The sequence below is a fragment of the Inquilinus sp. KBS0705 genome (assembly GCA_005938025.2).
Taxonomy (GTDB): Bacteria; Bacteroidota; Bacteroidia; order Sphingobacteriales; family Sphingobacteriaceae; genus Mucilaginibacter.
The window spans coordinates 1-57,671 of the sequence record VCCI02000004.1; the positions used below are offsets into that span (position 1 = coordinate 1).

47 protein-coding genes and 5 tRNA genes (1 of these 52 running past the window's edge) are annotated in these 57,671 nt (G+C 41.9%); 15 read left to right on the top strand and 37 right to left on the bottom strand.

What is annotated here, in order from left to right; all coding sequences use genetic code 11:
• Positions 1-145: 145 nt before the first annotated feature.
• The 3 genes from FFF34_016630 to FFF34_016640 all read left to right on the top strand — a co-directional run bounded on the left by FFF34_016630 (position 146) and on the right by FFF34_016640 (position 4,583).
• Positions 146-2,008, top strand: a complete 1,863-nt coding sequence (locus FFF34_016630) for a CocE/NonD family hydrolase (GenBank protein ID TSD63231.1) — start codon at positions 146-148, stop codon at positions 2,006-2,008.
• 80 nt (positions 2,009-2,088) lie between these two features.
• A complete protein-coding gene (locus FFF34_016635) occupies positions 2,089-3,744 on the top strand; it encodes a M1 family metallopeptidase (GenBank protein TSD63232.1) in 1,656 nt (551 codons plus the stop codon).
• Positions 3,745-3,863: 119 nt separating this feature from the next.
• On the top strand, positions 3,864-4,583 hold the full coding sequence (locus FFF34_016640; GenBank protein TSD63233.1) for a DUF2807 domain-containing protein: 720 nt from the start codon (positions 3,864-3,866) through the stop codon (positions 4,581-4,583).
• A 75-nt stretch (positions 4,584-4,658) separates the two neighbouring features.
• Here the strand turns inward: FFF34_016640 and trxA are convergent, their stop codons facing one another.
• Together trxA and FFF34_016650 are read right to left on the bottom strand one after the other, a co-directional pair.
• A complete protein-coding gene (gene trxA, locus FFF34_016645; GenBank protein ID TSD63234.1) occupies positions 4,659-4,979 on the bottom strand; it encodes a thioredoxin in 321 nt (106 codons plus the stop codon).
• Positions 4,980-5,110: 131 nt separating this feature from the next.
• Positions 5,111-5,866 carry an SDR family oxidoreductase gene (locus FFF34_016650; GenBank protein ID TSD63235.1) on the bottom strand — a complete coding sequence of 252 codons (756 nt, stop codon included), beginning with the start codon at positions 5,864-5,866 and terminating at the stop codon, positions 5,111-5,113.
• A 130-nt stretch (positions 5,867-5,996) separates the two neighbouring features.
• Here FFF34_016650 and FFF34_016655 point away from each other — a divergent pair, with 130 nt between their 5' ends.
• Positions 5,997-6,395, top strand: a complete 399-nt coding sequence (locus FFF34_016655; GenBank protein TSD63236.1) for a helix-turn-helix transcriptional regulator — start codon at positions 5,997-5,999, stop codon at positions 6,393-6,395.
• Here the strand turns inward: FFF34_016655 and dnaE are convergent.
• On the bottom strand, positions 6,392-9,976 hold the full coding sequence (gene dnaE, locus FFF34_016660; GenBank protein ID TSD63237.1) for a DNA polymerase III subunit alpha: 3,585 nt from the start codon (positions 9,974-9,976) through the stop codon (positions 6,392-6,394). The two genes, FFF34_016655 and dnaE, sit on opposite strands and share 4 nt — an antisense overlap.
• Before the next feature lie 250 nt (positions 9,977-10,226).
• Between dnaE and FFF34_016665 the strand changes: the two genes are divergently transcribed.
• The 3 genes from FFF34_016665 to FFF34_016675 are packed head-to-tail and all read left to right on the top strand — an operon-like array spanning position 10,227 to position 18,085.
• Entirely contained in the window at positions 10,227-15,338 is a 5,112-nt protein-coding gene (locus tag FFF34_016665; GenBank protein TSD63238.1) for a translocation/assembly module TamB, read from the top strand.
• Positions 15,335-17,593, top strand: coding sequence for a BamA/TamA family outer membrane protein (locus tag FFF34_016670; GenBank protein TSD63239.1), 2,259 nt, complete (start codon positions 15,335-15,337; stop codon positions 17,591-17,593). The genes FFF34_016665 and FFF34_016670 overlap by 4 nt, the downstream gene beginning before the upstream one ends.
• A 48-nt stretch (positions 17,594-17,641) precedes the next feature.
• Positions 17,642-18,085, top strand: a complete 444-nt coding sequence (locus FFF34_016675; GenBank protein TSD63519.1) for a clan AA aspartic protease — start codon at positions 17,642-17,644, stop codon at positions 18,083-18,085.
• 79 nt (positions 18,086-18,164) lie between these two features.
• Here FFF34_016675 and gyrB read toward each other — a convergent pair whose 3' ends face one another.
• Positions 18,165-20,123, bottom strand: coding sequence for a DNA topoisomerase (ATP-hydrolyzing) subunit B (gyrB, locus tag FFF34_016680; GenBank protein ID TSD63240.1), 1,959 nt, complete (start codon positions 20,121-20,123; stop codon positions 18,165-18,167).
• Positions 20,124-20,289: 166 nt separating this feature from the next.
• Here gyrB and FFF34_016685 point away from each other — a divergent pair, with 166 nt between their 5' ends.
• Both FFF34_016685 and FFF34_016690 read left to right on the top strand, forming a co-directional pair.
• Complete coding sequence (locus tag FFF34_016685) at positions 20,290-20,886, top strand: OmpH family outer membrane protein (protein TSD63241.1); 597 nt, start codon at positions 20,290-20,292, stop codon at positions 20,884-20,886.
• A gap of 85 nt (positions 20,887-20,971) precedes the next feature.
• A complete protein-coding gene (locus FFF34_016690; GenBank protein ID TSD63242.1) occupies positions 20,972-21,451 on the top strand; it encodes a nucleoside deaminase in 480 nt (159 codons plus the stop codon).
• Here the strand turns inward: FFF34_016690 and FFF34_016695 are convergent.
• The 8 genes from FFF34_016695 to FFF34_016730 all read right to left on the bottom strand — a co-directional run bounded on the left by FFF34_016695 (position 21,448) and on the right by FFF34_016730 (position 29,914).
• Positions 21,448-22,227, bottom strand: coding sequence for a 3-deoxy-8-phosphooctulonate synthase (locus FFF34_016695; GenBank protein ID TSD63243.1), 780 nt, complete (start codon positions 22,225-22,227; stop codon positions 21,448-21,450). The two genes, FFF34_016690 and FFF34_016695, sit on opposite strands and share 4 nt — an antisense overlap.
• Complete coding sequence (kdsB, locus tag FFF34_016700; protein TSD63244.1) at positions 22,214-22,954, bottom strand: 3-deoxy-manno-octulosonate cytidylyltransferase; 741 nt, start codon at positions 22,952-22,954, stop codon at positions 22,214-22,216. The genes FFF34_016695 and kdsB overlap by 14 nt, the downstream gene beginning before the upstream one ends.
• Before the next feature lie 2 nt (positions 22,955-22,956).
• Entirely contained in the window at positions 22,957-23,892 is a 936-nt protein-coding gene (locus FFF34_016705; GenBank protein TSD63245.1) for a KpsF/GutQ family sugar-phosphate isomerase, read from the bottom strand.
• 109 nt (positions 23,893-24,001) lie between these two features.
• The gene (locus tag FFF34_016710; protein TSD63246.1) at positions 24,002-25,930 is read right to left on the bottom strand and encodes a polysaccharide biosynthesis protein; all 1,929 of its coding nucleotides are present in this window, start codon (positions 25,928-25,930) and stop codon (positions 24,002-24,004) included.
• Positions 25,931-26,182: 252 nt separating this feature from the next.
• Positions 26,183-27,130, bottom strand: coding sequence for a glycosyltransferase family 4 protein (locus FFF34_016715; GenBank protein TSD63247.1), 948 nt, complete (start codon positions 27,128-27,130; stop codon positions 26,183-26,185).
• The gene (locus tag FFF34_016720; protein ID TSD63248.1) at positions 27,127-28,044 is read right to left on the bottom strand and encodes an NAD-dependent epimerase/dehydratase family protein; all 918 of its coding nucleotides are present in this window, start codon (positions 28,042-28,044) and stop codon (positions 27,127-27,129) included. Before FFF34_016720 ends, FFF34_016715 begins: the two co-directional genes overlap by 4 nt.
• A 14-nt stretch (positions 28,045-28,058) precedes the next feature.
• Complete coding sequence (locus FFF34_016725; protein ID TSD63249.1) at positions 28,059-29,354, bottom strand: nucleotide sugar dehydrogenase; 1,296 nt, start codon at positions 29,352-29,354, stop codon at positions 28,059-28,061.
• Positions 29,355-29,518: 164 nt separating this feature from the next.
• The gene (locus FFF34_016730) at positions 29,519-29,914 is read right to left on the bottom strand and encodes an RNA-binding S4 domain-containing protein (protein ID TSD63250.1); all 396 of its coding nucleotides are present in this window, start codon (positions 29,912-29,914) and stop codon (positions 29,519-29,521) included.
• Between the two features lie 74 nt (positions 29,915-29,988).
• On the opposite strand from FFF34_016730, the gene FFF34_016735 reads away from it, so the two are divergent.
• From FFF34_016735 to miaA, 6 genes are all read left to right on the top strand, one after another.
• Positions 29,989-30,804: a 2,3,4,5-tetrahydropyridine-2,6-dicarboxylate N-succinyltransferase gene (locus tag FFF34_016735; protein TSD63251.1), complete on the top strand. Its 816-nt coding sequence runs from the start codon at positions 29,989-29,991 to the stop codon at positions 30,802-30,804.
• Between the two features lie 3 nt (positions 30,805-30,807).
• Entirely contained in the window at positions 30,808-31,932 is a 1,125-nt protein-coding gene (locus tag FFF34_016740) for a glycosyltransferase family 4 protein (protein TSD63252.1), read from the top strand.
• Positions 31,925-32,491, top strand: coding sequence for a threonylcarbamoyl-AMP synthase (locus FFF34_016745; GenBank protein ID TSD63253.1), 567 nt, complete (start codon positions 31,925-31,927; stop codon positions 32,489-32,491). The genes FFF34_016740 and FFF34_016745 overlap by 8 nt, the downstream gene beginning before the upstream one ends.
• A gap of 56 nt (positions 32,492-32,547) precedes the next feature.
• Entirely contained in the window at positions 32,548-33,960 is a 1,413-nt protein-coding gene (locus FFF34_016750; protein ID TSD63254.1) for an HD domain-containing protein, read from the top strand.
• 36 nt (positions 33,961-33,996) lie between these two features.
• Entirely contained in the window at positions 33,997-34,647 is a 651-nt protein-coding gene (locus FFF34_016755) for a plasmid pRiA4b ORF-3 family protein (GenBank protein TSD63255.1), read from the top strand.
• 64 nt (positions 34,648-34,711) lie between these two features.
• The gene (gene miaA / locus FFF34_016760) at positions 34,712-35,647 is read left to right on the top strand and encodes a tRNA (adenosine(37)-N6)-dimethylallyltransferase MiaA (GenBank protein ID TSD63256.1); all 936 of its coding nucleotides are present in this window, start codon (positions 34,712-34,714) and stop codon (positions 35,645-35,647) included.
• 179 nt (positions 35,648-35,826) lie between these two features.
• On the opposite strand, the gene rfbA is transcribed toward miaA, so the two are convergent.
• From rfbA to FFF34_016885, 25 genes are all read right to left on the bottom strand, one after another.
• On the bottom strand, positions 35,827-36,690 hold the full coding sequence (rfbA, locus tag FFF34_016765) for a glucose-1-phosphate thymidylyltransferase RfbA (protein TSD63257.1): 864 nt from the start codon (positions 36,688-36,690) through the stop codon (positions 35,827-35,829).
• A gap of 12 nt (positions 36,691-36,702) precedes the next feature.
• Positions 36,703-37,557, bottom strand: a complete 855-nt coding sequence (gene rfbD / locus FFF34_016770; GenBank protein TSD63258.1) for a dTDP-4-dehydrorhamnose reductase — start codon at positions 37,555-37,557, stop codon at positions 36,703-36,705.
• 48 nt (positions 37,558-37,605) lie between these two features.
• Positions 37,606-38,535: a GDP-L-fucose synthase gene (locus FFF34_016775; GenBank protein TSD63259.1), complete on the bottom strand. Its 930-nt coding sequence runs from the start codon at positions 38,533-38,535 to the stop codon at positions 37,606-37,608.
• Between the two features lie 83 nt (positions 38,536-38,618).
• Positions 38,619-38,930 carry a DUF3467 domain-containing protein gene (locus FFF34_016780; protein TSD63260.1) on the bottom strand — a complete coding sequence of 104 codons (312 nt, stop codon included), beginning with the start codon at positions 38,928-38,930 and terminating at the stop codon, positions 38,619-38,621.
• Between the two features lie 66 nt (positions 38,931-38,996).
• On the bottom strand, positions 38,997-43,283 hold the full coding sequence (rpoC, locus tag FFF34_016785) for a DNA-directed RNA polymerase subunit beta' (protein TSD63261.1): 4,287 nt from the start codon (positions 43,281-43,283) through the stop codon (positions 38,997-38,999).
• Between the two features lie 97 nt (positions 43,284-43,380).
• Positions 43,381-47,184, bottom strand: coding sequence for a DNA-directed RNA polymerase subunit beta (gene rpoB, locus FFF34_016790; GenBank protein ID TSD63262.1), 3,804 nt, complete (start codon positions 47,182-47,184; stop codon positions 43,381-43,383).
• A gap of 145 nt (positions 47,185-47,329) precedes the next feature.
• Complete coding sequence (locus FFF34_016795) at positions 47,330-47,713, bottom strand: 50S ribosomal protein L7/L12 (GenBank protein ID TSD63263.1); 384 nt, start codon at positions 47,711-47,713, stop codon at positions 47,330-47,332.
• Positions 47,714-47,771: 58 nt separating this feature from the next.
• Positions 47,772-48,290 carry a 50S ribosomal protein L10 gene (locus FFF34_016800; GenBank protein ID TSD63264.1) on the bottom strand — a complete coding sequence of 173 codons (519 nt, stop codon included), beginning with the start codon at positions 48,288-48,290 and terminating at the stop codon, positions 47,772-47,774.
• A gap of 2 nt (positions 48,291-48,292) precedes the next feature.
• A complete protein-coding gene (locus FFF34_016805; GenBank protein ID TSD63265.1) occupies positions 48,293-48,991 on the bottom strand; it encodes a 50S ribosomal protein L1 in 699 nt (232 codons plus the stop codon).
• 27 nt (positions 48,992-49,018) lie between these two features.
• Positions 49,019-49,459, bottom strand: a complete 441-nt coding sequence (gene rplK / locus FFF34_016810) for a 50S ribosomal protein L11 (protein ID TSD63266.1) — start codon at positions 49,457-49,459, stop codon at positions 49,019-49,021.
• 177 nt (positions 49,460-49,636) lie between these two features.
• Complete coding sequence (gene nusG / locus FFF34_016815) at positions 49,637-50,179, bottom strand: transcription termination/antitermination factor NusG (GenBank protein ID TSD63267.1); 543 nt, start codon at positions 50,177-50,179, stop codon at positions 49,637-49,639.
• Between the two features lie 10 nt (positions 50,180-50,189).
• Positions 50,190-50,384, bottom strand: coding sequence for a preprotein translocase subunit SecE (gene secE / locus FFF34_016820; GenBank protein TSD63268.1), 195 nt, complete (start codon positions 50,382-50,384; stop codon positions 50,190-50,192).
• 22 nt (positions 50,385-50,406) lie between these two features.
• Positions 50,407-50,477, bottom strand: a tRNA-Trp gene (locus FFF34_016825).
• A 126-nt stretch (positions 50,478-50,603) separates the two neighbouring features.
• Entirely contained in the window at positions 50,604-51,791 is a 1,188-nt protein-coding gene (gene tuf, locus FFF34_016830; protein ID TSD63269.1) for an elongation factor Tu, read from the bottom strand.
• Between the two features lie 64 nt (positions 51,792-51,855).
• Positions 51,856-51,927, bottom strand: a tRNA-Thr gene (locus FFF34_016835).
• A 96-nt stretch (positions 51,928-52,023) separates the two neighbouring features.
• Positions 52,024-52,096: transfer RNA gene (locus FFF34_016840), tRNA-Gly, on the bottom strand.
• Between the two features lie 77 nt (positions 52,097-52,173).
• Positions 52,174-52,257 (bottom strand) — tRNA-Tyr (locus FFF34_016845).
• 66 nt (positions 52,258-52,323) lie between these two features.
• Positions 52,324-52,396 (bottom strand) — tRNA-Thr (locus FFF34_016850).
• A 244-nt stretch (positions 52,397-52,640) separates the two neighbouring features.
• Positions 52,641-52,988: a ribosome-associated translation inhibitor RaiA gene (raiA, locus tag FFF34_016855; GenBank protein TSD63270.1), complete on the bottom strand. Its 348-nt coding sequence runs from the start codon at positions 52,986-52,988 to the stop codon at positions 52,641-52,643.
• Between the two features lie 12 nt (positions 52,989-53,000).
• Positions 53,001-53,921 carry a tyrosine-type recombinase/integrase gene (locus FFF34_016860; GenBank protein TSD63271.1) on the bottom strand — a complete coding sequence of 307 codons (921 nt, stop codon included), beginning with the start codon at positions 53,919-53,921 and terminating at the stop codon, positions 53,001-53,003.
• Positions 53,922-54,011: 90 nt separating this feature from the next.
• The gene (locus FFF34_016865) at positions 54,012-54,203 is read right to left on the bottom strand and encodes a 30S ribosomal protein S21 (protein TSD63272.1); all 192 of its coding nucleotides are present in this window, start codon (positions 54,201-54,203) and stop codon (positions 54,012-54,014) included.
• 104 nt (positions 54,204-54,307) lie between these two features.
• Complete coding sequence (locus tag FFF34_016870) at positions 54,308-54,991, bottom strand: carboxypeptidase-like regulatory domain-containing protein (GenBank protein ID TSD63273.1); 684 nt, start codon at positions 54,989-54,991, stop codon at positions 54,308-54,310.
• A 100-nt stretch (positions 54,992-55,091) separates the two neighbouring features.
• Positions 55,092-57,044 (bottom strand): M1 family metallopeptidase, encoded by a 1,953-nt coding sequence (locus tag FFF34_016875; GenBank protein TSD63274.1) that lies wholly within the window; start codon positions 57,042-57,044, stop codon positions 55,092-55,094.
• 93 nt (positions 57,045-57,137) lie between these two features.
• Entirely contained in the window at positions 57,138-57,482 is a 345-nt protein-coding gene (locus FFF34_016880) for a Spx/MgsR family RNA polymerase-binding regulatory protein (protein ID TSD63275.1), read from the bottom strand.
• A gap of 13 nt (positions 57,483-57,495) precedes the next feature.
• Positions 57,496-57,671, bottom strand: the 3' portion of a protein-coding gene (locus FFF34_016885; GenBank protein ID TSD63276.1) for an aminoacyl-tRNA hydrolase. 385 nt of this gene lie beyond the right edge of the window; only the last 176 of its 561 coding nucleotides appear in the window; the start codon falls outside the window, past its right edge; it ends in the stop codon at positions 57,496-57,498.

Here is a 57,671-nt window from a genome sequence, read left to right on the forward strand (position 1 = left end):
ACACTTGTTTTGAAATACAAAGTCCTCATCCCTACATCCTACCCTAAACCACCTAATAATTACCCGGTTTTGTAACTTATTATACACAGTTCGCATAATTATTAATTACTTGCTAAATTTAGCTTGTATTAATCACCACATCACAATGAGAAAGATCTACGCCTTTTTATTTTTTATTTGTGCGGCTACCTCTGCTTTTGCGCAAAGCAATTACGTAACAGAGCACTACACTAAAAAAGATGTTTACATCACCATGCGCGATGGTATTAAACTCTTCACCTCCATATATACCCCTAAAGATGCATCAAAGGATAATAAATACCCTATAATGATGCAGCGCACCTGCTACAGCATCGCCCCTTACGGCGAAACTAAATACCCCGGCCAGTTGGGCCCGTCAAAATACATGATGCAGGAGGGTTATATTTTTGTGTACCAGGATGTGCGCGGCCGCTACAAAAGCGAAGGCACCTGGACCAACATGACCCCGGTGATTGATGATAAAAAAAGCAAAAAGGATGTGGACGAAGGATCGGATACTTATGACACTATTGATTGGCTGATAAAAAACGTTACCGGTAACAACGGCAAAGTGGGCCAATGGGGCATTAGCTATCCGGGCTTTTATACTGCCGCCGGCATACTAAGCGGCCACCCCGCGTTAAAGGCATCATCGCCGCAGGCACCTATCTCCGATTTCTTTTTTGACGATTTCCACCATAACGGTGCTTTTATTGAAAGTTATTTTTTCACCTTCCCGGTATTTGGTGTACAAAAAAAGGATACCACAGCTAATAGCTGGTTTACCAGCCAAATGATAAACCCAGGCACCAAGGATGGCTACCAATTTTTGCTTGACCTTGGTCCGCTAAAAAACGCGCAGAAATACTATAAAGACAACTTTTACTGGCAGGAAACCATTGACCACCCCAGCTATGACGAGTTTTGGCAAAAACGTGGTTTGTTAAAACACTACAACAAGGTTAAACCGGCGGTAATGCTGGTTGGCGGCTGGTTTGATGCCGAGGATTTGACAGGCCCGCTGGCTATTTACAAAACCATAGAGAAGAAAGACCCTAATGCTTACAATACCATTGTAATGGGTCCGTTTGGGCATGGCAGGTGGTCGCGAGAGACGGGGCACACCATGCACAGCAACATCTACTTTGGCGATAGCATTGCCACTTTCTATCAAAAAAGCATCGAGCAGAAGTTTTTTAACCATTTCCTGAAAGGTAACGGCGATAAAAACAGTGGCCTGCCCGAAGCCTATATGTTTAATACCGGCAAAAAAGAATGGCAAACATTTGATAAATGGCCTTCGCCGGCAGCTACACATCAAAAGCTTTACCTAAGCGCCGATGGCAAACTTGCCGAAGCACAGCCTGCCACACAAGCCGGTACCAGCTTTGTAAGCGACCCGCTAAAGCCCGTACCTTATACGGAGGATAATACCACAACAGTTGGCTTTACACCGCATAATTACATGAGCGAGGACCAGCGCTTTGCCGGCCGCCGCACCGATGTATTGGTTTTTCAGACAGATATACTGGCCGATGATGTTACCCTTGGCGGCGAAATAATGGCGAAGCTTAAAGTAGCCACTACCGGCACCGATGCCGATTGGATTGTGAAACTGATAGATGTTTACCCGGCAAACGAGCCTAACAACGCTTATATGCCCAACAAAAACATTATCCTGAGCAATTACTGGCAAATGGTGCGGTCGCAAATAATGCCGGCGCGTTTCCGTAACAGTTTTGAAAAACCGGAGGCCATGGTGCCAAACCAAAAAACTGATGTCAACTTTCACCTGAACGATGTGCTGCATACCTTTAAAAAGGGCCATCGTATAATGATACAAGTACAAAGCACATCGTTTCCGCTGTATGCGCGTAACCCGCAAAAATTTGTAGAAAACCCATACAAAGCCGAAGAAAGCGATTACATAAAAGCAACCCACACGGTATTTAACGATAGTTATATAGATGTGGAGGTGTTGAAGTAGGGGGATAAAAGGTTAGAGATTGGGGCTTAGTTCCTATCTGCTTTAAAGAATTTAGATTTAATAATACTGATAATAAACGAATGAAAATAAACCACAAGCTTTTATGCTTTACAGCATTGCTGCTGTTACCATACCTTACCTTTGCCCAAGGCCGTCGCGAAACATTTACCCGTGCCGATACTTTGCGCGGCATGCTTACGCCATTACGTACCTGCTACGACATTAACTATTATCACCTGGATGTGAAGTTTGATATCGATAATAAATACATTAGCGGTAACGTGTTGTTCAAGTTCACTACGGTTGATGATTTCACCAAGCTACAGTTCGATCTGTTTGCCAATCTAAAAGTAGATAAGGTGGTTTACAAAGGCCAGGAAGTACCATTTACCCGCGAATTTAACGCGGTGTTTGTCACCTTCCCTAAAACTATTGCCAAAGGCACAAAGGATGGATTTACCGTATACTATTCGGGCAACCCAACCATTGCCAAACGCGCCCCATGGGATGGCGGTATAGAGTATAATGTAGATTCGCTTGGCCATAAATGGGTATCAACCGCCTGCCAGGGCATAGGCGCCAGTATATGGTGGCCTACAAAAGACCACCAGGCCGATGAGGTAGATAGCGCGCTGATTAGTATAAGTGTGCCTGACGGCTTAAAAGATGTATCAAACGGGCGTTTACGCAAGGTTACCAAGCTAAAGGATAGCTACACTCGTTTCGATTGGTTTGTATCTAACCCCATCAATAACTACGACATTGAAGCCAACATTGGCGATTACGCGCACTACTCGGGCGTATACAATGGCGAAAAAGGTAAGCTGACCATGGATTTTTGGCCGCTAAGCTATAACCTGGAGAAAGCCAAAAAACAATGGGGCGAAAATGCACCCAAAATGCTCAAAGCTTTTGAACACTGGTTTGGCCCCTACCCTTTTTACGAAGATGGCTACAAACTGGTGGAGAGCCATCACCTGGGTATGGAGCACCAAAGCGGCACAGCTTATGGCAATCACTACCAAAACGGCTACCTGGGTCGCGATCTATCGGGCACTGGCTGGGGTTTAAAATGGGATTTTATTGTGGTACACGAAAGTGGCCACGAATGGTTTGGCAACAACATTACCAGTAAGGATGTTGCCGATATGTGGGTACACGAAAGCTTCACCAACTACAGCGAATCGTTATTTATTGAAGATAACTGGGGCAAACAGGCCGGGCAGGAATATGTGCACGGTACCCGTATGGCCATCCAGAACGCCGCCCCTATACAAGGGCCGTATAACGTAAACAGATCAGGTTCGGGCGATATGTATTATAAAGGCGGCAATATGCTGAACATGATACGCACCATTATAAACGACGATGAAAAATGGCGAAGTATTTTGCGCGGGTTAAACAAAACCTTTTACCACAAAACCGTAACCTACGAGGATATTACAGGCTATATAAACGAGCAAAGCGGCAAAAACCTTAACCCTGTATTTGAGCAGTATTTAAAATACACCACCTTACCTACGCTGGAGTTTATGAACATTAACGGTAAAATGATGGTGCGCTGGGTAGCCGATGTGCATGGTTTTAACATGCCGGTTAAAGTGCGCGTTAAAGGCGGCGAGTATAAATTCATCATCCCTAAAACAAGCTTTGCCCCGCTTGAGCTTGACGGCGCAACTAAAGACAACATTGAGGTAGATACCTTTAACTATTACATTGGTGTATTAGTAGATTAAATAAGAAGTTTTAAAAAACCCGCCATGCCGAACTCGTTTAGCATGGCGGGTTTTTATTTTCAAAATAGTGCAACGTTTTAGTTACATCTGCGTCTAATAAAAACAAACTAAAAACCCCAATGAAAGCACTACAAAAAATTTTAATGGCTGCCTTATTCGTCGCCATAAGCAGCTATAGCTTTGCAAAAACCACCATTGCCAAAGCTTTTGATAGCGAAGACCGCCACTTAACCGGCTTTAACGCTGTACGCGTTGCCGGGTCATTTGATGTTTATATTGTACAAGGTTCTACCGAATCAGTTAAGGTTGAGGCACCGTCGGATGTTATTGGTAACATAGTTACCGAGGTTGAAGACGGTGTATTGGTAATACGCAACAAAAAAAGTATCAACTGGAACTGGACAGGTAATAAAAAGATGGTGATCTATGTTTCCATCAAAGATGTAACCGGTGTTAGCCTTGCAGGTTCGGGCGATGTTTATTTTAAAGAGGGCTTAAAAGCTCCTTCTTTCAAATTAAAGCTAACCGGCTCGGGCGACATTACAGGCAAACTGGATGTTAAGAATTTAGAAAGCAGCATTTCGGGCTCTGGTGATATTACTGTAACCGGCCGTGCCGAAACTTCAACCGTAAGCGTAGTAGGCTCGGGCGATTATACTGCTCAAGACCTAACTACTACCACTACATCAGTAAGGGTAGCAGGTTCGGGCGATGCAAGGGTTAACGCTTCATTAAAAATTGATGCCTCGGTTGTAGGCTCGGGCGATGTACACTATACTGGTGGCGCTACCAACATTTCCAGCTCAAAAGCAGGAAGCGGCAGCATCAGCAGGATGTAATATAAGTAAAAGCTTTACGCAAAAAAAAGAGGGGCTCGTGATGATCACGAGCCCCTCTTTTTTTTATGTTGAGCGTTATGCTAATTGCTTAGCCAGTTTATCAGCCAATACTGATTTTGGAACTGCGCCTATTTGCTTGTCTACAATTTCGCCATTTTTGAAGTATAACAAGGCCGGGATATTACGGATGCCATACTTTACAGAAATACCGGGATTAAGGTCAACATTTACTTTACCTACAACGGCTTTGCCATCGTATTCTTTAGCAATATCTTCTACTACAGGGCCAACCATTCTACATGGACCGCACCACTCTGCCCAAAAATCAACAAGTACCGGTTTATCTGATTTAAGAACAAGTTCTTCAAAGTTTGCATCAGTTATTTCTAAAGCCATGATTTATATTTTTAAATTTTGTTGTACAAATATATACTATTCAAATAGCTTGCCACAAGTACCCGCATGACAATGTGACAATTATATTATTAACACCTACCTATTTGACAGTGGCTTTATTAACAATCCTATTATAAATTATACATACCACCATCAGCAATTAATTCGGCACCTAATAAATAGGTAGAATCATCGGAAGCGAAGAAAGTAATTATTTTGGCCAGCTCGTCCATGGTACCAAAGCGGCCGATAGGTATTAGTTTAGTAATCGCCTCATCCCTTTGCTGTGACTGATTATCTGTAAGTCCCAGCTTTCCGGCGCTGTGTAATGGTGTACCTACAGGGCCGGGGCTTACCGAATTCACTCTTATGCGGCGCGGTAAAAGTTCGGCAGCCAGGTTTTTGGTGAGCGAAAGCAAAGCCGCTTTACTTGCTGCATAAACACTTGCACCCGGCATACCAATGTGCGCATTAATAGAGGTGTTAAACACAATAGAGCCGCCATCATTTACAAGAGGCAATAATTGCTGCAAGGTAAAATAAGCACCCTTGAAGTTTACATCCATTATCTCATCAAACATATCCTCGCTCATTTGGTCAACCGAGTTAAACTTACCTATGCCGGCGTTAATAAATATAATATCGATATTGGGGGCAACGGCTTTTACCTGGGCACCAAGGGTTTTTATTTGCGCCATATCACCACTATCGGCAATTACGCCCGACGCATTGCTGCCAAGCAGGGCAACTGCTTCATCAATAGCTTTTTGGTTACGCCCTGTGATGATCACTTTTGCACCCTGGGCGATAAATTCTTGTGCTGTGGCCAGGCCTATTCCACTATTTCCGCCTGTTATTACGGCTGTTTTATTAGCTAACTTTTTCATTATCTTTGTTTTAATACATCAAATGTAGGTGCAATCTAATCATTTGGCAAGAATGCACCATTTTGTTTGCAGCGCACTATTTGGTAGGATATGGGCGCAATCGGTTTAAATCCATTTTCAATTTATTAAGATGACAAAACAAAGACACCCGGAATACACATGCAGCATGGAAGCGGCCTTAAGTGTAATAAGCGGTAAGTGGAAATTGAAAATACTGAACCAATTATTAAACGGACCGAGGCGTTACAGCGAAATAAACCGCAACATAACCGGCATTACTGAAAAGATGCTATCGCAGCAGCTACGAGAATTGGAAGAGGATAAAATTATAACCCGAAAAGTTTACCCCGAAGTGCCCCCACGCGTTGAATACGCCTTTACCGACCTGGGCAAACGCCTTACAGATATTTTTTACACCTTAGAAATTTGGGGCAGCCATTTTTTAAGCGAAAACAGGGATACTATTAAAGTAGCCGATATTAGCTGTTATACCTTAAAAGATACCGCGCCGCAAGCCCTAAGCAACTAAAGCAACACCGCCTGCATATTGGTTAAACTGTATATATCGGCCATCAGGTCGTCGCTTGGGCTTACCTTATGTGTTTTTGATAGCAAGTTAACATACATGGCCTCTTCGCCGTCGTTTATTTTGAATTTAAGCTGGCAGCTTTTTGCCGGGTACTTTTCGTTATTGGTATTGATAACTTGTTGCAGGCTATCCAGCAATTGATTGTTTAAGGCGCGCACATCCAAACAAACCGTTAACGATTTGGTGAGCTTATCGCGCATTTCTGATAACAGGCACATGGTGGTTATGCGCAGGTCCCAATTATCTTTTTGGCGGAATTTTTCTTCGATGTTACCCTTTATATGTAAAAAGTAACCCTCTACCATCAGGTTGCGGAATTTCACATAGTCTTCGCCAAAAAAGGCAAATTCGTACGATTCGTTGTAATCTTCTAAAACAAAAGCACCAAAGGGCTTACCCATTTTAGTAAATTTATGCTGCACGCTTGATACCAGCCCGCCTATGCATATTTCGCCGCGTTTACGTAGGTTAGCCAAGTTGTTCATCACCTCTTCACCCCCCTCGCCCGAGCGGGCTTTTTGGATGTTCTTTAGTTCGGTAATGGTGGTATTGCAGTATTTATCTATTTCGAATTTAAAATTATCTAAAGGGTGGCCGGTTAGGTAAATACCAATCACCTCCTTTTCGTATTTCAGCTTTTCTATAAGCGCCCATTCCTCGGCATCGGGCATTGCCGGTTCGGGTATATACGATGCCACCGACCCGCCAAATAACGACGACTGCGAGCTGCTTTGCGTATTTTGGTAATCGTTACCATATTTAATAAGGCGTTCTATACCGGTTAACAGGCCGTTTTCTGTTTTGGCAAAAAATTGTGCACGGTTTAAATCAAATTCATCAAACGCGCCGCCATAAACCAAATTTTCGTAAGCCTTGCGGTTTACTGATCGTGTGTTAGATCGTTGCGCAAAATCGTAAACGCTTTTATATGGGCCGCGTTCTGTACGTTCTTCAATAATACTTTCAACAGCCTTTTCGCCTACGCCTTTTACGCCGGTAAGCCCAAAACGTACCTGCCCCTTTTTATTTACGGCGAAAGCCATGTCGCTCTCGTTAATATCAGGACCTAATACCTCAACACCCATACGGCGGCACTCCTCCATAAAGAAGGTGATCTTCTCCATGTTATTTTGGTTGTTCAATACCGCCGCCATATATTCTGACGGATATTTTGCCTTTAAATAAGCCGTTTGATAGGCCACAAAAGCATAACAAGTAGAGTGCGATTTATTAAACGCGTATTGGGCAAATGCTTTCCAGTCGTTCCAAATTTTGGTAAGCTTATCTTTAGGGTGACCTTTGGCTATGGCGCCATCCATAAACTGGGCCTCCATTTTGTTGAGTACGTCAATTTGCTTTTTACCCATTGCTTTACGCAAAACGTCGGCATCGCCCTTACTAAAGCCTGCCAGCTTTTGCGACAGAAGCATCACCTGCTCCTGGTATACGGTAATACCATAGGTTTCGCCCAGGTATTCTTCCATATCAGCCAGATCGAAAACAATGGGTTCTAAGCCATGCTTACGTTTAATAAAGTTGGGTATATACTCTATCGGCCCCGGGCGGTATAGGGCGTTCATGGCAATCAGGTCTTCAAATTTATCGGGCTTTAGGTCGCGCAGATACATTTGCATACCGTCGCTTTCAAACTGGAAAGTACCGTTGGTATCGCCACGCTGGTAAAGCTCATAAGTTTCCTGGTCGTCAAGCGGAATATAATCTATATCAATTTCAACACCATGATTTTGCTTTATTAGCCTTAGCGCATCCTTAATAATGGTAAGGGTTTTAAGGCCCAAAAAGTCCATCTTAATTACGCCGGCGTCTTCAATTACACGGCCATCATATTGGGTAACCAGCAGGTCCGAATCTTTGGCTGTTGCTACGGGTACAATATCCGTAAGGTCATAAGGCGCTATGATGATACCTGCGGCATGCACACCTGTGTTACGTACCGATCCTTCCAGCTTTTCGGCCTCGCGTAATACTATACCCTTTAAATCCGGCGATTTGTATATCACCTGCAATTCGGGCACCTGCTCAATAGCGGTTTTTAGGTTAATGCCTAATGTTTCGGGCACCAATTTTTTTAAGGCGTTCACTTCAGACAGTGGCATATCCAACACACGGCCTACATCCTGTATACTGGTACGGGCAGCCATCGAGCCGTAGGTAATAATTTGGGCTACCTGGTTTTTGCCATATTTATCAACCACATAGTCTATAACCTTTTGGCGGCCGGCATCATCAAAGTCCGTATCAATATCGGGCATGCTCTTCCTGTCGGGGTTAAGGAAACGCTCGAACAGGAGGTTATACTTCAGTGGGTCGATATTGGTGATACCTGTACAATAGGCCACCACCGATCCCGCTGCCGAACCACGACCGGGGCCAATAAATACGCCCATATCGCGCCCTGCTTTTATAAAGTCGGCCACAATTAAAAAGTACCCGGCAAAACCCATGGTACGTATAGTAAACAGCTCGAAGTTGATGCGTTCCTCAGCTTCGGGGCTAATATCTTTATAACGCTCTTTGGCACCTAAAAAGGTAAGGTGCTTTAAATACTCCCATTGATTAAGGGTATCGGCATCGGGCGTTTTGTGTATTTTAAATTCTTCGGGTATAACATAGTTAGGCAATAAAATATCCCTTTTTAGCTTTAAGGTTTCTACCTTATCCACTATCTCGTTAGTGTTATCTAACGACTCGGGGATATCATGAAACAGTTTACCCATTTCGGCCTGCGTTTTAAAATAAAACTGGTCGTTAGGGAACCCAAAGCGGTAGCCCTTACCTCCTTCTTCATCAGTAGCAATGGGGGTGCTTTGCATATCGCCGGTGTTTACACACAGCAAAATATCGTGGGCGTTAGAGTCCTGCTGATCCACATAGTGCGAATCGTTTGAGCAGATCACCTTAACATTATACTTTTTGGCAAATTTAGCCAGCACGTTGTTTACCGTTTCCTGCTCGGGGATCTCGTGGCGCTGCATTTCGATGTAAAAATCTTCGCCAAACAGGTCAAGCCACCATTTAAACTCTATTTCGGCGGCAGCTTCACCATCGCGCAAAATAGCCTGCGGCACCGATGCACCAATACAGCAGGTAGTAGCAATAATGCCTTTATGGTGTTTTAAAATAAGTTCTTTATCAATGCGGGGCCATTTACTATACAAACCCTCCATGTACCCCAGCGAGCATAATTTAATAAGGTTTTGGTATCCCTCGGCATTTTTAGCCAACATTAGCTGGTGGTAACGTTTATCTTTATGCTCTTTGGTAAATTGCTTTTTGTGCCTGTCATCTACTACGTAAAACTCGCAGCCAACTATAGGCTTAATATTATGTTTACCGGCTTCAGCCACAAACTTAAACGCGCCAAACATATTGCCATGGTCGGTAATGGCCAAAGCCTTCATCCCATCGGCAGCCGCTTTTTTATACAGCTTTGATATATCAGCTGCACCGTCAAGTAAACTAAACTGGGTATGTACGTGTAAGTGCGAAAAATCGGGCATGGTATATCAGTCTCTCTATATCGTGTGGATGACAAATTTACCAAAAATCGTTGCTTAAAGTTGTGTATGTTGAAAAATTACAAGCTATATTCACTATCTGTAAAATGCTTAGATATATCAAATATTTTACAGCAATTTCTCCGGATCTTATAAAAACAAATCAGCCTTTACAAGTGTTAAAAAAATACAATTACGCTGTAAAGGCATACTGTTTGATAATTTATAAGAAAATACCTTAACTATCACGAATTTGGAACGATTTGGACGCATAGCCCTTAAAACAATACTTTGGATAATTGCGAGCATCATATTTTTGGTGTTGCTTGTGGTTATTTTAATACAGGTTCCTGCTGTGCAAAATTTTGCGAAAGATAAGGCGGTAACTTTTTTACAAAATAAAATCCATACCAAAGTAGAGATTGGCCATATTAGCCTTGGCCTGCCCAAACTGCTGGTTTTAGAGAACGTTTATTTTGAGGATCAGAAAAAAGATACCCTTATAGCCGGCGATAAGTTAAAGGTAGATATCACCCTTTTTAAACTGCTGCATAACAAGGTTGAAATAAACGAAATAAACCTGGAAGGCATTACCGCCAAGGTAAGCCGCGGCCCCGATAGCCTTTTTAACTTTGATTATATTATTAAAGCCTTTGCCGGCGAACAAAAAAAAGAGGTAAAGCCCGAAGACACCACATCAACCATGAAATTCTCGGTTGATAAGATCATTTTAGACCGTATAAACATTGCCTACAAAGATGTAACCACCGGCAACGATGTTAAATTTTTGCTGGGGCACTTTGATACCCGCATTAAGGATTTTGATATGGATAAAATGAAATTTACCATACCCAAAATAAACCTGAGCGGCGTTAACGCGCGCATTATACAAACACCGGCAGGCTCGTCTATTTCACAAGCGGCTACGGTAGATACCGCTGTTAAGCCGCTAAATATGACCCTTACCCTGGGTGAGATAAACGTAGATAAGGTAAAACTAGATTATAAAAGCAGCGAAATGACTGCCCTGGTAGACCTGGGCAAGTTTTTGGTGAATATGGATAAGATAGATTTGAAGAACCAATTTGTGGGTATTAAATCTGTTACCTTAAACGACACTAAAGCCGGCTTTACGTTTGCTAAACCACAAACGGTAACAAAAGCTGTCGAAAAAACTATAAAGAAGATAGATACGCTGACTTCTTCTACCCAAACTAAAGGCTGGTCGGCAGCATTAGGCCAAATCACCCTGGTGAATGATCATATTAAGTTTGATAATAATGCGCAAAACCCTATAGCCCGCGGCCTTGATTTTGCGCACATGGATATCAAAAACCTAAATGCTAATGCCGAACATATTGTGTATCGGCCGGATAGTTTATCGGGCAAGATCAATTCATTCACCTTTAACGAGAAAAGCGGCCTTAGCATTAATAAGTTTCATACCGCTTTCTTCTACGGCCCAAAAAACGCCTACCTGAAAGATTTGCTTGTACAAACTCCCGGCTCTGTGATTCAAAAGGATCTGCAAGTTACTTACCCGTCTATTGATGCCATTACCACCAATATGGGCGCCTTGGGTATAAATGCCAATTTAAATGGCAGCAAACTAAGCCTGAGAGATGTTCTATTACTGATGCCCACTATGGCGTCAATGGAACCGTTTAAATCATCGCCAAACACCATTTTAAAAATAAACGGACGTGTAACCGGCCGGCTTGATAACCTAAGCATACCTACCTTAGAACTGAGCGGCTTTGGCAATACCTACGTAAAGGCATCAGCCACAATGCGCGGCCTGCCTGATGTAGAAAAAGCATACTTCGATTTGAATATCACCGATTTTCGCACCAGCAGGTATGATATTGCCCGGCTGGTACCAAAAGGTACTATACCTGCCAATGTAAGCATCCCCGAAAATATGGACCTGAAAGGAACATTTAAGGGTAGCATGAAAAACTTTAATACAAAAATGATTTTGCGCAGCAGTTATGGCGCGGTTGATTTAGTAGCCGCCATGAAAAGCGGTAAACGAAAAGGCAGCGAAACCTATTCGGCCAATATAAAAGCAAATGATTTAAATGTAGGTGCCCTTACCAAGCAGCCGCAAATGGTAGGCAAGGTTACCATGACGGCCAATATTAGCGGCGCCGGACTTGACCCTAAAACGGCCAGCCTTAAGTTTAACGGTAATGTGGTAACCGCGCAGGTAAAAGGCTACAACTATCGCAATTTGGTAATGAAGGGCACAGCACGCAACGGCAGTTATGTGGCTAAAGCTTACATGAAAGACCCAAACATCAAATTTAATATTGATTTGGCGGCCAACATGAACAAGAAATACCCATCAATAAAAGGGACTGTTTTGGTGGATAGCATTGACCTGCAAAAACTGCACTTTACCACAACGCCTATGCGTTTTCACGGTAAGATAGTAGCGGACGTACCCACTGCCGACCCTGATTATTTAAACGCCAATATTTTAGCTACAGACCTGTTGATTAACAACAACGGCACACGCATTAATTTAGATACCGTTAGTTTAATATCAACCGCTAATGCCGACAGCAGCACCCTGAAATTGAAAACAGCTGTGTTTAGCGCGCGCATGGCTGGCAAATACCAATTAACACAGCTTGCTCCCGCCATGCAGGACCTGATAGACAAATATTACAACACCAGCCTTGCTACCAATAAGCCTAAAGTAAAATACCAACCACAGCAATTTACATTTGATGCCCGCCTGGTAAAAGCACCGCTGCTTACCCAATTTGCACCGGCTTTACAACAGCTTGATCCTGTTTTGTTTAATGGCCGATTTAACAGTGCAACAGGCGAGTTAGTAGTGAATGGTGCTGCACCAAGGGTAATATATGGCACCAATACCGTTAACAACTTAAAGCTGGCTGTTAATACCGGCAACAACGCGCTTAATTACAACTTAACTGTTGATGAAGTAAAGGTTGGCTCATCGTTAGATCTTTTGTTCACCAGTATATCGGGCAGCGCACAAAACAATAAACTTGGCATTAACCTGCAGGTGCGCGATAACGCTAAAAAAGAGCGCTACCGTATAGCCGGTGTATTTAGCGCCCTACCTAACCAATATCAATTTAGCTTTTTACAGGATGGCATACTGCTTGATTACACCGCCTGGGCCGTTAACCCTAATAACGCTCTATTTTACGGAAATAAAGGTATACTGGCCCGCAACTTCAGTATAAGTAACAGCAACCAAACGTTAAGCGCCAATAGTAACTCGGGCGAGTTTAATTCGCCCATTACGGTTGATTTCAGGAACTTTCATATTGAAACTTTAACTAAACTCGCCAAGCAAGATTCCCTATTGGTTGGCGGTACCATTAACGGCAATGCAGAGATCAGCAACTTCCAAAAATCGCCGGTTTTTACAACCGCCTTAAATGTAAGCGATTTCAACTTCAGAGGCGATACTATTGGTAATGTAGCATTAAAAGTAAACAACCAAACCCAAAATGCCTATGCCGCCAGCATGAGCATAACCGGCCGCGGTAACCAGGTTGATTTGAACGGCCTTTACTATACCACACCCGAAAGCCGTTTTGATTTAAACCTAAACATTGTTAACCTGGGTATGAAGAGTGTACAGGGCTTTAGTTTTGGCAGTATCCGCAATTCCAGCGGTAATATTACCGGTCAGCTAAAAATAACAGGTACTACAACCGCCCCTGCTGTGCGTGGTAACGTACAATTTAACCAGGTTGCCTTTAACGTAGCCATGCTTAACTCGTACTTTACTATGCCTAAAGAGAGCATTACTTTTAACGACGAAGGTATACGCTTTAACGATTTTACGCTGGTAGATTCTACCAACAATAAGGCGATAATTACAGGTTCTATCTACACCAAAACCTACACCGACTTTAAATTCGGTATGGATATAAATTCAGATAATTTCAGGGTAGTTAACTCCACTAAAAAAGATAATAAGCTGTTTTACGGTAAGCTGTTTTTAAATAGCAACATTAAAGTACGGGGCGATATGGCTAAACCTGTTGTTGATGCCAACCTTACCGTTAACGAAAAAACTGACATGACCTTTGTGTTGCCTACCAGCGACCCGGGCGTAGAAGACCGTAAAGGTGTGGTTGAATTTATTGACCAAAGCGCCCCGCAAATGGATTCGATATTGCTGGCTAAACAGCTGGATTCGTTAAAACAATCGGAACTAACAGGTCTTGATGTTAACGCTACTGTAAACATTAACAAGAGCGCCCACTTCACCATTGTGGTTGACGAGCGTAACGGCGATGTAGTGCAGTTACAAGGCGAGGCGCATTTAAGCGGTGGTATAGACCCAAGCGGCAAAACCAGCTTAACAGGTACATATACGGTAAGCTCGGGCTCGTATAACCTATCGTACGCAACGGTAAGCCGCAAATTTAATTTTAAGCCGGGCAGCACTATTGTTTGGACAGGCGACCCAACCAGCGCTAACATTGATCTAACGGCTATTTATGTAGCTAACGTACCCCCTATCGACCTTGTGGCTAACCAGCTAACCGATGCCGACCAAACACAATACAAGCAAAAGCTACCTTTTAACGTAAACCTGAATTTAAAGAATGAGCTGTTAAAACCTGAAATAAGCTTTGACATTGTTTTACCTGATAGTAACTACACTGTATCGCAAACGGTAGTAAGCACTGTTGATACCCGCCTGTCGCAAATAAGGCAGGATCCTAATGAGCTAAACAAACAAGTTTTGGGCGTACTGGTGCTGGGCCACTTTATTGGCGATAACCCTTTACAAAGCCAGGGTGCAAGCGCCGGTGTTGAAGGCGCCATACGCAGCAGTGTAAGCAGTTTATTAAGCGACCAGCTAAACCGCCTTGCAGGCAGCCTGATAGCAGGCGTAGACCTGAACTTTGGGTTAACCTCGGGCGAGGACTATTCGTCTGGGACGGCTACCAACCGAACGGACTTGAATGTAGGACTATCCAAGCGTTTCCTTAACGACAGGCTAACTGTGTCAGTAGGTAATAACTTTAATTTAGAGGGTGCTCAGCAAGGCCAAAAAACAAGCAATATTGCGGGTAATCTATCGGTAAATTATAAACTAAGCAAAGACGGACGTTATGCGCTGCGGGCTTACCGAAAAGACGAGTTTATAGTGATACAGGGCCAGGTTATCGAAACCGGTTTAGGCTTCTCGTTAACTGTGGAATATAACCGTTTCAGGGAACTTTTCCGCAAGCGTACCCAGGAAGAACGGGAAATGCGCAAAAAATACAAAGAAGAGCAAAAGGTAAAAGACGAGCAGGAAAAAGCAGCCCAACAAAAAGCTAAAGACGAAAGGGCAAACACCCAGACCACAACACAATGATGAAACGTATAACATATTTGCTATTAGTGGCGGTACTGCTTAGTGCCTGTAGTACTACTAAGTTTTTACCCAAAGGCGAAAAATTATATACCGGCGGAACAGTAAAAATACAGGATAAAGCCATTAGCAGCGGCGATGCTAAAGCCCTAAGCTCCGAAATGAAGGCGCTAATACGCCCCAAGCCTAATTCATCAATATTGGGTATGCGCATAAAGCTTTGGCTATACTATAAAACCCGGGCGCGTAAGGGTTTCATCCAAAAATTCTTTAGCAAATACGGCGAGCCGCCGGTATTAATAAGCCAGGTAGACCTTGCCAAAAACAGTACTATTATGCAAAACCGCCTGCAAAACGAAAGCTATTTTCAGGCTACTGTTAGCGGCGATACAATAGGTAAAGAGAAAACTGCTAAGGCTATATTTACTGCACTACCCGGACCGGCTTACACCATAAATAAAGTGATTTTCCCCAGTGCTACTGATAACAGCCTGGATACAGCAGTAAAGGGCACAATGAAAGAAACTTTATTAAAGCCGGGCGATAAATACAACCTCGATATCATTAAATCGGAAAGGATTAGAATTGATACACGTTTAAAGGACGAAGGTTTCTTCTTTTTTGCGCCTGAACAATTGATCGTAAAGGTTGACAGCACCATTCAGGGCCACAAGGTTGATATGATAGTGAGCATTAAACCCGAAACGCCTGAAAGAGCACGTGAGGTGTACACCATCCGTAACATATATGTTTACCCAAACTATTCCTTACGCGACACCTCGTTAAAACTGGACCAGGCTGCACCTTACCGCTGGTATAATATTGTAGACCCGCGTAAAACGGCGAGGCCTTATCTGTTTGCTAATACTGTATTGTTGCACCCCAATGATGTTTACAGCCGCACAACACATAACAACTCGTTAAACAGATTTATAAATTTAGGGCCCTATCGTTATGTTAAAAATCGTTTTGAAGATGTAACACCTGATTCGCCTAAACTGGATGTATATTACTTTTTAACCCCATACAAAAAGAAGTCTTTACAGGCGGAAATTTTAGGCCGTACCACATCTGCCAACTACACCGGCTCGCAATTAAATGTAAGCTGGAGAAACCGCAATGCGTTTAAAGGTGGCGAGTTGATAACAGTTACTGCTTTTGCAAGTACCGATGTGCAGGTTGGCGGTAAAAATGGTGGGTTTAACGTTTACCAGTATGGTGTACAAACCAGCCTATCGTGGCCGCGCATTATTTTGGCTCCGTTTAACTTTAAGTCGGACAATGCCTATATACCGCGCACCAATTTAATGCTGGGGTACTCCATTATTAATCGTACCAAGCTTTACACTTTAAATTCATATAATTTTTCGTTTGGGTATCAGTTCAAATCCAACCTGCATAAAACAAACGAGCTTAATTTATTAGAAGTTAATTACGTAACACCACGTAATGTAAGCCAATTGTATACCGATAGTATTAGAAACCCAAACAACCGTAACCCGGCGCTCAAACACGTTATTGACCCACAATTTACCTGGGGGCCAAGCTATGCCTATACATTTGATAACACCACCGAAGACTATCGCAGCAACAGTATTTATTATCGTGGTAAGTTAAGTCTGTCTAATAACTTATTGGGCATTGTTACAGGTGCCGATACATTAGGCGGCAAGGTAAAAACCTTTTTAGGCACGCCGTTTAACCAGTATATAAAATTAGAGAACGAGTTACGGTACTTTAAAAAGATAGGCCCTAACAGCAAAATAGCTACCCGCATTTTAGTAGGCTTAGGTTTACCCTATGGTAACTCAACCATATTGCCCTACAATCAGCAATTCTTTATAGGTGGCCCAAATAGTTTACGTGGCTTTAGGGCACGCTCTATAGGCCCGGGTACGGTTAACCCGACATCTACAGGTGGCTTTATTGCTGATCAATCGGGTGATATCAAACTTGAGGCGAATATCGAGTACAGGCCAAAATTATTCAGTATTGTTTACGGCGCATTGTTTGCCGATGCCGGTAACGTTTGGAATGCCAAACCGCACCAGCCGGGTGGCACCTTTGGGCCAAACTTTTTAAGCCAGATGGCAGTAGATGCCGGCTTTGGTTTAAGGTTTGATGCTACCATATTAGTACTGCGTACCGATCTTGGTTTCCCGCTGGTTAGGCCATATACAATACCGGGCCAGCAACGGTCAATAAGCCCGAGCTTTAAAAACGCCATTTTAAATATAGCTATAGGTTATCCGTTTTAATTTGGCTTATACAGTTTGCTATATTGCAGCGTTTAATAGCTGCATATGATGGCAAAGCGCATAACCAGATCGAAAATTACCGTACCCTTAACTATTATTGACCTGCATGGCGATGGCTATCACCCATTGTTAGATATTAAGGTATTTAACAAGCCCTTTACGGTAGTTTTAGATACAGGGGCGTCGCGCACTGCATTTGATCATGAAATGTTGCTGCAAGCCAATAACGAAGCCGATATTACCGCCAGCGAAAGGCTATCAACCGGTTTAGGCACCAACAGCATGACCTCGTCTACCGCCCTTATCCAAAACTTATGGATCGGCGATCTTGTAATACCCGAAATAGAAGTAGCTGTACTCGACCTATCTACCATTAATATCGCTTACCGCGAATTAGGCCACCCGGAAGTGCTGGGTGTTTTGGGCAGCGATATATTGATGAAGTACAAAGCCGTAGTTGATTACGGGAAGAAGGTATTACTGCTGAAATAGATCATTAAATTATGTAACAAAAAAGCCCCGCTTTTTGAGCGGGGCTGATATGATATAAGCATCTGCACATTTGCACATCTTACGTGTCTATACGTGCGTATTTGGCGTTTTTCTCTATAAACTCGCGGCGTGGGGCAACCTCATCACCCATCAGCATTGAGAAGGTGTGATCGCACTCTGCAGCATTTTCAATACTTACCTTTTTTAGTGTGCGGTTTGCCGGGTTCATGGTCGTTTCCCATAATTGCTCGGCATTCATCTCTCCTAAACCTTTGTAGCGTTGCACATGTACGCTATCTTCTTTACCGGCGCCTTTTAGGCGTTGTATAGCCACATCGCGCTGTGCATCTGTCCAGCAGTATTCAAACTCTTTACCTTTTTTAACCTGGTACAATGGCGGCGAAGCAATATATACATAACCATATTCAACCAGTTCTTTCATATAACGGAAGAAGAATGTCAATATCAATGTAGTAATGTGCGAACCGTCCACGTCGGCATCCGTCATGATCACAATTTTGTGATAACGCAGCTTGGCTAAGTTTAAAGCTTTGGCATCTTCGGGCGTACCAATACTTACACCAAGGCCGGTAAACATATTCTTTATCTCTTCGTTCTCGTAAATTTTGTGCTCCATGGCTTTCTCCACGTTCAGTATCTTACCACGTAATGGTAATATAGCCTGAAACTCGCGGTTACGGCCCTGTTTGGCGGTACCACCCGCCGAGTCGCCCTCTACCAGGTACAACTCGCATAAGGTTGGGTCGCTATTGGCGCAATCAGATAGTTTACCCGGTAAACCCGAACCACTCATTACGCTTTTGCGCTGTACCATTTCGCGGGCTTTACGGGCTGCAGCGCGGGCTGTAGCGGCCAGTATTACCTTTTGCACTATCATTTTAGCTTCGCGCGGGTTCTCTTCAAGGTAGTTACCTAAAATTTCGCCTACGGCAACGTTAACGGCACCACTAACCTCGCTGTTACCCAATTTTGTTTTGGTTTGTCCTTCAAATTGGGGCTCCTGCACTTTTACAGATATTACGGCGGTTAATCCTTCGCGGAAGTCATCACCGGTAATTTCAACCTTAACATTTTTTAATAATCCTTCTTTATCAGCATAAGCCTTTAAAGTACGTGTTAAACCCATCCTAAAACCGGCTACGTGTGTACCGCCCTCGATGGTGTTAATGTTGTTTACGTACGAGTGTACATTCTCGGTGTAAGTGTCGTTATACTGTAGGGCCAGTTCAACAGGTATACCTTGTTTAACACCTTCCAGGTATATCGGTTCGGGGATGATGGCAACGCGTGTGCCATCAAGGTATTTAACAAATTCTTTTAGTCCGCCTTCAGAGAAAAACTCCTCTGTTGGGTTAGTACCATCATCGTTAGTCTCGCGCTCGTCGGTTAAAGTTAAGCGGATACCTTTATTTAAAAATGCCAATTCGCGTAAGCGGGTTGCCAGTGTTTCAAATTTGTATTCGGTGGTGGTAGTAAATATCTCCGGATCCGGCTGAAATGTTTGGGTAGTACCGGTTTTATCAGATACGCCTATCTCTTTTACTGGGAACAGCGGTTTACCACGCTCATATTCCTGTGTAAATATCTTACCCTCGCGATATACAACAGTTTTTACGTGAACCGATAACGCGTTAACGCAACTTACACCCACGCCGTGCAAACCGCCCGATACTTTGTAAGTGTCTTTATCAAATTTACCGCCGGCATGCAGCACGGTCATTACAATTTGCAATGCCGATACTTTCTCTTTTGTGGTAATACCGGTGGGTATACCGCGGCCGTTGTCAACAACTGTTATGGCGTTGCCTTTGTGTATAGTAACATTAATGGTATCGCAATAACCTGCAAGGGCCTCATCAATGGAGTTATCAACTACTTCATAAACTAAGTGGTGCAGGCCTTTTACGCCGGTATCGCCAATGTACATCGACGGCCTTTTACGTACTGCTTCTAAACCCTCTAAAACCTGTATATTATCTGCTGAGTAATTCGATTTATCCTCTTTTTCTTCGCTCATAATTTATTAAAACAATAACCTTCAAAAATACGATTAATGCTTCACATATCCATTACTTAGCACACTATTGTGGATAAATATGACCCGTAATAAACATCGTGTTAAATGGTTAGGAAACTTGTGCCGAAAGTTTATCTTTGTCAAAATTTTTTTAATTAAAAACACAATGAATAAGAAGGCGTCATTTGCTACAAAATCAATTTTAGCATTATTAATTGCTGCAGGTGTTACTGCATGTACTCAAAATAAAACTGCTGATAAACCTGCTACTGCTACTACTGCAGCTACGCCGGAAAAAGCTGAAATAGTTTATATAAATCAAGACTCGATAGTTGCTAAATATGACTACATAAAAGACATGGACAAGCGCCTTGGCGATAAAGGCAAAGCTGCCCAAAGTGATGTTGTAGGCCGTAAACAGGCTTTTCAGCGTGAAGTTGCCGAATACCAAAAATCTGCTCCCAGCTTAAGCGCCGATCAGCGTGCCGCTACCGAGCAACGCCTGCAAGCCAAAGGCCAGCAATTACAGGGTTATGAGCAAAATGCCGCTGCACAATTGCAAAACGATCAATTAGGTGAGCAAACCAAATTATATGAAAAATTGGTTTCGTTTACTAAAGATTATGCTAAAGAAAAAGGTTATAAATTGGTTTTAACTTTCCAAAAAGGCAATGTTAACCTACTTTACGGCGACCCAAGCCTTGATGTAACTGCCGATGTTTTGAAAAGACTAAACGACGACTACGCAAAAAATAAAAAATAATCGGCGCACTTTTGCGCTACCGATTTTTTAATGAGATATTTAAAACCCCGGCCTATGGTTGGGGTTTTTTAATTTTATCCCCGCGATGGAACATAACCAACACGAAACCTTTATGCAGATGGCTATCGAGCTATCAGAATACAACTTAAAAAACGCCCTTGGCGGTCCGTTTGGTGCTGTAATTGTAAAAGATGGTATGGTAGTAGCACGCAGCGCCAATAAGGTTGTTCCACAAAACGACCCTACTGCCCATGCCGAGATATCGGCCATAAGGCTTGCCTGCCAGGAACTTGGCACTTTTAATTTAGCAGGCTGTGAAATATACACCAGCTGCGAGCCATGCCCCATGTGCCTGGGCGCCATATACTGGGCACATATTGACAAAATTTATTATGCCAACACCAAAGAGGACGCTGCCGCCATTGGCTTTGACGACCATGCTATTTACGAGGAGTTGGAACAACCTATGGAGAAGCGCAAATTACACTTTATGCAACTAATGCGTAACGAGGCACAAGTGGCATTTAAGCAATGGCACCTATCAGAAAACAAAACCGATTATTAGTTGATCAGCGATTTAATCAATTCCTCCAAATCGCTCAAGTAGAGCATATTAGGGCCGTCGCTAAGCGCGTGATCGGGGTCGGGATGAGTTTCTATAAAATAACCGCTTGCCCCAAATGAACGTGCCGCATGGGCCATGTAAGGTACAAATTTGCGGTCGCCGCCTGTTTTACCTCCGGCACCGCCCGGCCGTTGTACCGAGTGTGTACAATCCATACATACCGGGTAGCCAAATTCTTTCATATCATAAATATTTCTGAAATCAACTACCAGGTTATTATAGCCAAACGAGTTACCACGCTCGGTTAAGATGATTTGATCGTTACCGGCTTCTTTTACCTTTTGTGCAGGGTAAAACATATCGTGGCCAGACAGGAACTGTGCTTTTTTAACGTTTACCACTTTGCCGGTTTGCGCGGCGGCAACCAGCAAGTCGGTTTGGCGACATAAAAAGGCGGGGATTTGCAATATATCAACTACTTCGGCAGCTATTTTAGCCTGAAATGGCTCATGGATATCGGTAGTTACCTCTAACCCAAATTTCTCCTTTACATTGTTAAGCATCTCTAAGCCTTTTTCGATACCGGGGCCACGGTAGGCATGTATACTGGTACGATTAGCCTTATCAAAAGATGATTTAAATACAACGGTTACCGGATACTTACTTTTTATTTCGGCAGCCTTTTCGGCTACGGTGTAAAGCAGGCCCTGGTTCTCCATTACACATGGGCCAATAATAAAAAAAGGTTTCTCGATAATATCTTTATATAGTGCCATTGTTTACTATTTTTTTGCGTGCAAGTTCCAGGTCGTCGGCTGTATCTATGCCTTTTTCAAAACCTTGTACTGCAATCATTTTAATTTTATATCCGTTCTCTACCGCCCGTAATTGCTCCAGTTTTTCTGATGCTTCTAAAAACGACACAGGCAGTTTGATAAATTTACTCAAAAAATCGGCCTTGTAAGCGTACACACCCATATGCTTTTTATAAGCCGAAGGATCTTCAACCTCTCTATCCCTCAAAAAAGGTATTGCAAAACGTGAAAAATAGATGGCATGTCCATTCACATCGGTAACAACTTTAACAAGGTTAGGGTTGTTTAGCTCTTCCATATTTTCTAAAGGTGCGCAAACGCTTGCCATTACTTCATTTTTGTTATGGAGGGCCGTTATCAGTGTATCTATTAATCCGGCTTCAAAAAAAGGTTCGTCGCCTTGTACGTTTATTACTATCTCACAATCAATTTGAGCAGCCACCTCGGCAATGCGGTCAGTGCCACTGGGATGGTCGGGGTTGGTCATGATAACATTATTTGTAAATTTCTTACAAACATTAAACACAGCTTCGCTATCAGCAGCTATCCATATCTCATGGTGCAATTTAGATTGCAGGCATGCCTCGTAAACGCGTTGTATAACCGGCTTCCCACCAAGGTCAAGCAACACCTTTTCGGGCAGCCTGGTCGATTTTAAACGGGCGGGTATAATAATTACAGCCTTCATAGCTAAGCCTGGTTAAAAAGCTGATAAACCCCTGTCAATAGATTATCATTATTATGCACCAGCAAAGTAGTTATTTTACGATCCATCATCAGGGCCTCTGCTTCGTATATCAATTCATCCTCTGCAACCATTTTTGGGTTGGTACTCATGATATCGGTAATTGGCAGCTGCTGTATATTAGGATATTTTATTAAGCCACGTCGTAGGTCACCGTCTGTAATAACCCCTTGTACATCTTCGGGGCGGCCCACTATAACCATCCCTAACCTACCTTCAGACATTCGTAAAAGCAATTGTGTAAAGGATGCATCCGCATCAATAAAAGGCAGTGCATCGGTACGCATTAACTCCTTTATTTTTACCAGTAACTTACGCCCCAACCTGCCGCCGGGATGGAAACGGGCAAAATCGCCCGGACTAAAATCTCTGCGTTTCATTAAAGCTACTGCAAGAGCATCGCCCATAACCAGGGTTGCGGTTGTTGATGATGTGGGTGCCAATTCTAACGGACAGGCTTCCTGCTTTACTCCTACATTTAAAATGTGCGCGGCGTTTTTGGCAAGGGTTGAATTTGGGTTGCCTGTTATAGTAATAATGGTGTTATTATTCCACTTAAAATAAGGAACCAGTTTAAGTATCTCCTCAGTTTCACCCGAATAAGATATAAGCAATACCACATCATTTGCACTTACCATACCTAAGTCGCCATGAAAAGCTTCGGATGGGTGCATAAAAAAACTGGGGGTACCTGTGCTGGTAAAGGTAGCTGATATCTTTTTACCTATATGGCCGGATTTACCCATGCCACATACTACCAATTTACCTTCGGCATTTAGTATAGCATCTACAGCCAGGCTAAAATGCTCATCTATCATTCCAGCTACGTGCTGCAACGATGCTATCTCGATATCAAAAACGTTTTGTGCAATACTCTTCATAAGCCGCAATAGCTGCTGATGTTAAAATGTTTGCAATAATACTCAATAAATTTAATGTGGCTTTAAAAATGAGTTAGATGATAAGCATACAAACGGAAAGGGATCGCATTTAATCAAGCAATAGCTCCGGCTTTTTATCATCTTGCTTTGAATCCAAGTTTTCGAAGATGGAGTTTTTACTAATAAATTCCGGAACTATCTCCTTCATTTTATTTACCACAGCCATTTCATCACCTTTTTTGTTTAGCAAAATAAGGTTATTAATATCCTCTGCTACCTGGCGGTATTCGTAAGATATTACCCTCGAAATTTTTATCTTTTCGTGGTGGGTTGGCATGGTGTTCTCACCTTCATTAAGCAATTCTTCATATAATTTTTCGCCCGGGCGCAAGCCTGAGTATACGATCTTAATGTCGCGCTCCGGTTGCAAACCAGCCAGTTTTATCATTTTAAGGGCAAGGTCAATTATCTTAACAGGTTCGCCCATGTCAAAAATAAATATCTCGCCACCACTGCCCATTGTGCCTGCTTCTAACACCAGGTGTACAGCTTCGGGTATGGTCATAAAATAACGGGTGATCTCGGGATGTGTAACCGTAATAGGGCCACCTTTTTGTATTTGGGCCCTAAAGCGCGGTATAACAGAACCATTAGACCCTAAAACGTTGCCAAAGCGTGTGGTAATAAAGCACGTCCCTTTATTTGCAGGGCTATCTTTAAGCGACTGTATATACAACTCGGCAATACGCTTGGTTGTACCCATTATGTTTGACGGATTTACCGCTTTATCGGTTGATATCATTACAAACTTTCTGACCCTAAAGGCAACAGACAGGTCGGCTATGTTTTTTGTACCTAATACATTTGCCCTAACTGCTTCCGATGGGTTTTCTTCCATCATTGGCACGTGCTTGTAAGCTGCCGCATGATACACTACTTCGGGCTGATAGCTGGAGAAAAGCCTGTTCATACGATCATAATCCCTTATATCGCCAATAAATATCCTAACAGGCACGTGCGAGAACTTCTCTTCAACTTCTAAGCGGATGTCATGTAAAGGCGATTCGGCCTGGTCGCACATGATCAGCATAGCCGGGTTATATTGCAAAACCTGTTGCACAATCTCGGAACCAATAGAACCTGCTGCACCAGTTATTAACACCCTTTTACCTTGCAGGTCTTCTGAAATACGGGTGGTATCTATCTGGATAGTTTTACGCTGTAGCAGGTCTTCAATCTTCAGATCCTTTATTTGCTGCAGGTTAAGTTTACCATATATCCATTGGTCAGACGGTGGTACGGTAAGTACCTGAATGTCCAATGCTAAACATTTTTCGAGTGCTATTTTTTTGGCCTGCTCGTCAAGGTGGTGGTTCATGATAATCATTTTATCCACCTTACGTTTCTCTTTTATTTTGGCAAGTTTGTTTATATCATAAACCCTCACCTGCTGAATTTCTTTGTTTATTTTACTGCTATCTGCATCAACAAACCCAGCTATAACGAAATTAGTTTTTGAACTTGATTCTAAAGCTTGTTTTACCAACACTGCGCTGGTATCTGAACCGTAAATAAGCACAACCGTTTTTTTAGAGTTGGAGTAGTTGGTAATATAATTAAAAGCACCTTTAATAGCGCTTCTGAGTAATATTAATAGAGTACTTGATACCGAAAAATTAACCAATAGTACCAGATCAATAGTGGCCGAATTTATTTTAAGTATTGGTTTAACCCATAAGGTAACTAATACTAAATAAACTATTGTGCTTATAAATACTGATGAAAATATGCGAAGTACATCACGCGTATTTGAATACCTTATTAAACCGGTATGTATACGCATCAAGTACATTACTACCCCGGCAATAATACAATATATGCCTGTGTAAATAAAAAAGTACCCTCTTAAAATGTTATTGAAATCGAAACGCTGAACAATTAGATATGAAGAAGCAAATGACCATGTAACAATAACAAAGTCCAATAGCATTATTATCCATCTGGGTACAACTTTGTTAAAAAGTAGAAATTTCTTCATGTCAAACAGTTAACATATACTATAGTACAAATATAAAAATAATATAAATATACGTATGCAACAACTAAATATAGTGAATAGTTTTAGTGATATAGCCTAATTTATTATTAAACTCTAAAATACAACTGTAAATTATTCCATTTTTAAGCGCCTGATAAACACTTAAAACATTATTAAAATGCGTTTAAACGTGTTTAACATCCCTAAACAAAGTTATTTACAAATGGATTATAAAAATTTTGTTACAGTATGTCAGACTGCTTTAGCAACGCGGGGTTTAATAAGAATATAAATAATTGCAAGTGGGAAAAGAACAAGCACAAATAAAAGGTATGGCGAGAAGGCAGGATTAAATAAAATAAGTACAATTACTATAAGCTGTACCAAAGCATATCCTGCAGATACGAGTAAATGGGGAACCCTTTGCTCGTTAGCCAATAACTGATAAAAGTGGAGGCGATGTGCTTTTAGAATGTTTTGTTTTAAAATAATCCTATGCACTATGGTTAAAACCGAATCAACACCATAAACGGCAAGGAAAAGAATATATACCCAGTTATTAGTAAGCAATATTAATTTCAACAGCAAGGTTAGTATCCAAAAAGCGATAGAAACACTACCCACATCACCCGCAAAGCATTTGGCCTTTTTACGAAAGTTAAAATACAAGAATACAATTGTGCCTATAATAGGTAACCAAATAAGATGGGGGTTAATGAATGTGGTTTGTTTAATGTTTATCCATTGCAAGCCGCCTAACACTACCAGGCTATATGCACCAGTAATACCATTAATGCCATCCATAAAGTTGTAAACGTTTATACTGCCAATTGCCAGCATATATAGCAAAACACATCCATAAACAGGCAAAGTATTAAACGCATTCAAAAACAACAGCATAAACGTTACCGCAGCTATATGGAAAGGGATACGCACCGTACTCGACAGTGTATGCATATCATCTAAAAAACTAATAGTGCCTATTAAGAGTATCCCCGCTGCTGCCCAATAAAACTCATTAAAATGTAGTACCACCGCTATTACAGCCGCGAACATGTACACCACACCACCACCGCGGATTGTTATAACGGAGTGCGAACTGCGCTCGTTAGGATGATCTATAATGTTGTAATGGTCGGCTATGCGGAAATAAGCCAACAGCAATACAAATAACAGTACAGTTACAACAGCGTATATCATATAGTTTCTGAGAGTTTAATCAATACTGGAGATGGGGTCCAGTCAAGTAATTTCCGCGCTTTGCTATCGTCAAACGTTAAGGTTGATGTTATCTTTTTTAACTTATCGCTATTTAACGGAAAGTGCCCCAAAACATCACCAACATAACCTAACAATTTAGCAATAAACATAGGTATACGCGTAGGCTTCTTCTTTTGTAAGGCCTGTGCAATTACGGCTTCAAGTTCGGCAAAGTTGGGGTTATGCCCATCGGTTACATTAAAAACCCCTCCTGTTTGGGCAAGCACAGGCATTATTGCAGCTATATCTGCTGCCCAAACTACACTTTTACGCGCATTGGCCGAACCTATGCTTAAATATCTTCCTGATTTAATTCCTTTGATCATGGCACCAAGGTTACCGGGTGGATTTGGCCCTGCTACCAATGGTAAACGTAAAATACCTAATAATATATCGTTTTGCTTAGCCCAGGCGGTAAGCCACTCCTCTGCCTCTATCTTGCTTTTAGCATAAGGTGTGTTTCCGTTTAGCGGGTGCGTTTCGCTAATATTTTTTCCGGCATCAACACCGTAAACAGCAACCGTGCTTATAAATATTAAAGCCCTGGGTTTAACTATTAATTGCTCTATAGCATGGCAAAGGTTTTTGGTGCCCTGCAGGTTAACGTCAAAAAAAACCTTTTCTTCGGCAGTAGTACGGGGTACATAGTGTGCTTTACCGGCATTATGTATCACTACATCAACCTGTAACCCGTTGTCAATATCAATAGGTTGCGTAATATCGGCTTTTATACCTGTGGCGTTTCTATCAAGGGTAATAACAGTAGCTGCGTTTGAGGTTAAATATTCATTTATTACACCACCCAGAAAACCGCTTGCCCCTGTTAACAGGTAATCATATTTTGCCATGAACATTAGTATCTTCTCATTTATAGGCCACCATCAATTAAGCTGCGATCTAATACGCCCTTTACATCATAAATAACCTTATTGTCATTACAAAGCGCCACAAGATCAAGTTCCATAAATTGGCTATGCGCTACTGCCAATATAATGGCATCAAAATTTGCAGCTGTACCCAACTCTTTAACAGATTCCCATCCGTATTCATGCTTCACTTCGGCCGGCTCGGCCCAGGGGTCGTAAATGGTTAAATTGGCTTCGTAATCTTTTAATACGTTAAGTACATCTACAACCTTTGTATTGCGCACATCAGGGCAATTCTCTTTAAATGTTACCCCTAAAACTAATATATTGGCATTTTTAACACGTATCTCCTTCTTAACCATCAACTTCACTACTTCGTGGGCTATGTATTCGCCCATGCCATCATTTAGCCGGCGGCCGGCAAGTATAATTTCTGGGTGATAGCCTATCTCTTGAGCCTTTTGGGCCAGGTAATAAGGGTCTATACCTATACAATGCCCTCCTGCCAATCCCGGCTTAAATGGCAAAAAGTTCCATTTGGTGCCGGCTGCTGCTAATACTGCACCAGTATCTATATTAAGCTTATTGAATATTTTGGCCAGTTCGTTAACGAAGGCTATATTAATATCGCGCTGCGAGTTCTCAATTACCTTTGCTGCTTCAGCTACTTTTATCGATGGTGCCAAATGTGTACCGGCCGTTACAACTGATCGGTAAAGCTCATCTACACGCCTAGCGATATCGGGTGTCGAGCCGGATGTTATCTTTAATATATTTTCAACCGTACGCAGTTTGTCGCCGGGGTTTATACGCTCGGGCGAGTAGCCTGCAAAAAAATCCCGGTTAAACTTTAAGCCCGATACTTTTTCTATAACTGGTATACATTCTTCTTCAGTAGCGCCAGGGTATACTGTCGATTCATATATCACTATATCTCCCGTCTTAATTACCTTGCCAATGGTTTCGCTGGCTTTATATAACGGTTCAAGATCAGGGCGGTTATTTTTATCAACCGGGGTAGGTACTGTAACAATATAAATATTGCTGTCTTTAATATCCTGTATATCGGTAGTACAAAACAAACCATTTTGGTTTGAAGGCTGCTTTACCAAAACGGCCTTTAATACATCTTCGTCAACCTCCAGTGTGTTATCTAAGCCTTTATTTAAATCGGCTATGCGGCTTTGCTTAACATCAAACCCAACAACCGGGTATTTAGTTGCAAAAAGCCTGGCCAATGGCAGCCCTACGTATCCTAAACCTATAATAGCTATTTTCAATTCTGCTTTGCCTGGCATATTCAAGTATTTGCTTACCTATAATCCGCCTTATTATCAATATGATAAAGGCATTGTTTTTAGCTATAGTAAGCTAACGTTAAGCGGGCTAAATTAGCCTTTTTTGTAAAATAAAATGAACAGTTATGTATCAAGGGCTTATAACTGTAAAATCACCGTAATGTTTAATCGTTAAAAAAATTATCTTTCAGGTCATCTATCTCGCGCCTGTCAGCCTTGGTTGGGCGGCCTGTTCCACGGTCGCGCTTTAGCAAAGGTGCATGAAACATCGATTTAAATGCCTGCGTTTGCTCAACCGGGGTTATATCCTCATAAAAGTTTACAGCTGTTTTGGCATCAACACGGTTCTCTAACAATCCGGTTACTTTTATCACCCGCTTTTCTATCCCTTTTGATACCTGGTAAACCTCGCCCAACTTTACCTCGCGCGAGGCTTTGATATTGCTGCCATCCAGTTTTACCCGGCCGGCTTTGCATGCATCAGATGCCAACGTACGTGTTTTAAATACACGTATCGCCCATAAATATTTATCTATCCTTAGTTTTTCCTTTTCGGCCATGTGTGTATTTCTGTCATTACAATTCAAACAAATCTCCTTAAAATTCCTTTAATTTGACAAAATTTATATTACTGATGCAAGATCTAAAAAAAATGATAGAGGATGCCTGGGATAACCGCACCCTTCTGAGCGAAAACGACTACATTAACGCCATAAATACTGTTATAGACCGATTAGATAAAGGCGAGATGCGTGTGGCCGAGCTAATAGGCACCCGTTGGCATACAAACGACTGGATAAAAAAAGCTGTTATCCTATACTTCCCTACCCGTACAATGGAAGAAATTAAGGTTGGGCCTTTTGTGTTTCACGATAAAATGAAACTGAAAACCAACTATAAAGAGCTTGGCGTACGCGTAGTACCACATGCTATTGCCCGTTACGGTGCATTTTTAGCCAAAGGTGTTATCATGATGCCATCGTACGTAAACATTGGTGCATATGTAGACGAAGGCACTATGGTTGATACCTGGGCAACAGTAGGCTCGTGCGCGCAAATTGGCAAGCATGTACATTTAAGCGGCGGTGTAGGCATTGGCGGTGTTTTAGAACCCGTACAAGCTGCGCCTGTGATCATAGAAGACAATTGTTTTTTAGGTTCGAGGGCTATTGTGGTTGAGGGCGTTCACTTAGAAAGTGAAGTTGTTTTAGGTGCAAATGTGGTTTTAACCGCATCGACCAAAATTATTGATGTTACAGGCTCTACCCCGGTTGAATATAAAGGCCATGTACCTGCACGTTCAGTAGTCATCCCCGGTTCTTACACCAAAAAATTCCCTGCCGGCGATTTTCAGGTTCCATGCGCGCTTATCATAGGCAAACGTAAGGAGTCGACCGACAAAAAGACATCTTTAAATGATGCGCTGAGAGAAAACAACGTGGCTGTTTAACCCATGAAGATAGGATATGATGCTAAACGGGCATTTTTAAACAACACAGGGCTGGGTAATTACAGCCGTTGGTTAATTAAATTGCTTGCATCGTCATATCCTCAAAATAATTTTTACTTATATACTCCAAAGATCAGGCCCGGCAAATGGCCTGATCTTTTGCGTTCTATACCAAACATAAAAACGGTTTTCCCAAAAATCGCCTTGCTTACTTCGTGGTGGCGCACCAATGGTATAGTAAACAATATTAAACGCGATGGCATCAACATCTATCACGGTTTAAGCCATGAACTACCTTTAGATATCAAATCATCAGGTGCTAAAACGGTTGTTACCGTGCACGATGTGATTTTTATGCGTTACCCGCAGTATTTTGGCGTAATAAGCCGCGCCATTTATAAATTTAAGCTAACCAATGCCTGCAAAACCGCCGATAAGATCATCGCCATCAGTACTAAAACCAGGCAAGACCTGATTGAACTGCTTAATGTTGATGCTGATAAGATACAAGTAATATACCAGGGCTGCGATGCGGCTTTTAAACAGCAATATTCTGAAGGGATAAAATCATCAGTTAGCGTAAAATATAATCTGCCGGCCGGGTATTTGTTAAGCGTTGGCACTGTTGAGGAGCGTAAAAATCTGGCATTGCTCGTAAAAGCCTTGCCCCTATTAAGCACGTCTATTAAGTTAGTGGTTGTTGGCCGCCAAACCGCCTATTATAAGCGGATAAATCAACTAATTAACCAATTGGATCTGCAGCAAAGGGTTGTTTTTTTAACTGATGTACCCTTTACCGACCTGCCCGTTATTTATCAATTAGCATCCGTATTTGTTTATCCATCGCGATATGAGGGCTTTGGAATCCCTATCCTCGAAGCTTTAAATTCGGGCGTACCTGTAGTTGCTTCAACGGGTTCGTGCCTGGAAGAAGCCGGCGGGCCCGATAGCTCATACAACTCGCCCGATGACCATAAAGCACTCGCTGCAAACATTAACCGCATACTTGCTGATGATGCATTAAAAGCAAACATGATTAGCAAAGGTTTAAAATTTGCGCTTAACTTTGCCGACGATAAACTGGCAGCACGATACATGCATTTATACACAACACTACACAATGCTTAAAGACGAAGTAAACAAAGCATTAAAAGTTATACAGGACGGTGGTATTATTTTATACCCTACTGATACCATTTGGGGTATTGGGTGCGATGCTACCAATACCGAGGCAATTAATAAAATATATGCACTTAAACAGCGCGATGAAAGCAAAAGCATGATCGTGCTGATAGATAACGACAATAAACTGGCCAGCTATATTACCGAAGTACCCGATATTGCTTACGACCTGATAGAATATGCCGAAAACCCGCTTACCCTAATTATGCCCTGGGCTCGCAACCTATCGCCGGCTATAATTGCCGAAGATGGCAGTGTGGGTATTAGGGTAAGTAATCACCCGTTTTGCCAACAGTTAATACAACGTTTGCGCAAGCCCCTGGTATCTACATCGGCCAATATAAGTGGTAGGCCATCGCCCGAATATTTTTCAAAAATAGATCAGGACATTATCGATGGTGTTGATTATGTGGTTGATATTGACCAATATAGTACTGAATCAAAAAAACCGTCGACCATTATGCGACTTGACCCAAATGGCGGTTTTGAATTTATTCGCCGTTAATTTTTTATAATCGCTAAATTTGCGCTGTACACAAACGCCTGTTCGCAGTCTTTTTTATGAAACAACACCTGCAACATCCGGTATTTTCTGTTATAGCTAAACTTGCTGCCGAACAAAATGTACATGTTTATGCAATTGGCGGTTACGTACGCGATATTTTTTTGAACAGGCCATCAAAAGACATCGATATTGTAGTGCTGGGTAACGGTATCAGCTTTGCCGAAGCCGTTGCCGCTAAGCTAAACGTTAAGGTATCGGTATTTAAAAACTTTGGCACTGCCATGTTGCGCTACCAGGATGTTGAGGTAGAATTTGTTGGTGCACGTAAAGAATCATACCGCTCGGAGTCGCGCAAACCAATTGTAGAAAACGGGACACTGGAAGACGACCAGAAACGCCGCGATTTTACTATAAACGCATTGGCTATAGCTTTACATGCCGATCAATTTGGTGAGTTGATAGACCCTTTTAACGGCATTACCGACCTTGAGAAAAAACTAATACGGACACCATTAAATCCTACAGAAACCTTTAGCGACGACCCGTTACGCATGATGCGGGCTATTCGTTTTGCATCGCAGCTTGATTTTAAGATAGATGATGAAGCTATTGAGGCTATAAAGAGTAATTTACAGCGCATAAAGATCGTATCGCAGGAGCGTATTACTGATGAGCTGAATAAGATCATCCTGTCGCCTAAACCATCAATCGGTTTCAATTATTTGTTTGATACAGGCCTGCTGCACATTATTTTCCCGCAAATGGTTGCCCTGTATGGTGTAGAGATCATAAACGGTAAAGGGCATAAAGATAACTTTTACCATACTTTACAGGTATTAGATAATATTTGCGAAACTACTGACGACCTTTGGTTGCGTTGGGCCGCTATTTTGCACGATATAGCTAAACCGCCTACCAAACGCTTTGAACCCAGCCACGGCTGGACATTTCATGGCCACGAGGATAAAGGTGCGCGCATGGTACCTAAAATATTTGCACAGCTAAAATTACCGCTGAACGAGAAAATGAAATTTGTACAAAAGCTGGTACAACTGCATTTAAGGCCTATCGTTCTGTCGCAATCCATCGTAACCGATTCGGCAGTTAGGCGCTTGTTGTTTGAGGCGGGGGATGATATAGAGGCGTTAATGCTGCTTTGTAAAGCAGATGTAACCACCAAAAATGACTATAAGGTTAAAAAATACAGGCAAAACTTTGAATTGGTGCTGCAAAAGCTAAAAGATGTTGAAGAACGCGACAACATACGCAACTGGCAGCCACCTGTAAGCGGGCTGGATATAATGCAGCTTTTTGGCATCGGCGAAGGGCGTGAAGTGGGCATTATTAAAAGCAAGATACGCGAAGCGATACTGGAAGGTGAGATACCAAACGAGCGCGAAGCCGCAATTAACTATACAATTGAAAAAGGCACAGAAATTGGCTTGAAAGTTGTTGCAAACTCCAATTAAAATAAACATTACTATTTTTGACAAAAACTACTAAAAATGGCACTATACAGGTTCAGGGTTACTTTTGAAGATTACGATGACGTTTCACGGGATATTGATGTAAAATCAAATCAAACTTTTGAAGATCTTCATAAGGCTATACACCAAAGCACTGGTTATAACCCCGAATATCCTTCATCATTTTATATAAGCAACGATCAATGGATGAAAGGTGAGGAAATAACCTACCTTCCCAATCAAAAGCGTATTGACCGGAAAATACCATTGATGGATAAAATTAAGCTAAGCAGCTATATAGACGACCCGCATCAAAAGTTTTACTACACTTTTAACTTCGACAGGCCTTTTGATTTCCACGTTGAGTTAATGAAGATTATACTTGACGAAGCACCGGGCACTACTTATCCGGCTGTTGTACGCTCGGTTGGCGAGGCACCTAAGCAGTTTGGCAATGTATTTAACCCCGCAATTGCCGAAACTGCCGATGAAGAAGCAGGAGGCGATTTCGACTTTTTAAACGAAATAGGCTATAATCCGGAGGATGCTGAAGACTTTTCGGAAGTAACCGATACAGGCGATGAGGTTGAAGAAAAGAAGGTTGACGACGAGGAAGAAGAAGATGAGTTTGGCTTTGGCGATGACGGAGAATTTGAGGATGAAGATAAACCCGGCCGCGACGACTATTAGTATTCTATAACATATTTCCTATTTTAGTCCATGGACCGTAGGCTATGGACCATGGACTAAAACTATGAGCACTCCTCTTCATACCAAAACCCTAATTGTAATTGCCGGCCCCACAGCCTCTGGTAAAACCGCGGCTGCCATTGCTCTTGCACAACACTTTGATACAGTGGTGGTTTCGGCCGATTCCAGGCAATTTTTCAGGGAGATGTCTATTGGTACAGCTAAGCCTACCGGGGCCGAATTAGCTGCTGCACCTCATTATTTTATCAATTCTCACTCTATTACCGAGCCTTTTTCGGTAGGTGATTTTGAGCGGGAGTGCCTTGTGTTGTTAGATAAGCTGTTTACAGACAAGGATATAGTAGTATTAGCCGGAGGCTCAGGACTGTACATAAAGGCGATAACCGAGGGCTTTGACGATCTACCCGTAGCTGACGCAAGCATAAGAGACACGCTAAATAACGAGTTAGCCCAAAACGGTATTATCCCCCTACAGGAGCGACTAAAAGCCATAGACCCTACATACTATAGCCAGGTAGATATAAACAACCCACAGCGCGTAATTAGGGCCTTAGAGGTATATGTGGGTACGGGTAAGCCTATATCGTTTTACAGGAAGGCTACCCTGAATAAAAGGCCGTTCAATATCATCAAAATAGGCCTGGATATGCCGCGCGAACAGCTTTACAGCCGTATTAACCAACGGGTAGACCATATGGTAGCCGAGGGCTTGGTTGACGAAGTAAAAGGCCTGATACCCCACCGCAAATTAAATGCCTTAAATACTGTTGGTTACAGCGAAATTTTTGATTATTTTGATGGAAAGACCGACTTGGATAATGCCATTGCAGCCATTAAACAAAACACCCGGCGCTTTGCCAAAAGGCAGCTTACCTGGTTCCGGAAGGATAAGGATATGGTGTGGTTTGATGCCGGCGACCCGCAGCTGATAACAAAAATACTTACCTTGGTAAATAGCTTGCAGGCTTTGCAACCTTAGCTATAAAATACTCCACTTTTTTGTTGCTTACAGCGGAAATTTTTCCATTTTTTTCGCTACCCTACTCCAGTTAATATAAAGAAAAAATCCTGATAAAACAAGTTATCAGGAATATATTTTGCATTTGCCCGAAAAGTAGAAAATGGAAAATTTAAAAATGAAATATTTTCCGGGGCGCGTTAATTCTCTAACACCGACTGGATGTAAACGCCGTAACCGCTTTTGATATACTTTTGAGCCAGCGCCATCAACTGATCGGCGTTGATGAAACCCATGCGGTAGGCAACCTCTTCTATACAACCTATTTTTTTGGCCTGGCGTTTTTCTATCACCCTTACAAACTCGGTAGCATCACTAAGCGAATCGAAGGTGCCGGTATCAAGCCATGCGGTGCCGCGGTCCATCACACCAACGTTAAGGTTTCCTTGTTGCAGGTATACCTTGTTTACGTCGGTTATCTCGTACTCGCCACGCGGGGATGGCTTAAGGTCTTTAGCTATTTGTATTACGGTATTATCATAAAAGTATAATCCCGGCACGGCAAACTTCGATTTTGGCTCTGCAGGCTTCTCTTCTATAGATAATGCTTTAAAATCCTTATCAAACTCTACTACGCCGTAGCGCTCGGGGTCGGCAACGGGGTAGGCAAATATGGCGGCACCATCTACATCATTAAAGCTTTGCAGCAGCTTGCTAAAGCCCGCGCCGTAAAATATGTTATCGCCTAATATAAGGGCGGCTTTGTCATTTCCTATAAACTTCTCGCCAATTACAAAGGCTTGTGCAAGGCCGTTCGGTTTTTCTTGTATGGCGTATTCAAACACACAGCCCAGCTCTTTACCATCGCCTAAAAGGCGTTTAAAGCTATCGTTATCTTCGGGGGTGGTTATTATTAATATTTCCCTGATACCGGCCAGCATTAATACCGATAGCGGGTAATAGATCATCGGCTTATCGTAAATAGGCATTAACTGCTTACTTATTGCTTTTGTTATTGGATATAGCCTTGTACCCGAGCCGCCTGCTAATATAATGCCTTTCATTGATGTGCTTTTTTAACTTAATCTTTCAATACAAACCTCTAAACTCGATTTCCAGTAAGGGATATCCATGTTAAAGGTCTCTTTTATCTTTGATTTATCCATTACCGAATATTTTGGCCTGGTTGCGCGGGTTGGGTATTCGGTTGTTGGTATGGGTATTACCTTTACGTTGGTGCCCGCAAGGTCAAATATGGTGCGGGCAAATTCGTACCAGGTAGCTATACCCTCGTTGCTGTAGTGGTATATGCCGTATTCTTCGCTGCCACTGATGATGATATCTAAAATACAATTTGCCAGGTCGATAGCATAGGTAGGTGTGCCGGTTTGGTCGGCAATTACTTTAAGCTCGTCTCTATCGGCACCCAGCTTAAGCATGGTTTTAACAAAGTTATTGGCAAATTCAGAGTATAACCACCCTGTGCGGATGATAAAGTAGTTATCCAGGTATTCAGGGATTACCTTTTCGCCGTCTAGTTTGGTTTGTCCGTAAACGCTTATAGGCTCGACTACATCCTCTTCTGTAAGCGGGACAGATCCATCACCCTTAAATACAAAATCTGTTGATACATGCACTAAAACAGTGTTAAACTGCGCGCATAGCTTTGCCAGGTTCTCTACCCCTGTCTTATTTATTTTGTAAGCGGTTTCGGCATCGTCTTCGGCTTTATCTACAGCAGTGTAGGCAGCGCAGTTGATGCAGTACGAGGGGTCGTATTTTTCGAAGAGCTGGGTAAGTGCCGGTACATCCAGTATGTTGGCTTCCTGCTCATCCGGGAATATCAAAAACTCAATATCCCTATCATTAGCAACCGTTTTTAAACATTGGCCCAATTGGCCCGAGGCACCAAAAACAATCGCTTTACTCATATTATTTGTAGCTGAATTAATTATGCTGCAATATACAAAAACTTAAAATTATATATGCTTATCTAAAAAGTCGGCGTAAGCCAGGCGAATACCGTCTTCCAATTCGGTAGTGTATCGCCATCCCTTTGCGGCCAGTTTTGATACATCCATCAACTTGCGTGGGGTACCATCGGGTTTGCTGCTATCAAAGTTTAACTCGCCCTTGTAACCAATTATATCCTTTATCATCAGGGCAAGGTCCTTAATGGAAATATCTTTACCGCTGCCTATGTTGATGAAGCCCGCCTCATCAAAATTCTGCATAAGGTAGTAACAAGCTTCGGCCAAATCATCAGCAAATAAAAACTCGCGCAGCGGCGATCCGCTGCCCCAAATAGTTACCGATGGTGTGCCTTGCACTTTAGCTTCGTGAAAACGGCGTATCAATGCCGGCAATACATGCGAGTTTTGCGGATGGTAATTATCGTTATAACCATAAAGGTTGGTTGGCATTACCGAAATAAAATTGCAGCCGTACTGCGCGCGGTAGGCATCGCACATTTTTATACCGGCAATTTTGGCAATGGCATAAGGCTCGTTAGTCGGCTCTAACAGGCCGGTAAGCAAGGCATCCTCGTGCAAAGGCTGCGGTGCCAATTTTGGATAAATACAGCTGGAACCCAAAAACATCAGCTTTTTTACACCGTTAACATACGATTGATGGATAACGTTATTTTGTATTTGCAGGTTATCATACAAAAACTCGGCGCGATAAGTGTTATTGGCCACAATGCCCCCAACTTTGGCAGCCGCTAAAAACACATAATCGGGCTTGGTTTGCGCAAAAAACGCGGTTACAGCCTGTTGATCGCGCAGATCAAGCTCTGACGAGTTACGGGTTACAAAGTTTGTAAAACCCTCTTTTTCCAGCTTGCGTTTAATGGCCGAACCTACCATGCCGCGATGGCCGGCAATATATATTTTGGCGTCTTTTTCCATTTAGTTTGTTTATTAGTTCACTGGCTCATTTGTTCATTGGTCCTATTCGGTCGCCGTTCACTAACTAATGAACCAATAACATACTAAGCCTGTCCCATAGTTCCGCCAAAATTCATTGGGAAACCGGTTGGGTCGTTTTGAATTTTAACACGCCCGTTTGCTTCTTCAAACTTTTCGATGTTGTCTTGCAGGGCAACTAACAGGCGTTTGGCGTGCTCGGGTGTTAGTACTATCCTTGATTTTACCTTAGCTTTTGGTACGCCCGGCATCACACGTATAAAATCAAGCACAAACTCCGAGCTTGAGTGTGTTATAATAGCAAGATTAGCGTAAATACCTTCTGCAACTTCTTCAGAAAGCTCAATATTCAACTGGGTTTCGTTTTGTTCTTCCATGGTACTAAAATAGCAAAGCCTGTTATTTTCATAACAGGCTTTGCAAAAGTATTTAAAAAAATCTGATTAAGCTTCCACTTCTTCAGTTTTAGAAGCCATCAGGCGGTCAAACTCTTCCTGAGAACCTACGCGGATATTTTCGTATTCGCGTAAACCTGTTCCTGACGGAATTAAGTGACCAACAATAACGTTCTCTTTCAAACCAAGCATCAGGTCTTTTTTACCTGCTATGGCTGCTTCGTTCAGTACTTTTGTAGTTTCCTGGAACGATGCCGCTGAAATGAATGATTTTGTACCTAATGATGCCCTGGTAATACCTTGTAACATTGGGCTTGATGTGGCTGCAATTGCATCCCTTACCTCAACCAATTTTAAATCTTTACGTTTTAAAATCGAGTTTTCGTCCCTCAGTTTCCTTAAAGATACGATCTGGCCTGATTTTAAGTTGGTAGAATCACCAGGTTCGGTAACTACCTTCTTATCAAACATTTCATCGTTCTCTGTCATAAAGTCCCAACTATCCACAGCTTCCCTTTCCAGGAAGCGGGTATCGCCGGCATCTTCAATGGCAACTTTTTGCATCATTTGGTGCACTATAACTTCAAAGTGCTTATCGTTAATTTTTACACCCTGTAAGCGGTAAACTTCCTGTATACCATTTACAAGATACTCTTGTACGGCAGCAGGGCCTTTAATTGCAAGGATATCTGCCGGCGAGATAGAACCATCTGACAATGGCATACCTGCTTTAACAAAGTCGTTATCCTGTACAAGGATGTGTTTAGATAATGGCACCAGGTACTTTTTCACCTGGCCGTCTTTACTTTCGATAGTGATTTCGCGGTTACCACGTTTAACACCACCTAAAGTTACAACACCATCAATTTCGGTTACTACCGCAGGGTTAGATGGGTTACGTGCCTCAAATAACTCGGTTACACGTGGTAAACCACCTGTAATATCGCGCGTTTTACCGGTTGAACGAGGTATTTTAGCAATAACCTGCCCTGTTTGTAGTTTCTCACCTTCTTCAACAGCAATGTGAGCGCCTACCGGGATGTTATAACCTTTTATAACGTTACCTTTATTATCAACTATTTGTATAACAGGGTTTTTAGTTTTATCCCTGGTATCAATAATTACCTTTTCGCGGTGGCCGGTTTGCTCATCGCTTTCCTCGCGGAAGGTGATACCTTCTAATACAGCCTCAAACTGGGTTGAACCTGCAAATTCAGATATGATAACCGCATTGTACGGATCCCATGAACATATACGGTCGCCTTTAGCGATTTTAGCACCATCCTTTACATACAGGTATGAACCGTATGGGATGTTGTTGGTAACAATAACCTTGTTAGTACCCGGCTCAATAATGCGGAACTCGCCTGAACGGCCCAACACTACATCAACAGTTTCTTCTTCGGTTTTATATTCAACTGTACGTACGTTCTCAAATTCAATAACACCTTCAAACCTCGCGTTAATTTGCGACTCCGCCGCGATGTTTGACGCGGTACCACCCACGTGGAATGTACGTAGTGTTAACTGTGTACCCGGCTCGCCGATTGACTGTGCAGCAATTACACCTACAGCCTCGCCCATTTGCACGCGTTTACCGCTTGCAAGGTTACGGCCATAGCATAAAGCACACACACCGCGTTTGCTTTCGCATGTTAATACCGAACGTATCTCGATACCTTCTAACGGAGAGTTCTCTACTTTTTTAGCTATCTCTTCGGTAATATCTTCGCCTGCAGTAATTAACAATTCGTTGGTGATAGGGTCATGTACATCATGTAATGTAGTACGGCCCAAAATACGATCGTATAACGGCTCAACAATATCCTCGTTATCTTTTAACGCAGTTGTGTAAATACCCCTTAAGGTACCGCAATCAACCTCACCAACAATCATATCCTGTGCAACATCATGCAACCTACGTGTTAAATAACCGGCATCTGCAGTTTTTAACGCTGTATCCGCCAAACCTTTACGCGCACCGTGGGTAGATATGAAGTACTCTAATACCGACAAACCTTCTTTAAAGTTTGAAAGGATAGGGTTTTCGATGATCTCGCCGCCCGAACCTGATTTTTGAGGCTTAGCCATCAAACCACGCATACCTGCAAGCTGACGGATTTGCTCTTTAGAACCACGTGCACCCGAATCAAGCATCATGTAAACAGAGTTAAAGCCCTGGTTATCGTTGCTCAGGATGTTCATTACATTCGCGGTTAAGCGGTTGTTGATACGTGTCCAGATATCGATGATCTGGTTGTAACGCTCGTTATTAGTAATGAAACCCATGTTATAGTTATTCATCACGTCTTCCACTTCTTTTGAAGCCTGGGCGATCAGCGTAACTTTTTCTTCAGGTATGTTAATGTCTTTCAGGTTAAATGATAAACCACCCTGGAACGCCATCTTAAATCCTAATTCCTTAATATCATCAAGGAATTGGGCAGCGCGTGCCATACCGGTCATTTTCACTATCTCGCCAATAATATCACGCAGTGATTTTTTGGTTAACAGCTCATTTATATAACCAACCTCTTCGGGTACATGCTGGTTAAACAACACGCGGCCTACAGTGGTCTCAATTATTTTTGATACGATCTGGCCATCGCGTTCTTTAATTTTGCCTTTAACTTTTATAAACGCGTGCAGGTCAATTTTACGCTCATTGTAAGCTATAATTACCTCTTCGGCAGAATAAAAAGTTAAACCTTGCCCTTTAACAACACGTGTTTCATCAGTTTTACGGCCTTTGGTTATGTAGTACAAACCAAGCACCATGTCTTGTGATGGTACTGTAATAGGCGTACCGTTAGCAGGGTTAAGGATGTTGTGCGATGCCAGCATTAATACCTGGGCTTCCAAAATTGCTGCGTTACCAAGTGGTACGTGCACAGCCATCTGGTCACCGTCAAAATCCGCGTTAAAGGCGGTACAGGTTAATGGGTGTAATTGTATAGCCTTACCTTCAACCAGTTTTGGTTGGAAAGCCTGTATACCTAACCTGTGCAGCGTAGGCGCACGGTTTAATAATACAGGGTGGCCTTTTAATACGTTTTCTAAAATATCCCAAACTAATGGGTCTTTACGGTCAACTATCTTTTTGGCAGATTTTACCGTTTTAACCACACCACGCTCAATCATCTTGCGAATGATAAATGGTTTAAACAGCTCGGCAGCCATATCTTTTGGTAAACCGCACTCGTGTAATTTAAGGTTTGGCCCTACAACAATTACCGAACGTGCCGAGTAATCTACACGTTTACCTAATAAGTTTTGACGGAAACGGCCTTGTTTACCTTTCAGGATGTCTGAAAGTGATTTTAATGCACGGTTACCTTCGGTTTTAACCGCGTTAACTTTACGTGAGTTATCAAATAACGAGTCTACAGCTTCCTGTAACATACGTTTTTCGTTACGTAAAATTACCTCTGGCGCTTTTATCTCTATCAATCGTTTTAAACGGTTGTTACGGATAATTACACGGCGGTATAAATCGTTTAGATCGGAAGTAGCGAAACGGCCACCTTCCAATGGTACTAAGGGGCGCAATTCAGGAGGTATAACCGGAACGATCTTAACGATCATCCATGATGGGTTATTCTCGATCCTTGTAGCCGCACCACGGAAAGCTTCAACAACTTGTAAGCGTTTTAGCGCTTCGTTTTTACGTTGCTGCGAAGTTTCGTTAGCTGCCTGATGGCGCAGGTTGTATGAAAGCTCATCAAGATCAATACGTCTTAATAATTCTTCCAGTGCCTCGGCACCCATTTTAGCCACAAATTTTTGTGGGTCTTTATCATCCAGGTATTGGTTTTCTTTTGGTAAAGTATCCAATATATCCAGGTATTCTTCTTCTGTCAGGAAATCCATTTTGGATATACCGTCAGCTTCTTTAATACCAGGCTGAATAACTACATATCTTTCGTAATAAATGATCAGGTCGAGCCTTTTTGTAGGTAAACCCAACAGGTAACCAATTTTGTTTGGTAACGAGCGGAAGTACCAGATATGCGCAACAGGAACCACCAGGTTGATGTGTCCCATACGCTCGCGGCGTACCTTCTTTTCGGTTACTTCAACACCGCAACGGTCGCAAACAATACCTTTGTAACGTATACGTTTGTATTTACCGCAATGGCACTCATAATCCTTAACCGGGCCAAAAATACGCTCGCAAAACAAACCATCACGCTCAGGTTTGTAGGTACGGTAGTTAATGGTCTCAGGTTTTAAAACCTCACCGCTTGAACGCTCAAGTATAGATTCGGGAGAAGCTAAACTGATGGTAATTGTGGTGAAATTACTCTTGATTTTATTATCCTTTTTGTAAGACATAGTCTCCTTTGTTTTTAATTATTGAAGGAATGAATTATTGACTTATTGATGAAGGGATTGAATTACTTAATAATTCAATCCCTCTATAATTCAATAATTATTCTAATGTGATATCCAAACCTAAACCTCTTAATTCGTGAACCAATACGTTGAATGATTCAGGAACTGAAGGTGTTGGCAGGTTTTCACCTTTAACAATAGCTTCGTAGGTTTTGGCACGGCCGATAACATCATCCGATTTAACGGTTAATATTTCTTGCAGTATGTTTGATGCACCAAATGCTTCAAGTGCCCAAACCTCCATCTCACCAAAACGCTGACCACCAAACTGGGCTTTACCACCCAATGGTTGTTGTGTAATAAGCGAGTATGGCCCGATAGAACGCGCGTGCATCTTATCGTCAACCATGTGGCCCAGTTTAAGCATGTAGATGATACCTACAGTTGTTTGCTGGTCAAAACGGTCGCCGGTTAAGCCATTGTATAAATAGGTACGGCCACTTTCTGGTAAGCCTGCTTTTTTAACCCACTCCTCTACTTCGGTATGGCTTGCACCATCAAAAATAGGGGTAGCAAATTTAACACCAAGCTCTTTACCGGCCCAGCCTAATACAGTTTCGTATATCTGGCCAAGGTTCATACGTGATGGTACACCCAATGGGTTCAACACAATATCAACCGGGGTACCGTCTTCTAAGAAAGGCATATCCTCGTCGCGTACAATACGCGCAACAATACCTTTATTACCGTGGCGGCCCGCCATTTTATCACCCACTTTAAGCTTACGCTTTTTAGCGATGTAAACTTTAGCCATTTGTACGATACCTGATGGCAACTCGTCGCCTACGCTTATCGCAAATTTATCGCGACGGTAAGCACCAAGTTCTTCGTTCACTTTAATGTTATAGTTGTGAAGCAAAGTTTTTATCTGGTCGTTTTTATCATCGTCAGTGGTCCACTTGGTTGGGTTGATGTTTTCGTAGTTAAGTTCGGTCAGAATTTTCTGAGTAAATTTAACGCCTTTGGCAACAAACAACTCCTTGTAAACATTATAAACGCCTTGTGATGTTTTACCATTCACAATCTCAAATAACTTTTCAATTAAAGTGTTTTTAAGATCTTTTACAGCTTTATCGTGTTTAGCGTCAAGTTTTTCTATCTGCGCTTTTTCTTCGGCCTTAGTTGTTTTTTTAGCACGAGAGAATAATTTTGTATCAATAACCACACCCGCAATTGATGGCGGAGTTTTTAATGATGCATCCTTAACATCGCCTGCTTTATCACCAAATATGGCACGTAACAGTTTTTCTTCCGGTGAAGGGTCCGATTCACCTTTTGGAGTGATCTTACCTATCAGGATGTCGCCTTCTTTAACCTCGGCACCAACACGGATGATACCGTCTTCGTCAAGGTCTTTAGTGGCTTCTTCTGATACGTTAGGGATATCCGGTGTCAATTCCTCTTCGCCGCGTTTAGTATCACGCACTTCCAGTTCAAATTCTTCAACGTGAAGTGATGTGAATATATCCTGAGACACTACACGCTCAGATATAACGATCGCATCCTCGAAGTTGTAACCTTGCCAAGGCATGAATGCCACTTTAAGGTTACGACCTAATGCAAGCTCGCCATCCTGAGTTGCATAGCCTTCGCAAAGCACTTGTCCTTTTTCAACACGCTGGCCTTTTTTAACAATCGGCTTTAAGTTGATGGTAGTGCTTTGGTTTGTCTTTTTAAACTTGGTTAACAAGTAGCTTTTGGTATCACCATCAAAAGAGATCAAACGATCAAGTTCGTTACGGTCATACTTAATTTTTATTTCGTTAGCATCAACATACTCAACCACACCATTGCCTTCGGCATTGATAAGGGTACGAGAGTCTTTTGCTACACGGCCTTCCAAACCTGTACCTACAATTGGCGCCTCGGGGCGTAACAATGGTACAGCCTGGCGTTGCATGTTTGAACCCATCAAGGCACGGTTAGCATCATCATGCTCCAAAAATGGAATTAACGATGCCGCTATTGATGTGATCTGGTTTGGAGCAATATCCATCAGATCCAGTCTTTCCGGCTCGATGATAGGGAAGTCACCTTCAAAACGTGCCTTAACACGCGGGGTGGCAAATACACCTTTATCATCGTAATGAGCGTTGGCCTGGCCAATGGTTTTACCGTCTTCATCCTCGGCAGATAAATAGATAACCGGCTCCTGTACTTGTACTACACCATCAACCACACGTTTGTACGGGGTTTCGATGAAGCCTAAGTTGTTAATTTTAGCGTGTACACAAAGTGATGATATCAAACCAATGTTTGGTCCTTCGGGAGTTTCGATGGTACATAATCTACCGTAGTGGGTGTAGTGTACGTCACGAACCTCGAAACCTGCACGCTCACGCGACAGACCGCCGGGGCCTAAGGCTGACAGACGACGCTTGTGCGTGATCTCTGCCAGTGGATTGGTTTGGTCCATAAACTGCGATAACTGGTTTGTTCCGAAGAACGAGTTGATCACAGATGATAATGTACGTGCATTGATCAGGTCGGTTGGTGTAAACACCTCGTTATCACGAATGTTCATACGCTCGCGGATAGTACGGGCCATACGCGCTAAACCTACACCAAATTGTGCATACAGCTGCTCGCCAACGGTACGTACACGACGGTTTGACAAGTGATCAATATCATCCACCTCGGCTTTTGAGTTGATTAATTTGATCAGGTATTTCACAATCGCGATGATATCCTGCTTGGTTAATACCTTTGTTTCGTCAGAGGTATTCAGCTTTAATTTACGGTTGATGCGGTACCTTCCCACATCGCCCAAATCATATCTTTTATCAGAGAAGAATAAACGATCGATGATACCACGTGCAGTTTCCTCATCAGGTGGTTCGGCGTTACGCAATTGGCGGTAAATGTGCTCAACCGCTTCTTTCTCCGAGTTCGAAGTATCTTTTTGTAGTGTGTTATATATAATAGTATAATCACCGCTGGTGGCAGCATCTTCCTTGTTTAGGATGATGGTTTTTACACCTGCATCAATAATCATATCAATATGGTCGTCTTCCAATACGGTTTCGCGCTCAAGGATGATCTCGTTACGGTCGATAGATACCACTTCACCTGTATCCTCATCCACAAAATCCTCAACCCATTTTTTAAGCACCCTTGCAGCAAGCTTACGGCCAATAAATTTCTTTAAGCCGCTTTTGCTAACCTTAACCTCGTCTGCTAGTTCAAATAATTCTAATATATCTTTATCAGAATCGTAACCTATAGCACGAAGCAGCGTAGTAACCGGGAATTTCTTTTTACGGTCAATATAAGCATACATCACGTTGTTAACGTCTGTAGCAAACTCAATCCAGGAACCTTTAAAAGGTATAACACGGGCCGAGTATAGTTTTGTACCGTTGGTGTGGCGGCTTTGGCCAAAGAACACACCTGGCGAACGGTGTAACTGCGATACAATTACACGCTCGGCACCATTTATAACAAAAGTACCTTTAGGTGTCATATAAGGGATGGTACCCAAATAAACATCCTGTACAATTGTTTCAAAATCTTCGTGCTCGGCATCGTTACATGATAAGCGAAGTTTTGCTTTTAATGGCACACTGTAAGTTAACCCGCGCTCAATACACTCGCGTATATCGTAACGTGGCGGATCAATAAAGTAATCAAGAAACTCTAAAACAAAGATGTTCCTTGAATCAGAGATCGGAAAATTTTCGGCAAATACTTTAAACAACCCTTCTTTGTAACGGTTGTCTGAGGTGGTTTCCAATTGAAAAAATTCCTGGAAAGATTGTAACTGTACATCCAGAAAATCGGGGTAATCAAGTACCTTTCTGCTGGTTGCAAAGTTTACTCTTTGGTTATTGTTGTTTGCCAAGGTATTATAATTTTAGTTTATTAATAAACTTGTTGCTGGTTAAATAGCTGTTGCTAAACCCTAACCAACGATGGGGGTAATATAAACAGCAATAGACCCCGACCAAAAACGGTCGGAGTCTGATGCTATTGTGTGTGTGGTTAAATTATTTAACCTCAACTACTGCTCCGGCTTCCTCTAATTGAGATTTTAAAGATTGAGCTTCTTCTTTAGTTACGCCAGTTTTAACCTCTTTAGGTGCACCGTCAACTAAATCTTTAGCTTCTTTCAAGCCTAAACCTGTAAGGTCTTTTACTAATTTAACAACTGCTAATTTTGAACCACCTGCTTCTTTCAGGATCACGTCAAACGCAGTTTGCTCTGCAGCAGCTGCAGGAGCATCATCGCCACCAGCAGGAGCAGCTGAAACAGCTACCGCTGCAGCAGCAGGCTCAATGCCATACTCATCTTTTAATATCTGAGCTAATTCGTTTACTTCTTTTACTGTTAAGTTTACCAACTGTTCAGCAAACGCTTTTAAATCCGCCATTTTATGTTTTATTTTTTACTTAATACTTTTTTGTTTAAATCTAACTTTAAGGTGTTAGTTAACCTCTTTCTTGCAATGTTTTTACAACACCTGCCAATATATTTCCGCCTGATTGCAATGCAGAAATAACGTTCTTTGCCGGTGATTGCAGTAAGCCAACTATCTCGCCAATTAATTGCTCTTTCGATTTTAACTTCGTAAGTGTATCTAACTGGTTATCGCCAACGAATATAGCCGAATCGATGTATGCTGCTTTTAAAACTGGTTTGTCGCCTGTTTTTCTCAATTTCTTGATCAGCTTTGCCGGGGCAGTTGCTGATTTTGAGAAAAGTATAGATGATGAACCTTTTAATACATCAAACATCGGGCTGAAATCGCCACCGGCTGCTTCCATAGCTTTTTTAATCAAGCTATTTTTCGCTACCTGCATGGTGATATCATTTTCGAAACATTGACGACGGATCGTGTTAACTTTTGCAACCGTTAAATCTGAAGTATCGGTGATATAAAAATTACCGTACTCTTTAATTTGTTCAGTAAGGGCAAGAACAAGATCGTATTTTTCTTCTTTATTCATGATTAAATTCCCGCTACTGATTTAGTTTCAATTGTTATTCCCGGCGACATGGTTGAAGAGATGTGTATACTCTTAAAATATGTTCCTTTTGCTGCTGATGGTTTTAATTTAGAGATAGTTTGCAATACTTCTAAAGCATTCTCGTAAATTTTATCAGCAGTGAAAGACGCTTTTCCTATTGAGGTGTGGATGATACCGGTTTTATCAACCTTGAAATCGATTTTACCACCTTTTACCTCGGTTACAGCTTTTCCAACTTCTGGAGTTACTGTACCCGATTTAGGGTTAGGCATTAAGTTACGCGGACCCAATATACGGCCCAAACGTCCTACTTTAGCCATAACACTTGGCATGGTTATGATAATATCAACATCAGTCCATCCGCCTTCAATCTTGGCAATATAATCATCCAAACCTACAAAATCCGCACCTGCATCCTTTGCTTCTTGTTCCTTATCAGGAGTACAAAGCACTAATACACGTACAGTTTTTCCGGTTCCATGAGGTAAGGTTGCAATACCACGCACCATTTGATTGGCTTTACGCGGGTCAACACCTAAACGCACATCAATATCAACCGACGAATCAAACTTGGTATTGGTTAATTCCTTTACCAAAGCTGATGCAGCTTCTAATGAGTACGATTTGTTCGCCTCAATCTTGGATAGTGCCGCTTTTTGATTTTTTGTTAATCTAGCCACTGTCTTAAACTGATTTGTATAAATTAATTAATTCCAGGGAGCCGTACCTGATACGGTTATTCCCATACTGCGGGCAGTACCTGCCACCATTTTCATGGCTGATTCTACTGTAAATGCATTCAAATCAGTCATTTTATCTTTGGCTATACCTTCAACCTGCTCCCAGTTTACACTGGCAACTTTTTTACGGTTGGGCTCGGCCGAACCACCTTTTAAACCTGTTGCTTCCAATAATTGGATGGCAACCGGAGGGGTTTTAATGATAAAATCGAATGACTTGTCGACATAAACAGTAATAACTACCGGTAACACTTTACCAGGTTTATCCTGGGTACGTGCGTTGAACTGCTTGCAAAATTCCATTATGTTCACCCCTTTTGCACCCAATGCTGGGCCAATTGGTGGTGATGGATTTGCAGCGCCGCCCTTCACCTGTAGCTTTACCATCGCACCGACTTCTTTTGCCATTTTACTTTGTTTTAATTATAACTCAATGTTAGTAAGTGGAAGCTAAGTAACATTTATTTTTAATGTTGATTTATTGAATTACTGAATTATTGATTTCAGCGTAGCCTATAAACCCATATATTTTTTAATGCAGGATGATAGTTGAATCAATAATTCAATAAATCAATCCTTCAATAATTATTCTTTCTCTACTTGCATGTAATTCAATTCAAGCGGCGTACGGCGCCCAAATATCTTTACCATTACCTTTAGTTTCTTTTTCTCTTCGTTAACCTCTTCAATAACGCCGCTAAAGCCATTAAATGGCCCATCCATTACTTTAACGTTTTCGCCAACGTAATATGGTACATTCATGGTTTCGCCTTGTGCGCTCATCTCGTCAACCTTACCTAAAATACGGTTAACTTCGGCCTGGCGTAGTGGTATGGCATTTCCTTGCTTGTCGCCTAAAAAACCAATTACACTATTTATATTTTTTATAACGTGTTCTAATTCACCATCAAGCGCGGCTTCCATTAAAACATACCCCGGAAAGTAGTTGCGTTCTTTCGCAATTTTCTTCCCGTCGCGCATTTGATAATACTTTTCGGTAGGTATTAACACTTGTGGTACTAAGTGGGCAATGCCTAAACGTGCTACCTCGGCATCAACGTATTGCTTCACCTTTTTCTCTTTACCACTAATGGCCCTTACCACATACCATTTTAATTGATCACTCATCTATATATAATTAGGCTAGTGAAGTATAAAACTGATTAAGCAAATAACCAATAACCTGGTCCATACCAAATATTACCATCGCGATGATGATTGCAGCTACCAGTACTAAAACAGCACTGCTTTGCAATTCGCGCCATGTTGGCCAGGTTACTTTCTGGGTCAACTCGATGTATGATTCTTTTATATATTCAGTTACAGCAGCCATCTTATTTTTATTATTGCTTATGCACGGGAACAAGGATTCGAACCCTGATCAAAGGTTTTGGAGACCTCTATTCTACCATTGAACTATTCCCGTGTATACTTATCTCCAAAAAACGGAAATTGTGTACTATTTACTTATTGTGAATAAAGTACCGTGACAAAAGTCACGGTACTTTACACAAAAATTAACCGTTTTGCTACCCTTTAAAAGGGTACGAAATTATTTTAAAATTTCAGTTACCTGGCCAGCACCTACAGTTCTGCCACCTTCACGGATAGCGAAACGTAAGCCTTTTTCCATAGCGATAGCGTTGATCAGTTTTACTGTGATGGTAACGTTATCACCTGGCATAACCATTTCTACACCTTCGGCCAATGAAATCTCACCGGTTACGTCAGTTGTACGGAAATAGAATTGCGGACGGTATTTGTTGAAGAATGGTGTGTGACGACCACCTTCTGCTTTTGACAATACGTAAACTTCTGCCTTGAAATCAGTGTGCGGAGTTACTGAACCTGGTTTGCAAATAACCATACCACGACGGATATCAGTTTTTTCAATACCACGTAACAATAAACCTACGTTATCACCAGCTTCACCCCTGTCAAGGATCTTGCGGAACATTTCCACACCTGTAACAGTTGATTTTAAGTTTTCGGCACCCATACCAAGGATGTCTACTTGCTCGCCTGAGTTAATAACACCACGCTCGATACGACCAGTTGCAACAGTACCACGACCAGTGATCGAGAATACGTCTTCAACAGGCATCAAGAAAGGAAGATCAGTTAAACGCGGAGGGATAGGGATCTGTGTATCTACAGCATCCATCAACTCCATAATTTTATCAACCCATTTAGGCTCGCCGTTAAGGCCACCTAATGCCGAACCTTGAATTACAGCGATATCATCACCTGGGTAATCGTAGAATGATAATAATTCGCGGATTTCCATTTCAACAAGTTCTAACAATTCTGGATCATCAACCATGTCAACTTTGTTCATAAACACAACTAATGAAGGCACACCAACCTGGCGGGCTAACAAGATGTGCTCACGAGTTTGAGGCATTGGACCATCAGTAGCGGCAACAACAATAATTGCACCGTCCATTTGAGCCGCACCTGTAACCATGTTTTTCACATAATCCGCGTGACCTGGACAGTCAACGTGAGCATAGTGACGGTTGTTTGTTGAATACTCAACGTGCGCTGTATTAATTGTAATACCACGCTCTTTTTCTTCAGGAGCAGAGTCAATTGAATCAAATGAACGAGCTTCTGAAAAACCTTTATCAGCTAATACCTTAGTGATAGCTGCGGTTAGGGTTGTTTTACCGTGGTCAACGTGACCGATTGTACCGATGTTTAAGTGCGGTTTACTGCGGTCAAATTTTTCTTTTGCCATGATTTATATTTGTTTGTAGGTTAATTTATTTATTAAAATGTATTATATGTATACTTATATAATGAGCCAACAATGGGATTTGAACCCATGACCTCTTCCTTACCAAGGAAGTGCTCTACCCCTGAGCTACGTCGGCTTGTTTTTAGTTCATTAGTTTACTCGTCAATAGTTCATTGGTATTACCTGCTTAGTACAAATGAACTAATGAACCAAGCAACCATTGAACCAACCGAGCGGAAGACGAGGTTCGAACTCGCGACCTATAGCTTGGAAGGCTATCGCTCTACCAACTGAGCTACTTCCGCAATTTTAAAATCCAAAAACTAAACTCTAAACCCTAAAACAATTTTTAGAATTTAGAATTTAGCATATTGAACACTATTTGTGGGGGGAGAAGGATTCGAACCTTCGTAGCCGAAGCAGCGGATTTACAGTCCGCCCCATTTGACCGCTCTGGTATCCCCCCAATTGTTGATTTCGGATTAATAATGTTCAAAGTTGAAGCTAAACACTACTCGTCCGAAATAAACAGAGCCTCCTATCGGGATCGAACCAATGACCTACTGATTACAAGTCAGTCGCTCTACCAGCTGAGCTAAGGAGGCTTAAATTGTTAGCCATAACCTTATACTTGTTAATAGTATTTGGGTAAATGGCGGCAAATTAATATTGCGCTATTATTTTTTATTTTAAAGAACCAACCGTTTCATAAAAGGAAGGCCGTTAAGCCCCTCTCTGAAAGGGATTGCAAATCTACAAAAATTTAAGGCTGTACAAAATTTTTTTCCAAAAAAAATCGGCAGGTTTAAAACCTGCCGATCCGGGCTTTGTTTACCCTGCTATATGTGTCTAAAAATCATCGGTTTCTGCTACAAGGGCGGCTTTTTTAGCAGCTTCGGCAGCAATTGATTTTTTTGTTTTATGTTTTTCTATTTGTTTGCGAAGGCTCTCTACAACCAGGTCTGTTGCCTCTTCAAAGCTCTTACATTTCTCTTTGGCAAATATTTGGTTACCCGGTAGCATCAGTTTTATCTCGGCTATTTTGTTCGCCTCATCCTCTACATTTTCCAATTTAAGGTAAACCTCGCCGCTTATAATGTGGTCGTAGAATGTTTCCAGCTTATCAACCTTCTTCTGAATAAAATCCAGTAATTTCCTGTCTGCGGTAAAGTGAATAGATTGCACTGTAATTTTCATTTTTCCTCCTTTTTATGCCTTTGGATGGGCTTGTTTATAAATAGATTTAAGTCTTTCAACCGAATTGTGTGTGTAAATTTGCGTGGCACTAAGGTTGGCGTGACCAAGCAGTTCTTTTATGGCATTTAAATCGGCACCCTTATTTAACAGGCTTGTTGCAAATGTGTGCCTTAGCACATGCGGGCTTTTTTTGCTTTGGGTTGATATGAATGAAAGGTATTTTTGCACTATTAAATATATTAACTTTGGATAAGCATCGGCACCTTTATTTGTAACGAGTAATGTTACCGAAATGTTATGAAATTTTTCACTTTTCTTTACCTCCAGGTAGCGTTTTAACAGTAGCACTAACTCGTGGTTAAGGGGTAATATCCTCTCTTTGTTACGTTTACCTAAAACTTTTATGGTGTTTTCGTAAAAATTTATATCGCTTTCTTTTAAGCCGGTAATTTCGGCAAGGCGCATACCAGTGCCAAACAGCATTTCAATTACCAGTTTATCGCGCAGGCCGGCAAAATCATGTGTAAATATGTCCGCATCCGAAGGATTGCTCTCGCCATTATCTAACATCCGCGTTAGCTTATCGGTATCAACAACAACGGGTAGGTTTTTGGGCACCTTTGGGGCAATTATGCGCGATGTTGGATTAACGGCGATATCCCCCTCCTGCAATAAAAACTTAAAGTACTTACGCAGTGTGGCTATTTTACGGTTAACAGACCGGGCTATGAGTTTTTGATCCATCAGGTGAACCATCCAGCCACGAATATCGTGATGGCTTATCTCTGATGGGTGAGTGTATGCTGGGGTAAGATTGTCTTTCGGGTTCAGGAACAGCATGAACTGTTCAAGGTCTGATTGATAGGCAGATACTGTGTGGGGGGAGTATCTTTTTTCAAACTTTATATAATTGATGAACTTGTCTAAAAACATAAAAACTATTTATACACCCAGTGAATGAATGTACAAATAGTTTTTTTTATAGAGACAAGAAAATGTTAAAATTCTTTTGTTGAAAAAGAATTAAACAGTTTCAAGGTTCATATTCTGCTTGTAGATGGCATGTTTAATTTCGTGCCTGCGAGTTATGGATTTCTTTTCAAAAGCCTGGCGACTGCGCAGCTCTCTTAATACTCCAGTTTTCTCAAATTTCTTTTTGAAGCGTTTCAATGCTTTATCTAATGATTCGCCGTCTTTTACGTTGATAATGATCATAATCCCAAATACCTCCTTTCAGGGACGTCAAAGGTAGGAAAATACTTTTAATTCTAAAACACAATTAATTACAAATCTTTCTACGTTAAATAACTGCGTTCGGGCTATTGTGTGAGGGATGGGTATATCCGCTTCTCGGGAGGCAGCGCCATAAACTTTTTGTAGCTATCGTTTATATAAGCCACCATAGATTCGCGGTTGTTGCTGCGCACAAATGCATAAGTTGGGCGGTATAACGACATGAAGTTTTCCAGATCCTTCCCTTTCAAGGGCACAATACTCCCTACGTACGACATGCTGAACGCGGCATCAATCTGCCGTTCTTCTGCATCACGCCTAAAATATCGTTTTAACCGCCGGGCATCTTTACCCTCTTTACTAAACCAGGTAGATGGTGAAAAAGCGTAAACCTTACTTTTTTCATAAACCTGCGGGTATTCGGTCTGTGGATTAAAATCCATCCGTTTAGCGCTGATATTTACCTCTCTTAGTGCTATTGTTTGTGTGTTAAGCAATATCCTTTTAGGGATCATATCTATCAAGTATAATGTATCTGACACATACCCGGGCGAGTTGAATATCAGCGTATGACCTGTAGTAGTGCGTATGCTAAAAGCCCCGTTTTTATCTGTAATGGTTACCTGCTTATTATTTTCGTCGCGTATAAACACATCACTCATGCGTTTATTGGTGCCATTCTCGTAAACCGTGCCTTTTAAAACACCTTGCCCCATGGCGTTACCAACAGTTAATAACAAAGCAGCAACAACTAAATATATTTTTTGCATGGTTATAAAGCTACATATTAATTAAACCGCTGTAAAATATTAAGGTTTCAATTTTAACATTTAAAATCAATAAAAAACCCGGCTTTTGGCCGGGCTTTCATTATTTCTTCCAAACGTTATTGTCCGGGTTAAAATCAGGTAACGATTTATCAGGATCGTAGGTAACCGATTCTATTTCTTCGGTCGATGGGTATTTAACAATAAAGCTATTGTTACGTTCCCAAATTTCAACCGGCAGGTTCAATCTTTCGGTTTTACCGCTTTTGGTTTTTATTTCAAGAATAACCGGCATGGCCATTTTTTCGAGGTTATCTAAAGTGATCAAAGCACCTTTTGATGGGTCGCCGCTTACGTATTTAACGTCTCTTACGCCAACATCAAGGCGCCAGTTATTTTGGAACCAACCTCTCCAAAACCATTGTAAGCTTTCACCGCTCGCGTTTTCGATGGTACGGAAAAAGTCATCTGGCGTTGGGTGTTTAAATGCCCAACGGTTAATGTAAGTTTTAAAAGCAAAGTCAAAACGCTCGGGGCCTAATATCTGTTCGCGCAGTAAGGTTAAGCCCATACCGGGTTTAAAGTATAGTAATATACCGTTGTTTCTTTCTTTTAAATTCTCGGGGTTGCTAAATACGGGCTCCAGATCGGGCTTGGTTAATAGGTCCCCTACCCTTTGCATATCTTGCTTTTTACCCGCGTATTCGCCGTTATTAAAGTCGGCTGTTGATAGGGTATTAATAAAGGTATTAAAGCCTTCGTCCATCCAGCCATAAAGCCGCTCGTTAGAGCCTACTATCATCGGGAACCAGGTATGGCCAAATTCATGATCATTTACTCCCCATAGGTTGCCCTTTGTAGCCCTGCTACCGCAAAATACTATACCAGGATACTCCATACCGTTTACATTACCTGCAACAGCTGTAGCCGCAGGGTAAGGGTATTCGAACCATTTTGATGAGTTATACTCAATAGATTTTTTTACGTATTCTGTTGAACGGCCCCAGGCATTGTTACCATCGCTTTCTACAGGGTAGGCGGATACGGCGGTAGACTTTTTACCACTAGGCAAATTCATTTTAGCAGCATCAATAATAAATGCTGTTGACGAAGCCCAGGCCACATCACGCGCGTTCTTTATTTTGAAATGCCAGGTTAATTCTTTTTTCGCAGGGCGTGAGGCAGCATCAGTAACCTCGCTTGCCGAACGGATAATGACCGTTTTATCGCTTTTTTCGGCCAGTGCCCAGCGTTTTTGCTGCTCAGCGGTATATACATCCTGAGGGTTTAGTAATTCGCCCGATGCTACCACAATATGGTTTGCAGGCGCAGTAATACTTACATCAAAATCGCCATACTCCAGGTAAAACTCGCTTGGGCCTGTATACGGTAAAGCGTTCCAACCCATTACGTCATCATATACATACATACGTGGGTACCATTGTGCTACGGTATAAATTTTACCGTTTTTGGTATTAAGGATACCGGTACGATCTGACCCATACTCGGGTACGATGAACGAATACTCGATATTCAATTTTACCTGGCCGCCATTTGCATTAACGCCTTGCGGCAAAAACACCTGCATTCGGGTATCGTTTATTAAAAACTTTACTGCAACATCGCCAACTTTTACAGATTTTATCTTGTAACCGGCATCGGGCATTTGGCCACGGCCACCATTACGACTACCGGTAACAGGTATAATAGCAGTACCACGCGAATCAGACTTAAATATATTCTGATCTAACTGCATCCATAAAAAATCCAGTTTTTGCGGGCTATTGTTGGTATAGGTTAAGGCTTCGCTACCTATAACCTCATTGTTTTGATCGTTTAGTTTGGCGTTTAGCGTGTAATCAGCACGGTTTTGCCAGTATTTTGGGCCAGGTTCGCCATCTGCAGCGCGGTATTCCGAACCATTTTTGGTGTAAAAAAACGGCGCGAAAGCATCGTGATAGTTATAATTTGATACAGGCGGCGTTTGCTGCGCCTGGGCTACACTGCTAACGGCCATAACAGCCAGCGTAAAACCGGCAATCAGGTTAAATTTCATAATTAGTTAATGATTTGGTAAAAACAAGGCACAAGTATACTAATAATAGAATTATTGAGCATACTTTTATCGGTTTGCAACTAAGTAGTTACTTTATAAAAGATGCTTTTGATAAACAGCTTCGTCAAAGCCAAAAAATAAAAACCCGTCTTTTTCTATCACCGGGCGTTTTATCATACTGGTTTTTTGCTGCAAAAGCTGCAAGGCATCTTCTTTGGTTTTAATACCCTCTCTCACGGCCGGGTCAAGCTGTTTATAAGTAAGGCCTTGCTTATTCATAAACTTTTCGTAACCTGCTTTGGCATCCCATTCGTTTAGCTTATCGGCGCTTACACCCAGCTTTTTAAAATCCTGAAACTCATAAGCTACGTTATTTGCCTTTAACCAATCTAAAGCCTTTTTAACGGTGTTGCAGTTAGTTATGCCGTAAACTTTCATAGTAAAATTTATATTATTTATTAAACTTGGTCATGGTTAGTTCGGTACCTATGGTAGCAAAGCTTTTTATCATCTCTATACTTCGGTCTATCAATGCAGGCAGTTCGGGTTTTTCGTCATCGTCAAAACCGCTTAGTACATAATCTACCTGGCGGCCTTTGGGGTAATTATCGCTAATGCCAAAACGTA

Excerpts from the sequence above, each read along its gene's own strand:
- FFF34_016630 (TSD63231.1), top strand. The coding sequence starts at position 146 with ATGAGAAAGATCTACGCCTTTTTATTTTTTATTTGTGCGGCTACCTCT.
- FFF34_016635 (TSD63232.1), top strand. The coding sequence starts at position 2,089 with ATGAAAATAAACCACAAGCTTTTATGCTTTACAGCATTGCTGCTGTTA.
- FFF34_016640 (TSD63233.1), top strand. The coding sequence starts at position 3,864 with ATGAAAGCACTACAAAAAATTTTAATGGCTGCCTTATTCGTCGCCATA.
- trxA (TSD63234.1), bottom strand. The coding sequence starts at position 4,979 with ATGGCTTTAGAAATAACTGATGCAAACTTTGAAGAACTTGTTCTTAAA.
- FFF34_016650 (TSD63235.1), bottom strand. The coding sequence starts at position 5,866 with ATGAAAAAGTTAGCTAATAAAACAGCCGTAATAACAGGCGGAAATAGT.
- FFF34_016655 (TSD63236.1), top strand. The coding sequence starts at position 5,997 with ATGACAAAACAAAGACACCCGGAATACACATGCAGCATGGAAGCGGCC.
- dnaE (TSD63237.1), bottom strand. The coding sequence starts at position 9,976 with ATGCCCGATTTTTCGCACTTACACGTACATACCCAGTTTAGTTTACTT.
- FFF34_016670 (TSD63239.1), top strand. The coding sequence starts at position 15,335 with ATGATGAAACGTATAACATATTTGCTATTAGTGGCGGTACTGCTTAGT.
- FFF34_016675 (TSD63519.1), top strand. The coding sequence starts at position 17,642 with ATGGCAAAGCGCATAACCAGATCGAAAATTACCGTACCCTTAACTATT.
- gyrB (TSD63240.1), bottom strand. The coding sequence starts at position 20,123 with ATGAGCGAAGAAAAAGAGGATAAATCGAATTACTCAGCAGATAATATA.
- FFF34_016685 (TSD63241.1), top strand. The coding sequence starts at position 20,290 with ATGAATAAGAAGGCGTCATTTGCTACAAAATCAATTTTAGCATTATTA.
- FFF34_016690 (TSD63242.1), top strand. The coding sequence starts at position 20,972 with ATGGAACATAACCAACACGAAACCTTTATGCAGATGGCTATCGAGCTA.
- FFF34_016695 (TSD63243.1), bottom strand. The coding sequence starts at position 22,227 with ATGGCACTATATAAAGATATTATCGAGAAACCTTTTTTTATTATTGGC.
- kdsB (TSD63244.1), bottom strand. The coding sequence starts at position 22,954 with ATGAAGGCTGTAATTATTATACCCGCCCGTTTAAAATCGACCAGGCTG.
- FFF34_016705 (TSD63245.1), bottom strand. The coding sequence starts at position 23,892 with ATGAAGAGTATTGCACAAAACGTTTTTGATATCGAGATAGCATCGTTG.
- FFF34_016710 (TSD63246.1), bottom strand. The coding sequence starts at position 25,930 with ATGAAGAAATTTCTACTTTTTAACAAAGTTGTACCCAGATGGATAATA.
- FFF34_016715 (TSD63247.1), bottom strand. The coding sequence starts at position 27,130 with ATGATATACGCTGTTGTAACTGTACTGTTATTTGTATTGCTGTTGGCT.
- FFF34_016720 (TSD63248.1), bottom strand. The coding sequence starts at position 28,044 with ATGTTCATGGCAAAATATGATTACCTGTTAACAGGGGCAAGCGGTTTT.
- FFF34_016725 (TSD63249.1), bottom strand. The coding sequence starts at position 29,354 with ATGCCAGGCAAAGCAGAATTGAAAATAGCTATTATAGGTTTAGGATAC.
- FFF34_016730 (TSD63250.1), bottom strand. The coding sequence starts at position 29,914 with ATGGCCGAAAAGGAAAAACTAAGGATAGATAAATATTTATGGGCGATA.
- FFF34_016735 (TSD63251.1), top strand. The coding sequence starts at position 29,989 with ATGCAAGATCTAAAAAAAATGATAGAGGATGCCTGGGATAACCGCACC.
- FFF34_016740 (TSD63252.1), top strand. The coding sequence starts at position 30,808 with ATGAAGATAGGATATGATGCTAAACGGGCATTTTTAAACAACACAGGG.
- FFF34_016745 (TSD63253.1), top strand. The coding sequence starts at position 31,925 with ATGCTTAAAGACGAAGTAAACAAAGCATTAAAAGTTATACAGGACGGT.
- FFF34_016750 (TSD63254.1), top strand. The coding sequence starts at position 32,548 with ATGAAACAACACCTGCAACATCCGGTATTTTCTGTTATAGCTAAACTT.
- FFF34_016755 (TSD63255.1), top strand. The coding sequence starts at position 33,997 with ATGGCACTATACAGGTTCAGGGTTACTTTTGAAGATTACGATGACGTT.
- miaA (TSD63256.1), top strand. The coding sequence starts at position 34,712 with ATGAGCACTCCTCTTCATACCAAAACCCTAATTGTAATTGCCGGCCCC.
- rfbA (TSD63257.1), bottom strand. The coding sequence starts at position 36,690 with ATGAAAGGCATTATATTAGCAGGCGGCTCGGGTACAAGGCTATATCCA.
- rfbD (TSD63258.1), bottom strand. The coding sequence starts at position 37,557 with ATGAGTAAAGCGATTGTTTTTGGTGCCTCGGGCCAATTGGGCCAATGT.
- FFF34_016775 (TSD63259.1), bottom strand. The coding sequence starts at position 38,535 with ATGGAAAAAGACGCCAAAATATATATTGCCGGCCATCGCGGCATGGTA.
- FFF34_016780 (TSD63260.1), bottom strand. The coding sequence starts at position 38,930 with ATGGAAGAACAAAACGAAACCCAGTTGAATATTGAGCTTTCTGAAGAA.
- rpoC (TSD63261.1), bottom strand. The coding sequence starts at position 43,283 with ATGTCTTACAAAAAGGATAATAAAATCAAGAGTAATTTCACCACAATT.
- FFF34_016795 (TSD63263.1), bottom strand. The coding sequence starts at position 47,713 with ATGGCGGATTTAAAAGCGTTTGCTGAACAGTTGGTAAACTTAACAGTA.
- FFF34_016800 (TSD63264.1), bottom strand. The coding sequence starts at position 48,290 with ATGAATAAAGAAGAAAAATACGATCTTGTTCTTGCCCTTACTGAACAA.
- rplK (TSD63266.1), bottom strand. The coding sequence starts at position 49,459 with ATGGCAAAAGAAGTCGGTGCGATGGTAAAGCTACAGGTGAAGGGCGGC.
- nusG (TSD63267.1), bottom strand. The coding sequence starts at position 50,179 with ATGAGTGATCAATTAAAATGGTATGTGGTAAGGGCCATTAGTGGTAAA.
- secE (TSD63268.1), bottom strand. The coding sequence starts at position 50,384 with ATGGCTGCTGTAACTGAATATATAAAAGAATCATACATCGAGTTGACC.
- tuf (TSD63269.1), bottom strand. The coding sequence starts at position 51,791 with ATGGCAAAAGAAAAATTTGACCGCAGTAAACCGCACTTAAACATCGGT.
- raiA (TSD63270.1), bottom strand. The coding sequence starts at position 52,988 with ATGAAAATTACAGTGCAATCTATTCACTTTACCGCAGACAGGAAATTA.
- FFF34_016860 (TSD63271.1), bottom strand. The coding sequence starts at position 53,921 with ATGTTTTTAGACAAGTTCATCAATTATATAAAGTTTGAAAAAAGATAC.
- FFF34_016865 (TSD63272.1), bottom strand. The coding sequence starts at position 54,203 with ATGATCATTATCAACGTAAAAGACGGCGAATCATTAGATAAAGCATTG.
- FFF34_016870 (TSD63273.1), bottom strand. The coding sequence starts at position 54,991 with ATGCAAAAAATATATTTAGTTGTTGCTGCTTTGTTATTAACTGTTGGT.
- FFF34_016875 (TSD63274.1), bottom strand. The coding sequence starts at position 57,044 with ATGAAATTTAACCTGATTGCCGGTTTTACGCTGGCTGTTATGGCCGTT.
- FFF34_016880 (TSD63275.1), bottom strand. The coding sequence starts at position 57,482 with ATGAAAGTTTACGGCATAACTAACTGCAACACCGTTAAAAAGGCTTTA.